This window comes from Fluviibacter sp. (assembly GCF_057744235.1).
Genome location: NZ_JBIJFP010000003.1, coordinates 113,043 through 168,234, shown reverse-complemented (window position 1 = coordinate 168,234; position 55,192 = coordinate 113,043). Strand labels below are relative to the sequence as shown.

General features: G+C 54.1%; 56 protein-coding genes, 1 tRNA gene and 1 pseudogene (2 of these 58 only partly in view). 21 read left to right on the top strand and 37 right to left on the bottom strand.

Annotated elements, in window-relative coordinates; all coding sequences use genetic code 11:
• From AC3GOJ_RS03585 to AC3GOJ_RS03575, 3 genes are all read right to left on the bottom strand, one after another.
• Positions 1-1,054, bottom strand: partial view of a CYTH and CHAD domain-containing protein gene (locus tag AC3GOJ_RS03585; RefSeq protein WP_488236093.1) — the 5' portion only. The gene continues 425 nt to the left of window position 1, outside the view; the window shows 1,054 of its 1,479 coding nt (coding positions 1-1,054); its start codon is at positions 1,052-1,054; the stop codon falls past the left edge of the window.
• A 125-nt stretch (positions 1,055-1,179) separates the two neighbouring features.
• The gene (locus AC3GOJ_RS03580) at positions 1,180-2,430 is read right to left on the bottom strand and encodes a nitronate monooxygenase (protein WP_488236092.1); all 1,251 of its coding nucleotides are present in this window, start codon (positions 2,428-2,430) and stop codon (positions 1,180-1,182) included.
• Between the two features lie 12 nt (positions 2,431-2,442).
• Entirely contained in the window at positions 2,443-3,162 is a 720-nt protein-coding gene (locus AC3GOJ_RS03575) for a lysophospholipid acyltransferase family protein (protein WP_488236091.1), read from the bottom strand.
• Positions 3,163-3,327: 165 nt separating this feature from the next.
• Here AC3GOJ_RS03575 and AC3GOJ_RS03570 point away from each other — a divergent pair, with 165 nt between their 5' ends.
• The 4 genes from AC3GOJ_RS03570 (at position 3,328) to AC3GOJ_RS03555 (ending at position 6,683) form a co-directional block, all read left to right on the top strand.
• Entirely contained in the window at positions 3,328-4,092 is a 765-nt protein-coding gene (locus tag AC3GOJ_RS03570; protein ID WP_488236090.1) for a P-loop NTPase family protein, read from the top strand.
• Positions 4,093-4,157: 65 nt separating this feature from the next.
• On the top strand, positions 4,158-4,880 hold the full coding sequence (locus AC3GOJ_RS03565) for a type 1 glutamine amidotransferase (protein ID WP_488236089.1): 723 nt from the start codon (positions 4,158-4,160) through the stop codon (positions 4,878-4,880).
• 97 nt (positions 4,881-4,977) lie between these two features.
• On the top strand, positions 4,978-5,457 hold the full coding sequence (locus AC3GOJ_RS03560) for a chalcone isomerase family protein (protein WP_488236088.1): 480 nt from the start codon (positions 4,978-4,980) through the stop codon (positions 5,455-5,457).
• Positions 5,457-6,683: an MFS transporter gene (locus AC3GOJ_RS03555; RefSeq protein WP_488236087.1), complete on the top strand. Its 1,227-nt coding sequence runs from the start codon at positions 5,457-5,459 to the stop codon at positions 6,681-6,683. The genes AC3GOJ_RS03560 and AC3GOJ_RS03555 overlap by 1 nt, the downstream gene beginning before the upstream one ends.
• Before the next feature lie 14 nt (positions 6,684-6,697).
• Here AC3GOJ_RS03555 and AC3GOJ_RS03550 read toward each other — a convergent pair whose 3' ends face one another.
• The 7 genes from AC3GOJ_RS03550 to AC3GOJ_RS03520 all read right to left on the bottom strand — a co-directional run bounded on the left by AC3GOJ_RS03550 (position 6,698) and on the right by AC3GOJ_RS03520 (position 12,692).
• Positions 6,698-7,150: a nuclear transport factor 2 family protein gene (locus tag AC3GOJ_RS03550; protein ID WP_488236086.1), complete on the bottom strand. Its 453-nt coding sequence runs from the start codon at positions 7,148-7,150 to the stop codon at positions 6,698-6,700.
• A gap of 26 nt (positions 7,151-7,176) precedes the next feature.
• Positions 7,177-8,013 (bottom strand): SDR family NAD(P)-dependent oxidoreductase, encoded by an 837-nt coding sequence (locus tag AC3GOJ_RS03545; RefSeq protein WP_488236085.1) that lies wholly within the window; start codon positions 8,011-8,013, stop codon positions 7,177-7,179.
• A gap of 11 nt (positions 8,014-8,024) precedes the next feature.
• Positions 8,025-8,570, bottom strand: a complete 546-nt coding sequence (locus tag AC3GOJ_RS03540) for a DUF3833 domain-containing protein (protein WP_488236084.1) — start codon at positions 8,568-8,570, stop codon at positions 8,025-8,027.
• 12 nt (positions 8,571-8,582) lie between these two features.
• A complete protein-coding gene (locus AC3GOJ_RS03535) occupies positions 8,583-9,875 on the bottom strand; it encodes a class I SAM-dependent methyltransferase (protein ID WP_488236083.1) in 1,293 nt (430 codons plus the stop codon).
• Positions 9,872-10,729, bottom strand: a complete 858-nt coding sequence (locus AC3GOJ_RS03530) for a DUF1365 domain-containing protein (protein ID WP_488236082.1) — start codon at positions 10,727-10,729, stop codon at positions 9,872-9,874. Before AC3GOJ_RS03530 ends, AC3GOJ_RS03535 begins: the two co-directional genes overlap by 4 nt.
• A complete protein-coding gene (locus AC3GOJ_RS03525; protein WP_488236081.1) occupies positions 10,726-12,084 on the bottom strand; it encodes an NAD(P)/FAD-dependent oxidoreductase in 1,359 nt (452 codons plus the stop codon). The genes AC3GOJ_RS03530 and AC3GOJ_RS03525 overlap by 4 nt, the downstream gene beginning before the upstream one ends.
• Before the next feature lie 101 nt (positions 12,085-12,185).
• On the bottom strand, positions 12,186-12,692 hold the full coding sequence (locus AC3GOJ_RS03520) for a glutathione peroxidase (RefSeq protein WP_488236080.1): 507 nt from the start codon (positions 12,690-12,692) through the stop codon (positions 12,186-12,188).
• 229 nt (positions 12,693-12,921) lie between these two features.
• Here AC3GOJ_RS03520 and AC3GOJ_RS03515 point away from each other — a divergent pair, with 229 nt between their 5' ends.
• Positions 12,922-13,812 (top strand): MerR family transcriptional regulator, encoded by an 891-nt coding sequence (locus AC3GOJ_RS03515; RefSeq protein ID WP_488236079.1) that lies wholly within the window; start codon positions 12,922-12,924, stop codon positions 13,810-13,812.
• A 1-nt stretch (position 13,813) separates the two neighbouring features.
• On the top strand, positions 13,814-14,554 hold the full coding sequence (locus tag AC3GOJ_RS03510) for an SDR family NAD(P)-dependent oxidoreductase (protein WP_488236078.1): 741 nt from the start codon (positions 13,814-13,816) through the stop codon (positions 14,552-14,554).
• 49 nt (positions 14,555-14,603) lie between these two features.
• Here AC3GOJ_RS03510 and AC3GOJ_RS03505 read toward each other — a convergent pair whose 3' ends face one another.
• From AC3GOJ_RS03505 to AC3GOJ_RS03495, 3 genes and pseudogenes are all read right to left on the bottom strand, one after another.
• Positions 14,604-14,795 carry a hypothetical protein gene (locus tag AC3GOJ_RS03505; protein ID WP_488236077.1) on the bottom strand — a complete coding sequence of 64 codons (192 nt, stop codon included), beginning with the start codon at positions 14,793-14,795 and terminating at the stop codon, positions 14,604-14,606.
• 29 nt (positions 14,796-14,824) lie between these two features.
• Complete coding sequence (locus tag AC3GOJ_RS03500; RefSeq protein ID WP_488236076.1) at positions 14,825-15,001, bottom strand: hypothetical protein; 177 nt, start codon at positions 14,999-15,001, stop codon at positions 14,825-14,827.
• Positions 15,002-15,245: 244 nt separating this feature from the next.
• A pseudogene (locus AC3GOJ_RS03495) lies at positions 15,246-15,614 on the bottom strand (diguanylate cyclase domain-containing protein); the annotation flags it as partial.
• 295 nt (positions 15,615-15,909) lie between these two features.
• On the opposite strand from AC3GOJ_RS03495, the gene AC3GOJ_RS03490 reads away from it, so the two are divergent.
• Entirely contained in the window at positions 15,910-17,733 is a 1,824-nt protein-coding gene (locus AC3GOJ_RS03490; RefSeq protein WP_488236075.1) for a sensor histidine kinase, read from the top strand.
• The gene (locus AC3GOJ_RS03485) at positions 17,730-18,356 is read left to right on the top strand and encodes a response regulator transcription factor (RefSeq protein WP_488236074.1); all 627 of its coding nucleotides are present in this window, start codon (positions 17,730-17,732) and stop codon (positions 18,354-18,356) included. Before AC3GOJ_RS03490 ends, AC3GOJ_RS03485 begins: the two co-directional genes overlap by 4 nt.
• A 5-nt stretch (positions 18,357-18,361) precedes the next feature.
• Here AC3GOJ_RS03485 and AC3GOJ_RS03480 read toward each other — a convergent pair whose 3' ends face one another.
• The 5 genes from AC3GOJ_RS03480 to AC3GOJ_RS03460 all read right to left on the bottom strand — a co-directional run bounded on the left by AC3GOJ_RS03480 (position 18,362) and on the right by AC3GOJ_RS03460 (position 22,499).
• Positions 18,362-19,405 (bottom strand): c-type cytochrome, encoded by a 1,044-nt coding sequence (locus AC3GOJ_RS03480; RefSeq protein ID WP_488236073.1) that lies wholly within the window; start codon positions 19,403-19,405, stop codon positions 18,362-18,364.
• Positions 19,406-19,520: 115 nt separating this feature from the next.
• Positions 19,521-20,051: a hypothetical protein gene (locus AC3GOJ_RS03475; protein ID WP_488236072.1), complete on the bottom strand. Its 531-nt coding sequence runs from the start codon at positions 20,049-20,051 to the stop codon at positions 19,521-19,523.
• Entirely contained in the window at positions 20,052-20,780 is a 729-nt protein-coding gene (locus AC3GOJ_RS03470; RefSeq protein WP_488236071.1) for a hypothetical protein, read from the bottom strand.
• A 61-nt stretch (positions 20,781-20,841) separates the two neighbouring features.
• Positions 20,842-21,849 (bottom strand): inorganic phosphate transporter, encoded by a 1,008-nt coding sequence (locus AC3GOJ_RS03465; protein ID WP_488236070.1) that lies wholly within the window; start codon positions 21,847-21,849, stop codon positions 20,842-20,844.
• An 11-nt stretch (positions 21,850-21,860) separates the two neighbouring features.
• Positions 21,861-22,499, bottom strand: coding sequence for a DUF47 domain-containing protein (locus AC3GOJ_RS03460; protein WP_488236069.1), 639 nt, complete (start codon positions 22,497-22,499; stop codon positions 21,861-21,863).
• Between the two features lie 113 nt (positions 22,500-22,612).
• Between AC3GOJ_RS03460 and AC3GOJ_RS03455 the strand changes: the two genes are divergently transcribed.
• The gene (locus AC3GOJ_RS03455) at positions 22,613-23,152 is read left to right on the top strand and encodes a hypothetical protein (protein WP_488236068.1); all 540 of its coding nucleotides are present in this window, start codon (positions 22,613-22,615) and stop codon (positions 23,150-23,152) included.
• Positions 23,153-23,208: 56 nt separating this feature from the next.
• On the opposite strand, the gene AC3GOJ_RS03450 is transcribed toward AC3GOJ_RS03455, so the two are convergent.
• The 4 genes from AC3GOJ_RS03450 to AC3GOJ_RS03435 form a co-directional block, all read right to left on the bottom strand.
• Positions 23,209-23,424, bottom strand: a complete 216-nt coding sequence (locus AC3GOJ_RS03450; protein WP_488236067.1) for an HP1242/YdcH family protein — start codon at positions 23,422-23,424, stop codon at positions 23,209-23,211.
• Positions 23,425-23,503: 79 nt separating this feature from the next.
• On the bottom strand, positions 23,504-24,088 hold the full coding sequence (locus AC3GOJ_RS03445) for a YqaA family protein (RefSeq protein WP_488236066.1): 585 nt from the start codon (positions 24,086-24,088) through the stop codon (positions 23,504-23,506).
• A gap of 12 nt (positions 24,089-24,100) precedes the next feature.
• Positions 24,101-24,496 carry a lactoylglutathione lyase gene (gloA, locus tag AC3GOJ_RS03440; protein WP_488236065.1) on the bottom strand — a complete coding sequence of 132 codons (396 nt, stop codon included), beginning with the start codon at positions 24,494-24,496 and terminating at the stop codon, positions 24,101-24,103.
• Between the two features lie 11 nt (positions 24,497-24,507).
• Positions 24,508-25,407, bottom strand: coding sequence for an aspartyl/asparaginyl beta-hydroxylase domain-containing protein (locus AC3GOJ_RS03435; RefSeq protein WP_488236064.1), 900 nt, complete (start codon positions 25,405-25,407; stop codon positions 24,508-24,510).
• A gap of 124 nt (positions 25,408-25,531) precedes the next feature.
• Between AC3GOJ_RS03435 and yoaA the strand changes: the two genes are divergently transcribed.
• The gene (yoaA, locus tag AC3GOJ_RS03430) at positions 25,532-27,565 is read left to right on the top strand and encodes a DNA repair helicase YoaA (RefSeq protein ID WP_488236063.1); all 2,034 of its coding nucleotides are present in this window, start codon (positions 25,532-25,534) and stop codon (positions 27,563-27,565) included.
• Positions 27,555-28,754 (top strand): hypothetical protein, encoded by a 1,200-nt coding sequence (locus AC3GOJ_RS03425; RefSeq protein ID WP_488236062.1) that lies wholly within the window; start codon positions 27,555-27,557, stop codon positions 28,752-28,754. The genes yoaA and AC3GOJ_RS03425 overlap by 11 nt, the downstream gene beginning before the upstream one ends.
• 14 nt (positions 28,755-28,768) lie before the next feature.
• Here the strand turns inward: AC3GOJ_RS03425 and AC3GOJ_RS03420 are convergent, their stop codons facing one another.
• From AC3GOJ_RS03420 to AC3GOJ_RS03395, 6 genes are read right to left on the bottom strand one after another with little or no spacing between them, the layout of a single operon-like run.
• The gene (locus AC3GOJ_RS03420; RefSeq protein WP_488236061.1) at positions 28,769-29,458 is read right to left on the bottom strand and encodes a hypothetical protein; all 690 of its coding nucleotides are present in this window, start codon (positions 29,456-29,458) and stop codon (positions 28,769-28,771) included.
• 23 nt (positions 29,459-29,481) lie between these two features.
• Positions 29,482-30,384, bottom strand: a complete 903-nt coding sequence (locus tag AC3GOJ_RS03415) for an MlaD family protein (RefSeq protein ID WP_488236060.1) — start codon at positions 30,382-30,384, stop codon at positions 29,482-29,484.
• A 28-nt stretch (positions 30,385-30,412) separates the two neighbouring features.
• On the bottom strand, positions 30,413-31,219 hold the full coding sequence (locus AC3GOJ_RS03410; protein WP_488236059.1) for an ABC transporter ATP-binding protein: 807 nt from the start codon (positions 31,217-31,219) through the stop codon (positions 30,413-30,415).
• Between the two features lie 5 nt (positions 31,220-31,224).
• Positions 31,225-32,391: an ABC transporter permease gene (locus AC3GOJ_RS03405; protein ID WP_488236058.1), complete on the bottom strand. Its 1,167-nt coding sequence runs from the start codon at positions 32,389-32,391 to the stop codon at positions 31,225-31,227.
• 7 nt (positions 32,392-32,398) lie between these two features.
• Positions 32,399-33,298: an amino acid ABC transporter substrate-binding protein gene (locus AC3GOJ_RS03400; protein WP_488236057.1), complete on the bottom strand. Its 900-nt coding sequence runs from the start codon at positions 33,296-33,298 to the stop codon at positions 32,399-32,401.
• A 54-nt stretch (positions 33,299-33,352) separates the two neighbouring features.
• Positions 33,353-34,981 carry an acyl CoA:acetate/3-ketoacid CoA transferase gene (locus AC3GOJ_RS03395; RefSeq protein ID WP_488236056.1) on the bottom strand — a complete coding sequence of 543 codons (1,629 nt, stop codon included), beginning with the start codon at positions 34,979-34,981 and terminating at the stop codon, positions 33,353-33,355.
• A 157-nt stretch (positions 34,982-35,138) separates the two neighbouring features.
• Between AC3GOJ_RS03395 and clpB the strand changes: the two genes are divergently transcribed.
• The 6 genes from clpB to AC3GOJ_RS03365 all read left to right on the top strand — a co-directional run bounded on the left by clpB (position 35,139) and on the right by AC3GOJ_RS03365 (position 41,182).
• Positions 35,139-37,727: an ATP-dependent chaperone ClpB gene (gene clpB / locus AC3GOJ_RS03390; RefSeq protein ID WP_488236126.1), complete on the top strand. Its 2,589-nt coding sequence runs from the start codon at positions 35,139-35,141 to the stop codon at positions 37,725-37,727.
• A 59-nt stretch (positions 37,728-37,786) separates the two neighbouring features.
• Entirely contained in the window at positions 37,787-38,446 is a 660-nt protein-coding gene (locus AC3GOJ_RS03385; RefSeq protein WP_488236055.1) for a 3'-5' exonuclease family protein, read from the top strand.
• A gap of 40 nt (positions 38,447-38,486) precedes the next feature.
• Positions 38,487-38,693 (top strand): DUF3460 family protein, encoded by a 207-nt coding sequence (locus AC3GOJ_RS03380; RefSeq protein WP_488236054.1) that lies wholly within the window; start codon positions 38,487-38,489, stop codon positions 38,691-38,693.
• Between the two features lie 156 nt (positions 38,694-38,849).
• Positions 38,850-39,341 carry a hypothetical protein gene (locus AC3GOJ_RS03375; protein ID WP_488236053.1) on the top strand — a complete coding sequence of 164 codons (492 nt, stop codon included), beginning with the start codon at positions 38,850-38,852 and terminating at the stop codon, positions 39,339-39,341.
• An 8-nt stretch (positions 39,342-39,349) separates the two neighbouring features.
• Positions 39,350-39,970 (top strand): hypothetical protein, encoded by a 621-nt coding sequence (locus AC3GOJ_RS03370; protein ID WP_488236052.1) that lies wholly within the window; start codon positions 39,350-39,352, stop codon positions 39,968-39,970.
• Between the two features lie 3 nt (positions 39,971-39,973).
• A complete protein-coding gene (locus tag AC3GOJ_RS03365; protein WP_488236051.1) occupies positions 39,974-41,182 on the top strand; it encodes a hypothetical protein in 1,209 nt (402 codons plus the stop codon).
• Positions 41,183-41,210: 28 nt separating this feature from the next.
• Here AC3GOJ_RS03365 and AC3GOJ_RS03360 read toward each other — a convergent pair whose 3' ends face one another.
• The 5 genes from AC3GOJ_RS03360 to hpnC form a co-directional block, all read right to left on the bottom strand.
• Positions 41,211-43,901 (bottom strand): bifunctional acetate--CoA ligase family protein/GNAT family N-acetyltransferase, encoded by a 2,691-nt coding sequence (locus tag AC3GOJ_RS03360; RefSeq protein WP_488236050.1) that lies wholly within the window; start codon positions 43,899-43,901, stop codon positions 41,211-41,213.
• 170 nt (positions 43,902-44,071) lie between these two features.
• Positions 44,072-44,896 (bottom strand): symmetrical bis(5'-nucleosyl)-tetraphosphatase, encoded by an 825-nt coding sequence (locus AC3GOJ_RS03355; protein ID WP_488236049.1) that lies wholly within the window; start codon positions 44,894-44,896, stop codon positions 44,072-44,074.
• Between the two features lie 36 nt (positions 44,897-44,932).
• Positions 44,933-46,297: a hydroxysqualene dehydroxylase HpnE gene (gene hpnE, locus AC3GOJ_RS03350; RefSeq protein ID WP_488236048.1), complete on the bottom strand. Its 1,365-nt coding sequence runs from the start codon at positions 46,295-46,297 to the stop codon at positions 44,933-44,935.
• Positions 46,264-47,109 carry a presqualene diphosphate synthase HpnD gene (hpnD, locus tag AC3GOJ_RS03345; RefSeq protein WP_488236047.1) on the bottom strand — a complete coding sequence of 282 codons (846 nt, stop codon included), beginning with the start codon at positions 47,107-47,109 and terminating at the stop codon, positions 46,264-46,266. The genes hpnE and hpnD overlap by 34 nt, the downstream gene beginning before the upstream one ends.
• Positions 47,110-47,148: 39 nt before the next feature.
• The gene (gene hpnC / locus AC3GOJ_RS03340; protein ID WP_488236046.1) at positions 47,149-48,006 is read right to left on the bottom strand and encodes a squalene synthase HpnC; all 858 of its coding nucleotides are present in this window, start codon (positions 48,004-48,006) and stop codon (positions 47,149-47,151) included.
• 61 nt (positions 48,007-48,067) lie between these two features.
• Here hpnC and AC3GOJ_RS03335 point away from each other — a divergent pair.
• A tRNA-Leu gene (locus AC3GOJ_RS03335) sits at positions 48,068-48,152 on the top strand.
• 335 nt (positions 48,153-48,487) lie between these two features.
• Here AC3GOJ_RS03335 and AC3GOJ_RS03330 read toward each other — a convergent pair.
• Positions 48,488-49,351 (bottom strand): transglutaminase-like domain-containing protein, encoded by an 864-nt coding sequence (locus tag AC3GOJ_RS03330; protein WP_488236045.1) that lies wholly within the window; start codon positions 49,349-49,351, stop codon positions 48,488-48,490.
• 99 nt (positions 49,352-49,450) lie between these two features.
• On the opposite strand from AC3GOJ_RS03330, the gene AC3GOJ_RS03325 reads away from it, so the two are divergent.
• Positions 49,451-49,975, top strand: coding sequence for a phasin family protein (locus tag AC3GOJ_RS03325; protein ID WP_488236044.1), 525 nt, complete (start codon positions 49,451-49,453; stop codon positions 49,973-49,975).
• 75 nt (positions 49,976-50,050) lie between these two features.
• On the opposite strand, the gene AC3GOJ_RS03320 is transcribed toward AC3GOJ_RS03325, so the two are convergent.
• Positions 50,051-50,425, bottom strand: coding sequence for a hypothetical protein (locus AC3GOJ_RS03320; RefSeq protein WP_488236043.1), 375 nt, complete (start codon positions 50,423-50,425; stop codon positions 50,051-50,053).
• Between the two features lie 175 nt (positions 50,426-50,600).
• Positions 50,601-51,695: a linear amide C-N hydrolase gene (locus AC3GOJ_RS03315; protein WP_488236042.1), complete on the bottom strand. Its 1,095-nt coding sequence runs from the start codon at positions 51,693-51,695 to the stop codon at positions 50,601-50,603.
• Between the two features lie 707 nt (positions 51,696-52,402).
• On the opposite strand from AC3GOJ_RS03315, the gene AC3GOJ_RS03310 reads away from it, so the two are divergent.
• Positions 52,403-53,428 (top strand): HD-GYP domain-containing protein, encoded by a 1,026-nt coding sequence (locus AC3GOJ_RS03310; protein WP_488236041.1) that lies wholly within the window; start codon positions 52,403-52,405, stop codon positions 53,426-53,428.
• Between the two features lie 35 nt (positions 53,429-53,463).
• Entirely contained in the window at positions 53,464-54,984 is a 1,521-nt protein-coding gene (locus AC3GOJ_RS03305; RefSeq protein WP_488236040.1) for a sensor domain-containing diguanylate cyclase, read from the top strand.
• Here AC3GOJ_RS03305 and AC3GOJ_RS03300 read toward each other — a convergent pair.
• Positions 54,972-55,192, bottom strand: partial view of a hypothetical protein gene (locus AC3GOJ_RS03300; RefSeq protein WP_488236039.1) — the end only. 724 nt of this gene lie beyond the right edge of the window; the window shows 221 of its 945 coding nt (coding positions 725-945); the start codon falls outside the window, past its right edge; its stop codon occupies positions 54,972-54,974. The two genes, AC3GOJ_RS03305 and AC3GOJ_RS03300, sit on opposite strands and share 13 nt — an antisense overlap.

Sequence of the window (55,192 nt, the reverse complement as noted above, 5' to 3'; positions counted from 1 at the left end):
TGATGATATTCAGGCTGTACTGTTTACTGCTCATATAATTTTTAGCAGTGTCATGTGTTGCGATTTGCCTTTGATGGGCAAAGCTTCTTAAAGCCAGCAGGTCAGGATGTTCGCCCAGGTCTTTGTCGAGCAACGGAATCTGCTCAGCACAAAAGACGTCCCAGTTACGGGCGTCGCCAAGTTCTTGAGCGATATCTCGCCATGCGTTACTCCAGCGATCCGCAAAACCAGCGGGTAAGGCATCAGCAAATAACCGAAGTGCGGTTCGGAGCCTGCGCAGTGCGACCCGTGCCTGGTGGATGTATTCATCATTCTGAGGCGTTTGAATACCGCGTTCGTTGGCTTGGAGTTGTGCGATGCAGCTTCGTGCCACGCGTAGAAATACGGCAATGGTCGTATCGTTGCTGTCGATGCTCATGGCATCGGCTTTTACCGGGGAAATGCGGTCATTCAGGAACAGTGCATACCCGCGAGCGGCTTTGCTTTCATCCGCAGGATGGAGGCGGACCTGACGGCTGAGCATCCGGGCCAGCGCAAAGAGAGTTGCCGGAGAGCCCGCTTTGAGTTCAAGCTCCAATTCGCAAATGGGCTGTTCACGGTTGATGTCATCGCGGCTGACCGAGATCGTGCCCAGATCCAAGGCAACTTCAATGGTGGCTCGGCGAAAATCGAGTGTCCAGATGCGGCGATTGAAATCGGTCGTGAAAATGGGTAGCAGGCTGCTGGAAATCTGGCTGAGAGCTTCAGCTAGGTGCGCATCATCAATCAGGGTTGCAAAGTCAAAACTTCCAGGGAGCGTGGGGGCTTCCCACTCTGAACGCTGGCTGATGCCACCTTCGCTGCGTTGTGCCGTCTTGACGGTGAGTAGCGTTTTTCTCAAAACGCGTCGTTCACGGACAGCGACTTTTTGTTTTGTTAGAGCAAGATCGGCCGTGTCAAAGTAGGTGTTGTGCAGTTTTTGACGTTTAGGCGCGGCTGCGAGTAAGGGATGTTTCAGCAGCAGGGGAATATCTTCCGCCGCCAGGGAGAGTTTCAATTCGGTTTCGGTACCCATCGGCTCAGTGTGACATTTATGTTAAAAATACGTTAAAAAATAGATGGTTATGAACCATTCTTAACGTAGATTACCTGGGTGGTCCATAAATGGCAAGTCACCGATTGAGACTGTGAGCTATCGACTTACCCGGGTGTCGGCAAGGCTATTTTCTGATCTTTGCTGTACAGATAGTCGTTAAATACATGCTCGGCACTCAAGACCTGATACGAGCCATCTTCCAGTCGGTGCGTCGTATCTTTCAGGCGATAGGTGTAGTGGCCACAGGTCCAGCAATTCATATTGCTCATGTGGGTGCACAGACACGTCTTGTCCATGACCGAGATGTTCTTGCTATTCGGATGCTCGGCAATTTCTCGGTTATAAGACGTAATATAAGAGCAATTACCGTTACCATCCAGCAAATAACCGTAAGATTCGCAGCCCGGACGGATGCCGGATCCAATGGCCGGCGAGCTCTTCAGCATGCGCATCGGGTAACCGGTCGGCGAAATATTGTTGACTTCGATATCGGCCTCGCTGGCCTTGAAGTATTCCTGTTTAACCTTGTAGGGCAGGCCGCATTCTTCGGCCACGGTGAAGCGGGTCGCCACCTGTACGGCGGCAACACCGTTTTCCAGGAACGAGGTGGCATCGCTGCCGGTAAAAATACCGCCGGCGGCGACGACGGGAATATCGAGTTGTTCGTTTTTCAGATACTGAATGATCTCGGCGCAAATGGTGGCCAGATCATATTGCGCCCAATCGGCACCAAAACCCAGGTGACCACCAGCCAACGGGCCTTCGACCACAATGTAATCCGGCAAACGGTTGAGTTTGGCGTTCTTGCGCAGAAAAATCTGCAATGCACGTACCGAAGAGACAATGATGCCCAGCTTGGCATCACGGAATCGCGGGTGGTCTTCAATCAGCGAGAAGGAGCCCAGGTGCAAACCGGCACTCAGAGTGATGCCGTCAATGCCCGCATCTAGCGCGGAGGCCATACGCACCTGCAGTGTTTCACGCGGCGCATTCATGGTGAGCTTTTCCATGCAGTTGACGAATACCAAGCCTTCACCACGTTTGGCCTCCATCGTCGCGGCGACATGCAGTTTGGTTGCTTCGGCCAGCAAACCGAGATCGAACTTCACGCTCGACTTGTCCGAATTCGAAATGTTGAGCCGGTAAAACTTGGTTTTATCCTTGACAAAGGTTGTGTTGAAACGCTTGTCGCTGACATCGGGGACCATGGCATCCGAGATGTGGCCAATGCCACCTAGCCGGGCTGTTTCTAGGGCCAGTTGCGCCGTTGAAATATCTACACCCATGCCGCCCACAATAATGGGGACAATCTCTTTTTTACCGAACTTCAGTCGAAAATCATTAACGCATGTCATAAAACCGCTTCCTTAATTCATCGCCGGCATCTGCTGGCGAATCCAGGATTCAACCCGCTCATTCAGCTCCTGGGCTTTCAGACCCGGCATTATCGGCTCGCCGATGACTACCGTAATCACGCCCGGTCCTTTCAGTGAAGACCCCTTCGGCCAAACACAACCCGCATTATGCGCTACCGGCACGACGGGTGCATGACTTTTGCTCGCCAGAAAGGCGCCGCCGATCTGAAACGGGAGCAATTCATTGGCTGCCGCACGGGTGCCTTCTGGAAATACCACCACAGAAATCCCCTGGGACAGGCGGTCAATGCCTTGATCAGTCACCGCTTTCAGGGCCTTTTTCGAGGCTTCCCGATCAATCGCAATCATTTTGACCGAGGCCAAGCCCCAACCGAAGAAGGGAATTTTCAGAAGCTCTTGTTTGAGGACAAAGACGCATGGGGAAAACAGACTTTGCAACCCTACCGTCTCCCAGGCCGACTGATGGTTTGAGATGATGATGCACGGCTGATCTGGAATATTCTCGGCACCGATCACTTCAACGCGGATACCCAGTATAAAACGTTCAAAGAAAACAAAGCTGTAACGCCACCAGCGGACCAGCATGAAGCGTGTTTTTAAGGGCAGTGCAAAACCAACGCAGCCAAGAATAAGGCCAAAAGGAATGGTCACGAGTGCAACGGCACCGTCAAACAGCAGGCTACGTGCTTTTTGTACGAGTTTCGAGGACATTACATCTTTCTGTTATTGGCTTTGAAGAATACACCTTTGCTGTGAATAAATGCTTAACCGACACAGGTATTTCACCCATTTCTCTGCGAAATACCTACAAAGACGTAGACCTGATCCTTACGACTTTGAGCGCGTTCGTTGACAACAGGCCGTTTTAAGGCTGGCATGCTAGTTGCTTATAAGTTGCCATCTGTAGAAATTTCTACGCACTCTGAGGTGGTCTCTATGAAGTCAGTGAATTTTGTCGGTGGTGAAAAAGGCGGTGTTGGTAAATCGGTGGTGTCCAGGGTGCTGGCACAATATTTTATCGACCACGCTAAGCCCTTTACGGGCTACGACACGGATCGATCACATCCGTCTTTCCGTCGTTTTTATGCCGATTACGCGGCTCAAATTGTTGTCGATGCGTATGAAGGCTTGGACCAGATTGTCAGCAGTTTTGAAGTTGATCCTCAGCAAGCCATTGATCAGAAAGTGATTGTTGATCTTGCTGCTCAGACTGCGCAGCCTTTATCCCGTTGGATCAACGATGCCGATCTGCTGTCGTTATTTTCTGATCTGGATGTCCGGGTTTATTTTTGGCATGTCACCGATGGCGGTAAAGACTCGGTCAATTTGCTCGGACGATTGACGGAAACCTATGGCGATAAGGCAAATTTTATTATCGTTCGTAATATGGGTCGAGGCCAGGATTTTTCGCTGCTGGATGATTCCTCCGAGCTAAAATTGGCAATAGATTTGGGGGCACGCGTTATCACCATGCCGCAATTGCACGAGGCAAGCATGCGCAAAATTGATGCACAGAACGCCAGTTTTTGGGCGGCAATGCACCACCGCGAGGGCCAAAATGCGCTTGGCTTGCTGGAGCGACAACGGGTTAAAACCTGGCTTAAAAATATCTATGCGGCATTCGATGGCATTCCGCTGTAATCCCCGTATGGTCTGATTACCATCTGAAAATCCGGTTCTAGAGCGTTATAGGAGTGAAGTCCCAGATGAAACCCGTTGCTATTTTCCGATTCAATCTCATCGAAGGGCCGGGATACTTTGTTGATTATCTGGATCAGCAGCAGATTCCCTGGACGCTTCTAGCCATGGATCGTGGGGATGCCGTTCCACCCGATGCCGGTGCCTATGCGGGTATTTGTCTGATGGGAGGCTCGATGAGTGTGAATGATCCCTTGCCATGGATTGAACCGGTCTGTGCCCTGGTCCGGGATGCCGTGTCCAGAGGGGTGCCCGTGATTGGTCACTGCCTCGGTGGTCAGTTAATGAGTAAAAGTCTGGGGGGGCAGGTGGTGCGTAATCCGGTCAAGGAAATCGGCTGGAGTACGCTGGAACCGCTAGCCGTGCCTGCAGCCTCAGAATGGTTGGGTTCATTCACTGCAAGTCCTTTGACCGTGTTTCAGTGGCACGGCGAAACGTTTTCATTACCCGATGGTGCAATACTATTGGCACGTAATGACTTCTGTGGACATCAGATGTTTGTCATGGGACCACACTTTGGGATGCAGTGTCATGTTGAGATGACGCCGGCCATGATTGCCGACTGGTGCGAGCACTGGGAAGAAGAGACTGCAGCTGAAACGGCTTCGGGAGCAAGAGTGGCAATAGAAACACCCGACTGTATTGATCGACAATTGCCTGATGCGTTGCCGGCACTGCATCGATTAGCCGATCAAGTCTATGGCCAATGGGTGAAGGGTTTGGTAGGCTGACCCCTGTCGCAATATCCAGAGTCAGCCCGTAGGTATATTGATGCCCATAAAAAATGTTATCAGCCGTTCTGTCATGCTCGGAATAGTGAGTTTGCTCATGCTACTCGGGCCGAAACTGGTGTGGGCTGATGCGTCTTCACTTGCGCCCGATATCAACCTTCAGCGATATGGTTCGGGGGAGTTGCGTCGTTTCGGGTTTCTGGTTTACGAAGCATCCCTCTGGGCGGGCCCTGATCCCAAAGCGCCCCCCTTGGCCCTGGAATTGACCTATAAGCGGGATATCGCTGGACAACGGATTGTGGACGCCAGTGTTGATCAGATGCGTGGGCTGGGTGCTTCTGACCAACAGTTGGCGGAATGGGCATTGGCCATGCGCCGTATTTTTCCGGATGTGAAGCCGGGGGATCAGATTGTTGGGGTCTATCGGCCCGGTTCCGCAACGTTCTATTTTAACCGGCGCGAAATTGGTCAGATCCGTGATCCGGATTTTGCCCGGTATTTCTTTGGTATCTGGCTGGATTCTAAAACCAGTGAGCCGGGATTGCGGAGCCGTTTGCTACGAGCTGGTGCGGGTTGATGCGTCGGGCAGTGTTATTCCGCTATGGGCTGCTTGGGTTGCCGCTGGCTTTTGGTGCCCTGCCTATTTACATTTTTGTGCCGGACTTCTATGCACGCAGCGGTTTATTGAACCTATCGGCGATTGGCCTGATTCTCTTGCTGACCCGTTTACTAGATGCAGTGGCAGACCCGTTTTTCGGTTGGCTAGCAGATCGCCAACCGCGACGACCTTTTCTAGTCCGGGCGTTAGTACCATTCGGTCTGGGATTTTATGCACTATTTAGTCTGAATGCTTTCACAACGGCCATGCCGGCGGCCTGGCTATTTATGAGCCTGGCATGCTGTACGCTAGGTTTTTCAGCAGCGATGATTGCCTATCAGGCCTGGGGCGGTGATCTGGGACGGGATACAACGGAGCGCCTGCAACTGACCGGTGCGCGTGAAGCTTTTATTCTGGCAGGGGTAGTGATTGCGGCAATGATTCCGACAGCAGTCTCGGAGGATGTGCTGACCGGCATGCAGCACTTACCGGCCTTCCTGTTGGGTTTTCTGGTGTTGGCCGTGCTGACTCTGCAGGGATTGCCCACGTTGCAACCGCAGGGTATTGAACAGTCATTGCGCGAGCGTTTGCGAGTGGCCTGGTCTGACGCGGTTTTCCGCCGGCTGATGAGCGTATTTTTTGCGAATGGCGTGGCATCGGCATTTCCGGCAACATTGTTTGTTTTTTACGTGACGGATGTGCTCGGCGTGCCGGACAAAACCGGGTTGCTGTTGGGCAGCTATTTTCTGGCGGCAGCGCTGGCGGTGCCGGTCTGGGTTCGCTGTGCTCGGCGTTGGGGTCGGCCGCTGATCTGGATGCTTTCCATGGGGTTGGCGATGCTGTCATTTGCCGGGGCCGCGTTTTTAGGACCGGGTGACTGGGGGCTCTTTCTACTGATCTGTGTTGGCACGGGCATCGCGGTGGGTACCGATTTGACGATTCCAGCGTCCATCGTCGCCGATCTGGGAGAAACCCGGGGCGGCACGGGGACCTACTTCGGGGTCTGGAACCTGGTCGCTAAAATCAATCTGGCGCTGGCCGCCGGTATTGCCTTACCCTTGCTCGGGTTGTTCGGTTATAGCCCAGGGAGCAGTGAGCACCGCGATGTGCTGATTGCGGCTTATGTGCTGTTGCCTCTGGGATTGAAAGCCGTCGCCGTGACCATGCTCTATCGCTGGCGCAAGACCCTGGCTCTGAAACTCTGAGTCTGCTGTGGCGTTCAGGCGCGGATCATGCGTTGTAAGCCCCGCATGAGCGAGCCAATCACCGGTAGGCGGCTATATAGTTCTTCAGCCGCATCCCAGTAATCACGGTGTAGGGTTACCAGGCTGTTCTCATCAAATGCCAGGTGTGTCACGCCTTCCAGGGCCTGAACGGATTTACAGCCCATGCCCTTGAAGCGAAAACGGAAGGTCCAGAACAGAATGGCATCGCCGTCACCCACGATGGTTTTTGTGATGCGGAAGGCCGGCTCATGGACCTGGGTAAACATGTGCGTGAAGATTCGCTTGATACCTTCGATGCTGCTGACATGGTTGAACGGGTCACGAAAGCGGGCGTCATGTCGATAAAACCGTTCGAAGCCATCAACATCCTCTGGGCGCAGATTTTCGTAAAAGGGCACCAGGGCTTCCACAACAGCCTGAGTTTGATCACGGTTCAGATGCGGCATATTCAGTTCCTTCTTAAAAACCGGGTTTATTCCGTGCGAGTACTTTGCACGGTCTTAAGGCGCGATAACGGCGGTACAAGCCGTTGGCTCAGGCGCAAATACCAGCCAATGGGAAGTAGCCGCAGGCACTTCATGAAACAGGTAAAGCGCTTGGGGAAGTGAATCTCGAAGCCTCCGCGGGCAAAGCCCCGGATGATGGCCGTTGCCGCTGCCTCGGGCTCCATGAGTGCCGGCATCTGGAAATCATTGCCAGCGGTGAGTCGCGTGCGGACAAAACCCGGGTTGATAATCCAGGTGTTTAATCCCAGGCCGTGTAGGTCTACCCAGAGCGATTCGGCAAAACTGATCAAACCGGCTTTAGCGGGTCCATACGTCAGCGCACGCGGCAGGCCGCGGTAACCCGCGACACTGGCGACATAGGCAACGCCGCGCGGTCGGCCATCGGCGAGATCTTGCAACAATAAAGGAAGCAGGTAGGTCGTAGCGCTGATGGGTGCCAAAAGGTTAACCCGCAGGGATTTTTCTGCGCCATCAGATGTGAGTGTGTCAACCCGCGTGGCTTCATAGGTCCCCGCATTGTAGATAACCAGATCCACGCCGCCTAGATGCAGCCGGACCTGGGCAACGGCTTCTTTTAGGCTGACATCGTCACAGGCATCGAAGGGTAGTACCGTGGGACGGCAAATACAGCGCGCTGCGATCTCATTGAGGGGGGCTGTCTGACGCGCGGATAGGATTAGATGGGCGCCAAGTCCGGCGAGTTGCTTGGCCAGCGCAGCACCAATGCCGGTTGACGCGCCAATGATCCAGACACGCAGTCCGGCCCAGTCTTCTGAACGGATAGGCTGATTGAGGTGCGCCATGGCAGGTGGCTTTAGCGTTTCACAAAGGTGAGCGTAACTTCACCGAGGTCGAATCCCCATTTCGACATAGAGGACCGGTTTAACATGACCTTGTTGTCCATGAGAAACATCCAGTCGTCAAAGTCGACGTGATAGACCTTGTCGTCGACCGGCAGGGCTAGCACATACTGCCAGCGCAGGGCGTTGCCGGCGCGTTCCCCCCGGGCTTCACCGACCACATCTGCGGCCGTGCCGGTATAGGTTTGCGCACCAGTTTTGGTAATAGTCCAGATCCGTTGCTGGGTGCTACCGTCACTGTAGGTGAAGCGTTCATCCAGCGTGCCGACATCGCCTTGCCAACGGGCATCGATAACCACATGGAAGCGTTTGACTACTTCACCCGAGCGTTTCTGAAACATGCCGTAGGCGTCCAGCGTCCCGTTGAAATATTGCTGCAGATCAAGGGCTGGTTGCTCCTGCGCGTACTGGTTGATGCTCACACCTGAACAGCCGTTGAGTCCGATCAGTGCACACAGGGTGAGCAGCGGTTTGCGCCATAGATTGCCAGATTTACTCATAAATGATGACTCCTAGGCTTGTAGCGTGTATTGGTGGACATCGATGGATCCGGCTCGGAAACCGGCTTCGCAGTAGGCCAGGTAGAAACGCCACAGGCGGATGAAACGGTCATCGAAGCCCTGAGCTTTAACGTCAACCAATTGTTCGCAGAAAGCGTCGTGCCATAAACCCAGGGTACGTGCGTAATGGATGCCAAAACTCAGGTCATCGCAGACATTGAAACCTGCGCCTTCGGCACCACTGCGGAAGCGTGTAGGAGAAGGCAGCATGCCACCCGGGAATACATGCCGTTGTATGAAGTCAGTACCCCGCCGATATGAATGAAAGAGTGCGTCGTCAATCGTAATGACCTGAACCAGGGCGCGGCCACCCGGCTTGAGTAGACGCTTGAGCGTGCGGAAATAGGTCGGCCACCAGCGTTCGCCGACGGCTTCGAACATTTCGACTGATACGATATGGTCGAACTGCCCCTGCATGTCTCGGTAATCGGTGAGCATGAAGTCGGCCCGTTCTGCCCAGCCACCGGTTGCGGCACGCTCACGCGCAAAAGCCTGCTGTGCTGGAGAGAGTGTCAGGCCTGTGACATGGGCACCCAGTGTGGTGGCCTGTTCGGCGAAACCGCCCCAGCCACAGCCCACCTCCAGCACCTGATCACCGGGTTGAATGTTGAGTGCACGGATCATTCGGTCGTTCTTGGCCCGTTGGGCTGCGGGCAGATCAGCCCAGGTGGCCTGATCCGGATGAGCCACCTGATCAAAAAGTGCACTCGAGTAGGTCATGGTTTCATCGAGCCAGAGGCGGTAGAAATCGTTACCCAGGTCGTAGTGGGCCATGATGTTACGTTTACTGCCCTGACGGGTGTTGGCGCGCATCCGATGCAGCAGCCAGGCACTGATCAGTTGCCAGCGTCGCCCGTGAATCGCTTTTTCTAGAACACGCCGATTACGAGCGATGAGAGTCAATAGACCGCTGAGGGCATCGGTTCCCCATAGACCATCAATAAACGCTTCTGCGGCACCGATATCGCCACGGGCAATCATTTCACCAAAGACTTGCCAGTCATGCACGATCAGGTCAATGACCTTTCCCTCTTGCAGGGTCCCGCAAAGGTGCTGACGGCCGTCAGGCAAGGTGACTTTGATCTGGCCGTATTTGATCTGCGACAGCATGGAAAGAACAGCACGAGCGGCGACTGGTAATCGCTCGGTATCTACGATGCTCTGGCCGTTGGCAACGGGTACCCCGGTGATACCCAGAGACACGGGAAGGTTATCCGATCTGAGAGTGTCGGTGCGCGTGTTCATGAGGTTGTCTCCTTAAGCGGGTGCGTAGACCGGGGTGGTTTCGTAAAAAATGTGACCTTGTCTAGCCAAAGGCGAAGTGCCTGCCAATGGATACGGGAAATCACACCAAAGGTCAGCAAGGGAAAGCGCCAGAGGGCTCGGTGCAGAGACAAACTCGTAAGAGGCACAGCTTGACCACGAAGCCAGGTTCTTAGCCCGTAATGACCGAGGCCAGAGTTGGGATCTGGATTGGTGGCCGATTCGATTGTTGATGCATCGCTAGTATTGGCACGGTAATTAATGATGGCAACCGGAGATTCGGGGCTACCGCCAAATCGGAACTCGTATGCCCCTTGGAGCGGGAAAAATGGGGAAACGTGAAAGGCTTTGCGGGCGATCAAACGGTCGTGCGCCTGAATAGGACGATGGTCTTCGTGGGCAACGACGTAGTGGTGACGTTCTCCGAAGGTGTTGCTGACCTCGGCGATAACGGCACGTAAATGGCCGGTGGCGTCGTAGCAGAAATAAAAACTGACCGGGTTGAAGACATAACCGAAGAGACGTGGCATGGTTTGCAGAACGATTTCACCACCGTCGGTCACAAGACTCAGGGCGTGCTCAGCCAGCAGCCGTCGTGCCCATATAAGGAGATCACTGCCATCCTGTGGGCCATGATCCCGATTCTGAATCTGACAGATGCCCGGGCGGTTGATGGACAGCCCCCGCAGTTTGATGATGTTCAGTTGGCTTAAAGGTAAGCGCAAGTAGAAAACCGGATAGTGAAAAACGTTACGGATTGGCCGTGTACGTGCATGCATCACCTCTCCGGTGCACAGGGTTGGTGTGGTCCAGCTGAGGCGCGATGGGGACGTCATGCATTCACCGTTATGGGCGTTGGATTAGCCTCGGTGGCGGCTACCTCGTTCAGTTCCGGTTGATCGCCGAGTAGCCAGTCGGGTAGGGGCATCAGTTGGCCAGCAGCGCGGACTGCCGATGCAAAGCCATCTTCATGAAAACCATAGCCGAGCCAGGCACCGGCATAAAGTGTTCGATTTTTCCCTGAGAAATGCTTGATCGCTGACTGGGCCGTGATGGCTGGCCCGTCGAATACCGGATGTGCATAATGGATCTGGCGATAGGTCTTGGCCGCTGCAGGTTCTTGCCAAGGGTTAAGCGTGACAATGACTGGAGTATCGGTAGGGAGAGGTTGCAACTTGTTGAGTAGATATGACACGCTCACCGAGCGCTGGCCCGGATGCGTTGGCAGGGCTCCGGGCGCTGCATAGTTCCAGGCAGACCATGTTTTGGTATTGGCAGGCAGAAGTGCAGCATCGGTGTGCAGCACTGCACGGTTTGGCTGGTAACGGATCTTCGCCAGTTCTGTGCGCTCTTCGGTTGTTGCATCTTCGCCAAGAAGCGCCAGGGCCTGGTCGCTATGGCAGGCCAGCAGGATTTGATCAAATCGCTCGATGCCAGCGGCGGAATGGACGTTAATGCCATCAGGGTCACGTTCGATAGCTTTGATCGGGGATTCCAGGCGGATGTTACCACCCCGGCTTTTAATCGCATGGGCCAGAGTGTTGACGTAGACTCGTGAACCACCAGCAACGGTCATCCAGGTGGGACGGTTGGTAATCTTCAGGAGCCCATGGTTATGGCAGAAACGTGCGAAGGTATGAAACGGGTAAGCCAGCATCTGTTCGGTCGGGCAGGACCAGATCGCGGCGGCCATGGGTAGCAAGTAGTCTTGACGAAAAGTGTTACCGTAACCATTCAGGTTCAGGTAATCCCCCAGTGATAAGTGCTTAAGCTGAGAATCCTCCATGTCACGCGTGGCTCCCCGATTGAAACGGAGAATATCTGCCAGCATTTTCCAGAAAGACGGTCGCAACAGGTTCCTTCGCTGGGCAAAGACGGAATCGAGACTAGTCCCGGCCCATTCCAGCGCAGGCTTTGCAATCTGGACCGAGAAAGACATATCACTCTTGACAACCGGAATCTGTAGATGGCCGAACAGACGACAGAGGAGCGGGTAGGTTCGTTCGTTAAATACCAGGAAACCGGTATCAATACCGAAACGATGCCCATCTAGATCGATATCAACAGTGTGGCTGTGCCCACCGAGACGATTATCTGCTTCGAAGACGCTGACATCGTGATGATGGCTCAGGAGATAGGCTGCCCCAAGCCCTGAGATACCGCTTCCAACAATGGCAATTTTCTGGCGCATAGCGTGCTTTCAGTTGTTAATGCCCTCGATCAGGGCATAGGCGGAATGGTTATGGAGAGATTGAAATTGATCTGAGATGTCGCACAGTAGCAATGAGGATCTCAAGGGTTAACTTGGAGCAGCCTATCGATTGCTTCGGTCAGGGTTTTGCTTTCCGGTGCGATCTGACTGCCGAAACTCTGAACCTTCGATCCGTCACGGCTGATCAGGTACTTGTGAAAATTCCAGCTCGGTGACTCGCCCGTGATACTAGCGAGCTCTTTAAACAGCGGGTTGGCAGCAACGCCGCGTACGGACGATTTGGCGAACATGGGGAACTTGATGCCGTAAGTACTCTGGCAAAAATCGGCAATTTTCTTGTTGCTGTCCGGTTCTTGTTGCCCAAAGTCGTTGGAAGGGAATCCGAGTACGATCAGGCCCTGATCTTTATAACGGGCATAGAGCCGCTCAAGCCCGTCGTACTGACGGGTAAAACCACAGTAGCTGGCGGTGTTGACGACCAGAATGACTTTGCCGGTGTATTGGCAAAGCGACTGGGGTGTTTCATCTTGTAAGCGGGGAAAAGAATGATTGAGCAAAGCGGGGCAGAAGGCTTTGATCTTGGTCATGGTGGGCTCCCGTGGGGTGTCTCGAGCAAGGCTTGCCCCGCTGAACAAGGGCAGGCTCAGCAGGCTAAGGACCAAGGCTGTTTTCGTGGGGTAGAAAATTTTTTGCTCCTTTTTGTCCAAGACAAACGCTTTGGTGGCAAAATAAGCGGTAATTCAACATCTGTCAATATTTGTCCTAGACAAAATGAACAAACCAGAACCTTTTTCTCGCTTGAGCATGCCCGATGGGATGCGTATCGCTGAAGTCGAACGCGATACCGGAATCGGTAAAGACACCTTACGTGTCTGGGAGCGTCGCTATGGCTTCCCAGTGCCAGAGCGCGATGCATCGGGTGAACGTGTCTATCCGATGGCTCAGGTAGAACGTTTACGGATCATTCGCCGTCTGATGGATCAGGGGGTTCGTCCAGGTAAGATCATTACCCAAGGCCTTTCTGAACTTCTGCGGCTGCTCGATTCCTTTGGCAGCAGTACAGTTGACCCTGCTGTCTACATGCTTTGCAATTCGATGCTCAAACTCCTGCGGTTGCATCGTAGCCATGAGTTGCGATCACACCTGAATCGAATTCTGGTCAAAGAGGGATTGCAGCGTTTTATTACGCACACCGTTGTGCCTATGAATGATGTCGTGGGGGATTCATGGCTCCGTGGAGAATTATCAATCCCGGAGGAGCACCTTTACACCGAGCAAGTTCAGAACGTGATTCGTCACGCCATACAACTACAAGCACCCAGTCAGACGCCGCCAAAGATTTTGTTGACGACCTTTCCGAATGAAGAGCATGGCTTGGGTATTCTTATGGTGGAGGCCATGTGTGTGGCTGAGGGGGCCCAATGTACCTCACTCGGAACACGGTTGCCGTTACCAGATATTGCCAGCTATGCCTGTACAGGGGGCTTTGACGTGGTGGCTGTTTCGTTCAGTGCCGCCTATCCGGCCAAAGATGCTCTAAAGGATCTACGACAATTTCGCCAGCTTTTGGTCCCGGAAATTATGATCTGGGCCGGTGGTGGCGCGCTGCCAGACAAGAAGCTGGGTGACGATGGGCTCCGGGTTCTAAATAAAATTGATGGTGTTCCAGCTCTTGTCGCCGCATGGCGACAAGAGCAAGGGATCTGATATGAATCAAGTCGCGCTCATTACCGGTGCCGCCGGTGGTCTCGGCCAGTCGGTCGCTCGTCGACTCGCGGCAGAAGGCTGGCAGCTGGTTCTAGTCAGCCGGGATCCCAGCCGTTTACAAGCCATTTACGGCAATGCCCATTTGCAGATTGCAGCGGATTGTTCCTCCTTCGAAGGTGCGGCGCATGTAATTTCGACGGCCGAATCTGCGGGTTTGCTACCTCAGGCGCTCGCGCATTGTGTCGGCAATATTCGTCTTGGCGCATTACACCGAATGAGCCCCAAGGATTTTGAAGATTGCCTGCAGGCAAATCTGGTGAGTGCATTTGCAACCCTGAGTGCCTTTGTTGGTGGCTTACGTCAGCGTAATTTGCCGGGTAGTGCCGTACTGGTATCTTCTGTCGCAGCGCAGATCGGTACCCCGAACCACGAGGCGGTTGCTGCGGCCAAAGCCGGGGTAGAAGGCCTGGCGCGCGGCGCTGCAGCGACCTACGCTCCTTATGGTATCCGCGTGAATGCCATAGCACCGGGCATAATGGATTCCCCGGCAACACAAAATATTCTAGGCACCGAAGCCGCACGGGGTGCTGCTGCCCGACAGTATCCGATACCGGGCATTGGCACCACTGATGAGCTGGCCGAACTGATGGTGTGGCTCATGTCGGAAAACAGTGCGCGGGTGACGGCACAGGTGTGGTCGGTCGATGGTGGGTTTACAGGGGTTCGGCCACTGGTCAAGTAGCCGCCATCGCCCAAAAAAAACAAGAGCCGCATGATGCGGCTCTTGGTGTTTAATCGGTCTGGTTGCTGGTCAACACTTCGCCTGTGAGCTTGTTCATCGCACGTACCCAATAGTTAGGGTAAGCAGTCCGAATAAGCCGGACATAATCGCGAACGACTTCAGGGCTTTTTTCAAGCTCCTCAAAAAAAAGCCACTGCTCACTTGCATTGTTTCTGACCTCGATTTTGAAACTCAGTCCCATAGAGTCTCCTTTAGTAGAGAAAGTCGGCGTCAGACAAATGCCACCATCTTGGCTGATCCGGAATCCAGAGCCCGAACCAAATAGTCCGGGTAAATCTGTTTGATCTTCTGTACGCGTTTCTTGAGTTCGCTCAGGCTGGTTTCAAGAAACTCAAGGGCTACCCACTCATAAGTTGACGGGTTGCAAACTTCAATTTTGTAGGTCATGTCTTCTCCACGCCCATTCTATGGGTCTAGAAGAACTATAGCACAGATGTCCTAGACATAAGCAGTTTAAAATACGTAAAACATGATTTCATGGACTTTTGTTCATACTCAAGATCGATTATTTGTATCGAGTTCTAATCGATTTGACGGTAGTTTCAAACATGGCATTGGGGGATGACTTGCACGCAATTCGATTCCATGAGCCATCCGAGAAGAGAACCCATCAATGTCAGGTCTTCTTGAATTACTTCGCAGTAATTTCTTCGTTACTGTCAGCGTGGTTGTGAATGCACCATTGATTTTTACCTTTCGCTTTTGCTTGATACATGGCTTTGTCAGCAAGAGTTACAAGCGTGCTCGGATCGAATCCACTGTGTTGACTCAGTGAAATGCCAATGCTTGCTCCCACACAGACCATGTGGTGACCAATATCAACAGGCTGAAGAATTTCTAACAGAATACGATCTATTAGTTTTTGATAGTCATCGCCGTTTTGTAGATCATTGAGTACAACCACGAATTCATCACCACCAATTCTTGCTACAGTGTCGTGTTGCCTTACTGTGAGGTTCATTCTTTTGGCGACTTCGATTAGGACAGTATCACCGGCATCATGTCCGTAGAGGGCAGCGCCTGAATGACTCCATGGCTTTTGCCGCTATCCAGATGGATGGTTATCATGGCTCGACCCGAATTTCGTCTTCCGTAATTGGACCGCACTATCGCCTTTTGATATCTGCCATGATGACCGGGGGCAAAATCTGCACGTCAAATTATGGCTTGTTGTATAAGAATATAAATTATTTGATCTTAATCAAAGCTGCGGGACGATTATGGCTTGAGTAACAGGCGAAAATGTTAGGCTAATTTCACCTCATGGGCAGTAAGCATTGAAAGATGATTTGAGCATGGATCGGTGGTACGTCATTGTGGCTTTAATGTTGTCTCTGGGCTGGCAGGGCATTGGCACTGCTGTCTCTGCCGAAATCCGATTGGGCATTCTTGCCTGGCAGGGGGAGTCTGCCTCTGCTGCCCAGTGGTCCCCGTTTGTGAATGCCCTCCAGCAGAAACTACCGCAACATACCCTCGAACCACGCTACTACGACCTTCAGGGTATGGCGAGGGCTATTCAGGCAGGTGCGGTGGATTTTGTCATTACTAACCCCGGGCACTATGTGGCGCTTGAGTATGACCTGGGCATCAGTCGGATCGCCACCCAAGTGCCGGAAAGCTCCCACGATGCGACGCATACGGTCGGTTCGGCGGTGATCGTCCGGTCGGATCGTGCCGATCTGCAAGTACTGACCGATCTCCGCAAAAAATATCTGGCCGCCGTGTCGCCGGAGGCTTTTGGGGGGTATCAGGTGATCTGGTCAGAGCTCAAGACCCTGGGGCTGGATCCGGAGACAGGTGATGTCAAACCCGTATTCACCGGATTTCCGATGACGCATGTGATCGATCAGGTGCGCAATGGCCAGGCGGATGCCGGTGTGATCCGCAACTGTCTGCTGGAGCAGCAGATCAGTGCCGGCCTCGTCAAACCGGGGGAGTTCCGGGTGCTTTCACCTCATCAAAGCGACTTGCCCTGTGCCACGTCCTCCCGTAACTACCCTGGTTGGGCTTTTGCCGCCACCGCTGATACTCCCGGCCAGCTTTCCCGTTCGGTACTGATTGCTCTTTTGTCGTTGCCTCCAGGCAACACAGGGCAACAGTGGGGCGTGCCGGCGGATTATCATCCGGTGCATGACATGCTACGTGATTTGAAAATACCGCCGTATGATTTTCTACGTCAGCACAGTTTTGAATCCTATGTACGTGAATACTGGCCTGTAGCGGCGGGTCTTTCAGCGGTGCTGCTGTTCTGGCTCCTGTATACGGTGCGAGTGGAGGTCATGGTGCAGCGGCGGACACGCGAACTCTCGGCGGCGCTCTTACAGCGCGACGAACTGGAAGAAAACGTCAATGCCCAACGCCAGCAGATGGAACATCTGTCGCGACTCTCCATTCTCGGTGAGCTATCCGGCACACTGGCGCATGAACTGAATCAGCCGCTGGCTACGATGACTAACTACGCCCGCAGCCTAACCCGGCGGCTCGCCCGCGGGAATCTATCGCCGGAGGCCACCGCGCAGGCGGCTGATGAAATTGCCAATGAGTCAGAGCGTGCAGCCGGCATCCTCAATGGCATCCGGGCCTTTGCCCGTAAAAGGATCCGCAGCCGCGAGCATTGCGAGGTAGTAGCGCTGGTCAACGAGGCCGTACACCTGTTTCGTGGCATGGCCGCTAAAGCACCGGAGGTACGGATTGAAGACCAGTTACCGCAGGACAGCCGCTGGGTCGAGGCTGATCCCCTGCAGATCCAGCAGGTGTTGCTTAATCTGCTGAAGAACGCGATGGATGCCCAGAGATCGGCCGGCGCTGCCGATCCCTTGGAAATCATGCTGGTCTCTGGGGGTAGCGGTTGGGTCCATGTGGTTGTACGTGACCATGGCTGTGGTTTGAGTGACGATCAGCTTGAACGCTTATTCGAGCCCTTCTTTACGACTAAGCAGGATGGCATGGGTCTTGGCCTATCGATCTGTAAAACCATTATTGAAGCGCACGGCGGCGCATTAAAGGCCCTTCTGCCGGAAGACGGTGTCGGCCTGCGGATGATCTTTACCCTGCCGCTCAGCCGGAAAGCGCCAGGGCAAATAGCCCGACCGATATCAGACAAGGATGATGTGTTATGACTACCCCTGAGATTCATGTCGTCGATGACGAGGCGCCGTTTCGGCGTTCACTGGTCTTTCTGCTGGAATCGGCGGGCTGGTCAGCCATCGGCCATGAATCGGCTGAAGCCTTTCTGGAAGCCGCACCTGCATTTCCGGCCGCAGGCGGTTGCCTGGTGCTGGATATCCGCATGCCGCGGATCAGTGGGCTGGAACTGCAGCGTCGGCTGAATGCACTGGGGAGTGCATTCCCCGTGATTTTTATGACCGGACACGGTGAGGTCGAACTGGCGGTGCAGGCTATGAAGGAAGGTGCTATCGATTTTCTGCAGAAGCCCTTCAAAGATCAGCAGTTTCTGGATACGGTGGAGCGCGCGGTAAGCATCAGCGTGGCGCGGCAGACAGCGAATCAACGTTGTCTGGAGGCGCGACAGATACTGGCCAAACTGTCACCCCGGGAAACCGAAGTGGCCCGCCACCTAGCACAAGGCTTATCGAACAAGGAAATCGGTCGCGAACTGAACATCAGCGACAATACCGTGCATGTGCACCGGCAGCATTTGATGGAAAAATCCGGTGTTAGTAGTGCGGCCGAGCTGGCACGCCTGATTCTGCGTGCCGACCCAGCCGGGCTTGATGACTAGAATCGTTAGTTGCTGCTAGGAGTTGCACCCTGCTTTTCAGCTTCATGCTTTTTGGCGGCAGCGCGTGCAGCGGCAACGGCGCGCTGCTTGTCAGCTAGCGGTGGGAACGGGCCATACTTGTGCTGGTCGGCCGGTGCGCCATCCACATACGGTGGGAAAGCGGCATCGATTGGCTTGTTCCAACGTGCGGGGAAATCCTGATCCAGATTAGCCTTATGCGGACGCGGCTTGGAAAGGATGTAGGCAGCCACATCAAACGCCTGTTCATCAGTGAGCGTCGGGTTCTTGTGGTTGGTCCCCATCGGCATGTTGTGCTTGATAAAGCGCATGGCCATGATCAGACGATTCATACCGGCACCATCGCTAAACGAATCCGGACCCCAGACAGGCGGGAAAATATAACCTTGGGCATCCCCTTTAACGCCTACGCGTTTGCCGAGGCCATTGTCGCCATGGCAGCTGGCACACTGTTCGTTATAAATCTTCTCACCGGCAGCCAGATCGGCACGACGGTTAGGCGGCTTCGAAGGGAAGGTGGCAGAACCTTCAACCTTGGCACCCACCGGAATGCCGGTCGACAGGAAGTGGATGTAGGTCACGTAAGCCTTCATCTCGCGGGAGTCCAGAGGTAACGGCTTGCCAGCCATACTGCGTTGCATACAGCCGTTGACGCGTTCTTCTACGGTACTCAGGTCATCTTCGCGGCCACGATATTGCGGGAATGTCGCAGTAACCCCCACCCAAGGCATGGCGTAGGGTTTGCTCGCATTTTCTTCGTGGCAAGAGGTGCAGGCCAGGTTATTACCGGCGTAACGCATTTTCTTGTTCTTTACTTCCGGGCCGATATAGGCAAAGGTACGTGTCGTCAGTTCATGGCCGTAGCGGGCGAGCTTGCCGTATTCATCATCGGGCAGGCTGCTGATATCGGGTTGCGGACGGTCAATCAGACTGACCTTGGCGGGGGCCGCCGTCTGGGCAAGCGCTGCGGAAATCGCCAGGGGCAGGGCCAGGAGACTGGCTGCTATGAGGCGTGTGTGTTTGTGGTTCATGGTGAACTCCTTTCAAGAATCTTTAAGCTGATTCTAGGAGTCACCAGGTTCGGGCAGAATTCCCCGATTGAGTGATGTCTATAGCCTAAATCGGTTATAGGCGCTGAGCAGACGCCTAGTGAGGGGTGGGTAAGGTGCTTATAGGGGCCGAACCTAAAGCCAATTGGCCGGGCTCACCATAGATGAGGGTCAGTGCTGATTCAACTTTAGGTGCTTGAGCAAAACAGGTTTTAACCAGATCCGTGTCTTGATACCACGCAGCATTGCCCCGAGCTTCATCCATAAACGATTTCATGACCAGAGCGATATCAGGATTGGCCAGACCTGCAGTTCGGAGTTTTTCAAATCCCAGTGAGCAGGCGCGGGACAGATCCTTGCCGCTGGCAATGGACAGAATTCTCAGTTGGCTGGGCGCAGCACTGTTGAGAAGCTGCATGAAATTTTCTTTAGTACCGGGTACCAGGTGATTCAAGATGCGTTCGGCGGAGATGTTTTCACGCACGCCAAGGTTGCTGAGGTCTTCAACAGCGGGGTAAAACAGTGTCCGGAAATAGGCAAAATCCAGGCGTATCGTAAATAAATGAATTTTCTCGGCAGCGGGATCAGACTGTAGTTGTTGTATCTTCTTGTCGGAAACGCTGCCCATCTAATCTACGCGGTAAACCGGGATCTGAATGGTATGTAAGCCTTTGCGCAAGTCAGACCATGTCAGCGAGATTGGTACGCGGGCATCCGTCATGCCCTTCATCATTTTGTTGGCGCGCGCTTCAGTGTCGGCTAGTACGGAATTACCCACAACGGCGGTGGCTCCACCGACCAGCGCCGAAGTACCACCTGTGGCGACCAGGGTGGCAGCGCCCAGCAATAGCTTTGCTGAGCCTACAAAGTCACTGTTTGAATCAATCGCACTACGCACATTGATCGTGAGCGACAGCTTTCCCGGATTGAGCAGTGATCGAACACCTAGAACGGAGAGGGGTACGATCTGAATAGGAGCCGTGCTTAGCGAAGCGCATTCTGCACCATTCTCGCGGCCATCAAACGTTGCAACGGGTATATCCATCTGATCCATTCGGCTCTTAAAACCATTGCTGGTGACCGATAGCACCAGTTGAACCTTGTCTGAACCCCAGAAACTACTGGATGCGAGGCGGGCACAGCTGCCCACAGGAACGACTTCAGATGTGATACTGACATAGCCGTCACCACCGGCGCCATCTTTTAGCCAGCTGGGTGGATCGGCCCGCGTCTGGGTCGGATGCATCTCCGGAAAAAAGAAGGTGCTCGCCTGTGACGCAACGGGCAGGATCAGGCATAAGCACAAAAGCGCCTGCTTTAAGCGGGGTTTCAGTCTTTTGAATTGAGCGTGGCGCATTCGCGGATTTTACCCGCGTTAACTACACGTGCAGAATATTCTGATGCCCAGGCGTCTGCGCTTAGAGCAGCTTGGTGCCTAACCACCAGGCCGCGGCAGCAATTAAGGCACTGCAGGGAATGGTGAGAATCCAGGCCCAGACAATGTTGCCCGCCACACCCCAGCGCACGCGGCGGGCACCACGGGTGGAGCCAACGCCGGCGATGGCGCCAGTAATGGTGTGCGTCGTCGAAACCGGAATGCCCAGTGCTGTAGCAAAGAACAGGGTCATGGCACCGGCACTGTTGGCACAGAAACCCCGTGCCTGATTCAGCTTGGTAATGCGGTTACCCATCGTTTTTACGATACGCCAGCCACCGAACATGGTGCCTAGACCCATGGCCGTGTAGCAGGACAATACCACCCAGGCAGGCACGTGATCGCCTGATTTCGAAACACCGGCCGCAATGAGCAGCATCCAGATAATACCGATCGTTTTCTGGGCATCATTACCGCCGTGCCCTAGGCTGTATCCAGCTGCAGAAACAAGCTGTAGGCGTCGGAAGTGCTTATCTACTTTGCTGGGCGACATGTTCCTGCAGAGCCAGGAAACAATCACCATCATCAGGCTACCGATGGTAAAGCCCAGGAATGGGGCAATAAAGATGAAGGCAATGATCTTGAGTACGCCGGCCGAAATGAGGCTGCCGAAGCCGGCCTTGGCAACGGCGGCGCCAACCAGGCCGCCCACCAGCGCGTGCGATGATGAAGAGGGAATGCCGTAGTACCAGGTGATGACATTCCATACGATGGCGCCAATGAGCGCGCCGAAGATGAGGTAGTGATCGACAATCGAAGGATCGATGGTGCCCTTACCAATAGTCCCTGCAACTTTGAGCTCAAACAGGAAGTAGGCCAGAAAGTTAAAGGCCGCGGCCCAGATCACTGCCTGGTGCGGTTTGAGAACACGCGTTGATACGATCGTGGCAATCGAGTTAGCCGCATCATGGAAGCCATTCATGAAATCGAACAGCAGCGCCACGATAACGAGGGTGATGATCACCCCCAGGCTCATTTGCAGGTTATCCATGAATCGCGCGATCAGGAGTTTTCGAGGACGATCGCTTCGATCGTGCCGGAGACATCCTTACAACGATCCGTTACGGATTCGAGGATCTCGTAGATTTCCTTGAGTTTGATGACCTGACGAATGTCTGGCTCATCACGGAATAGCTTGGACATCAGTTCACGATGCATGCGGTCGGCATCTGATTCCAGTTCGTCGATTTCATGGCAGATGGTCAGGATGTGCGGACCGTTCTGCATGCTGTCGAGAAGCTTCACCACGGAGGTGATGTGATTGCAGCAGCGGGCAGTGACTTGCGCCAGAGCAACGGCTTCCTGCGGGACTTGCTTGATATCGTAGAGCGAGACCGACTCGGCGACATCCTGAATAATGTCCAGAATGTCATCCATACCGCTGATCAGTTCGTGAATCTCGTCCCGGTCAAACGGGGTAATAAAAGACTTGTGCAATTGGGCCAGGGTTTCATGCGTGACCTTGTCAGCCTGACGCTCCACCGCATCAATCTCGTCGGCAAGACGGGCAACGTCACCCGATTGGGTGGCCAGCGCCGTAATCAGATCGGTCAGCAGCGAACCACCCTTCGCAATCAGCGCCGCGTGGTCGTTGAAGTGATCGAAATATTTGCCCTCTTTGGGCATCAGTTTGCCGAACATGGGAGTCCTATGCGTTTCTCATAAAATTGAAACGTTATTGTAATCCCTGTGTAAGGTATTGCGTTAGCGGGGCAAGGGTTAGAATGGATATCTCTTACCAGAAAAGACACACCATGCGCTTGAGTGCTAGTACCATTTTCTTATCATTACTGTTGCTGTCAGCCTGCAGCATCACCCAGTCTCCGGTCAAGGTCTCAGACAGCGCGCCTCAGGAAGTGGTGCCGGTGGTCCCGTCTGTGACTGAATTACCTGTCTCGGCCGTAGCCGAACGCTCGCCAACCACGATGGCCTCGCCGAAGCCTGCGGTGGCGCCCTCTGTATCGCGGGATGGCTTAACTCTGACGGCTTTGCCACAGATCGCCCGTCAGCTCCGTAAAGACCCGTCCGTTGCCAGAAAGTATGCAGGTCAGATCCTGCAGGGCAAGGCGAAATTCGTTAAAACGGCCAAAGGTAATCCGAATGCCGTCGTCGCTGATGTGCGGGTGAGCGGTTTAGGTGAAGTCTCGCTCTGGTGCCGCAATGTCACGGAAGGTACAAACACATTGGCGGCAGGGAAAGCTGTTTCGTTTGAGGGGCTGCTCACGGGCAGCATTTATACCTCAGAAGACTTCAGTCACGATGTCACTTTGAAAGACTGCCGATTCCACGAATAATGCCAAAGGGGCATCGGCAGTCTAGTCTGCTTTGGCGCAGACTCTAACTCGGTCAGTTAAGCGCTGGCCTTCTTGAGAATGGCGTAGAGCTCATCCTTCAGGTGCAGCTTTTCCTTCTTCAGGGTTTCGATCTCTTCCTGCGTACCAGATTCGATATGGGCTTCCATGTTCTGGATCTTCTGGTCCAGCTCGTTGTGCTTGTCGAACAGGTTGGTGAAATGACGGTCAGTCGTTTTGAGGCGGGTGATCAGCTCACGGTATTCGGGAAACATGCTAACTCCGTTAATAATGGACAGGGACGAATCTTCGCCCTCTGGTTAATTTTACGCCCTTGCACGGGTGACGGCCAGCTTATTCCGAAGTTGGGGCAGGCTTTTTATCGTTAATTTTGGCCTGAACTTTGCCGTTAATGCGTTTGAAGAAGCTCAGCTTCTCCGGGAAGTGCTGGGTGACCCAGGCAACCACGGTGTATTTAAGGAGCTTGCCAGCAAAGAGTGCTGCAAATGCCTCAAGAATTCGATCATCCACGATGCCGAAGAATATCAGCAGCGGCATTTGCGGTAGCGGTGAGGCACCCACCCCGAAAATGGCCCAGACGCCGTAATCATTAATCCACCGGGAGGCTTCCTCCCAGGTTTGCGGGCTGATCAGATTCGGGAAAAGGTGGTGGATTTCGTTATAGCCGAGTAGGTGCGCAACCCCCACAATCACGGCACCGGCCATCGCGCTGCCCAGTGAACAGGCGGCGCTCAGCGACAACCAGCGACGTGGTGCCATCAATACGGCCGTGACAATCACGGCAGTGACCGGATAGGCCGCACTGATCGTGCCGCCAAAGGAGATCAGTGCGCAAAGGCCAAGCAGGTGGTTACTGCGGTTGGCACGTTCCATCCAGACCTGAAGCTTCTGCTCCAGGTGTTCCAGGCGCTTACCCATGCAGAGGACCGTTCAATCGATACGTCCTTTGCGCTGGATCAGCTCAATCTTGTAGCCGTCCGGATCTTCAACAAAGGCGATGACCGTGTTGCCATGTTTCATCGGACCGGCGTCACGCACCACGTTGCCGCCAATCGCACGGATTTTGTCGCAGGCCGCATACGCGTCATCGACTTCTAGAGCGATATGGCCGTAGGCATTGCCAAGCTCATATTTCTCGACACCCCAGTTATAAGTGAGTTCAATGACCGCGTGTTCCGATTCAGGGCCGAAACCGACAAAAGCCAGTGTGAACTTGCCTTCCGGGTATTCGTTCCGACGGAGCAGGGTCATGCCCAGCACGCGGGTATAGAAATCCAGCGACTTGTCGAGGTCGCCGACGCGCAGCATGGTGTGTAGTAAACGCATACAGTATCTGGTTACGCGAACAGAATTAGGGCGAGAATACCGCCCAGGATGATCCACTTGCCGGCGTAGTAAGCTGTACGATTGCGCGATTTCAGACCCTTGGCCCAGACGCGGCCCTTGTAGACCACACCAAAGATCTTGTTCAGGATGCCAGTCTTGTCACCTTCGGCATTGGGTGAGGCGGCAGCACCGACCACGTAACGGCCGAACCAGCGATTGAAGGCTTGGATCCATGAACCAGCCAGCGGGCGCTCAACGTCGCAGAAGAAAATCAGACGATCTTTATCGGTGTCGTTTTCAGCGTAATGAATAAAGGTCTCATCAAAGAATACGCTCTTCCCGTCGCGCCAGCTATAGCGTTCGCCGTCGACCTCGATGAAGCAGCGGTCGTCGTTGGGGGTCGATAGGCCCAGGTGATAGCGAATCGAGCCGGCATACGGATCACGGTGACGCACCAGGCGGGCACCAGGCGGCAGGTGGGTAAACATAGCGGCCTTGACGTTGGGTACCTGTTTGAGCAGACCGCAGGTCACCGGGCAAAGTTCTTCAGCCGACGGGTGGGCCGTGTCGTACCACTTCAGATAGAAGCGTTTCCAGCCGGTGCGGAAGAACGAGTTGAAACCAACATCGTTATAGGTATCTGAAGCTTTGATCTGCCCCTGTTCGGCCAACTTCAGGCCCTCTTCACGAATCTTTTCCCAGTTGTCGTCAAAGATCTTCATTTCCGGGAAGTTGCTGGCGTCCAAGTAAGGTACGTTGGGTACCGTTGACGCGCCATAGAGCAGCACATTCACCGGTGCCAGAAAGGTAGAGTGGTCGGTGATCTGGCGGAACGGGCGCAGACGCACCTTGCCACGGAAGTGCACGAACATGGTCGACAGCAAGAAAATCCAGATAATGGTCCACTTCACAGGCGGTTCCTCTTGATGAATCTCAAATAATTGACGCAAAGCATCATTATCACCGCCCATGCCCACTCCTGGCAAATCAGGCAGATAGCGTCCTGGAGGTGTAGACGGCTGGTAGAATGGCCGCATGATCCTGGCCGAGCAAGTTGCAGACGTTTTCACGCCCGAAGGGCCGCTGGCCCGCCAGGTGCCTACCTTCCGGCCGCGTGCGCAGCAGACGGAAATGGCTGCCCGTATCGCCGAAGCGATCATGACGGAGTCCGCCTGCCTGGTTGAAGCCGGCACCGGGACCGGTAAAACCTATGCATATCTGGTGCCCGCCATGCTTTCGGGCGGGAAGGTCGTGCTCTCGACCGGTACCAAAACCCTGCAGGACCAGCTCTTCGAACGTGATATTCCCATGGTGCGCGAGGCACTCGGGGCACCGATCCGGGTCGCCTTGCTCAAAGGGCGCAGTAACTATGTCTGCCTACATCACCTGGAGCGGGCGCATAGCGAAGGGCGTTTTTTGCAGAAGGAAGATGCCCGCCACATTCAGCATATTCTGCGCTTCTCCAGAATCACCAAACGCGGTGACAAGGCGGAATGTGCCGATGTCCCCGAGTCGGCCTCGGTCTGGCACATGGCGACTTCGACCAAGGATAACTGCTTGGGTAGCGAGTGTGCCCGTTATGACGAGTGCTTTGTTGTCAAAGCCCGACGCGAGGCGCTGGAAGCCGATCTGGTCGTCGTGAACCATCACCTGTTCTTCGCGGATGTGGCCCTTAAAGAAGAAGGCATGGCCGAGCTGTTGCCCAACTGCAATACGGTGATTTTCGACGAAGCGCATCAGTTGCCGGAAACCGCCGGCATCTTTTTCGGCCAGCGTTTTTCCACCACGCAGGTACTGGATCTCGCACAGGACGTGCGCATGTCGGCACTGGCCGAAGCGCGTGACTGTCTGGATCTGCCTGTGCAAAGTGCGGCTCTGGATAAAGCTGCGCGCGATTTCCGCCTCACGCTGGGCAATGACACTGTGCGCCAGCCGGCAACCCACATGGTGCGTCATGCCGAGTTTCTCAAAGGCCTCGATGCTCTGGCGGAGCGTTTGGCATTGATGAGCCAGTTGTTACAGACCCAGGCTGGTCGCTCGCCGGATCTGGAACGCGCCTGGCAACGTTGCATTGCACTGGAACAGGATCTGGCCCGCTGGAGGCGAGGCGCTCTGGGGGAGGGCACGCAGGGTGGCGGCACCTCGGTGGCAGCCGAGACGCCGCCGGATGGTGCCACGGACGGTGCAACCTCGTCGAGCGATTACGTCTATTGGGTTGAAACCCTGGGGCATGGACTACATTTGCATGCCACGCCCCTGTCGGTGGCTGAACCCTTTACCAAACTCATGGCGAGTAGCCCACGGAGCTGGATCTTCACGTCGGCCACGCTGGCCGTGCAGGGTGATTTTGCACATTATCAGGAGGCCATGGGCCTGCACGATATTGTGTCCTACTGCTGGGACAGCCCCTTTGATTATGGCCAACAGGCCATGCTCTGCTGCCCGACCGATCTGCCCGACCCCAACAGTGCCGACTACACCGACCGACTGGTCGACAAAGTATTACCCCTGATTCAGGCGGCCGAAGGCCGCACGTTCTTTCTCTGCACCTCACTGCGCGCCATGCAGAAGGTGCGCAGTCAGCTGGAAACCCGCCTGGCGTTTCATCAGCCCGAAATCAGCATTCTCTGTCAGGGCGACGCTGCTAAAAATGAACTGCTGCGTCGTTTCCGCGAATCGGGCAATGCGGTACTGGTCGGGTCCCAGAGTTTCTGGGAAGGCGTGGATGTTCCCGGTGATGCCTTATCCCTGGTCGTTATCGATAAGCTACCCTTTGCTGCGCCGGATGATCCGGTGCTGTCGGCCCGCATCGATGCGCTCAACCGTCAGGGTAAAAACGCCTTTATGCACTATCAGTTGCCGCATGCGGTGATTAATGTGAAGCAGGGCGCGGGCCGTCTGATCCGCAGTGAACGGGATCAGGGCGTGCTGGTGATTGGCGACCCCCGTCTCGTGACTAAAGCCTATGGTAAAAAAGTCTGGCGCAGCCTGCCGCCGATGGCGCGCACACGGGATATTGCCGAAGCGGAAACATTTCTGATTCACACACTTAAAGATCATGTTGCCTGATCGTCGATTACTGGAAGCTACACTTGGCAGTGGTGCGCTTGCCGAACGCCCCCATCTCTTCTCTGATCGTATCGTTGACATACCCGCGACGGAGTTGTCCGAACTGGCTGGCTTTGTCCAAGCGGTCAGTGCACTGGTGACATTACCGTCCTATCAGGACGCGATTGCCGAACGGCAAGGCACTACCTTTGCGTTGCAACCGCCCGGTGTCTGTTTGGGCTTTGATTTTCACCGAACACCGGATGGCCCCAAACTCATCGAAATCAACACGAATGCCGGTGGTGCCCTGCTGGTGACACTGCTGAATCGTGCCTGGGGCTTTGCGGAGAAGGCCGATACGGCAGAAGCACAATTGCTGCAGATGTTCCGTCAGGAGTGGGCGACATGGCAAGGCGAGAGCGGCGGTATCGTTCGGCCATTGGTCTGTATTGCTATCGTCGACGAATCTCCCGAGCAGCAGTATCTGTACCCGGAATTTGTACGCTGGCAACGGTTATTCGAGTCAGCCGGCATCCACACCTGTATATGCGGCCCGGAGGCTTTGCACTGCGATGCACAGGGCAGGCTGAGCCACAACGGCCAGCCGATTGATCTGCTCTACAATCGGCTGACCGACTTCAGCCTGGCCGACCCTGCGCTGGCCCAGATTGCCCAAGCCTGGCAGCTTCAACTGGCCGGCGTCAGAAGCGGCACGCTGATCACCCCCCATCCGGTGGCGCATGCCCTGTGGGCGGACAAACGTAATCTGGAGTGGCTGTCCGATGCTCAGCAATTGGCGGCTTTGGGGCTGGATGCAGTGATGGTTGACGGTATTAGTAGGTGCGTACCGCGCACGGTGCTGGTGGATGCCGCCCAGCGTGAACAGTTCTGGACGACCCGTAAAACACGATTTTTCAAACCTCAGGCCGGTTTTGGGTCACGTGCCACCTATCGCGGCGATAAGCTGACCAAGCGGGTGTTTGACGAGATCCTGCAAGGTGGCTATGTGGCGCAGGACTTTGTGCCACCGCCGGAGCTGCCGGTGGTTGAACCGGTTACCGGCGAAGCGACTGCGCTCAAATACGATCTGCGAGTCTTTGCCTACGCTGGGCAGATTCTGCTCCTAGCCGCACGTCTCTACCAGGGACAAACGACCAACTTCCGTACCCCGGGCGGTGGTTTCGCTCCGGTGCGCGAGATCTCAGACTAAGTCGCTGCGGTTGCTCAGGGTTTGCGGTCTGGTGTGGCAACGCGGCTGCTGTACTCAGGTGCTTTGGCCGAATCGGTAATCAATTGTTGCTCCAGATCAGTGAGCACCAGTGCCAGTGCCTGCTGCTGGCCATCAATCAGCGCCTGCGGCGATTTATCCTTCAGCGCTACCCGTTTAGAAATCCGGGGAGAAGAGAACAGGTAATTGGTGGCCGTAAAGCTGGAGCTGGCATAGAACTGGATGCTGACAACGGCTTCAGGTTGATTACGGTAGTCTCCGTAGAATTCATCAATTACCCCCTGCAACTGGTACTTGGGAAAGAACACGGTGGACTGTTCCACAATCTGTGTGAAGCCATTGGATTTGACCAGCCAATCCCGGGTAGCGTTGCTGACCATATCCCGTGGGTAGATCAGGTACACATTGTAGAAATCCTTTTCGTAGCGATTGTCCGAAAGACGGTAGACCAGTGATTTACCATCAAACGGTGCATTTGCTGAAAAATTGCCCATTTTCAGGTGCATGGCGACAGGGGTGGTGCGAGGGGCACCGGTGCGTTCCGGCGCTACCAGCCAGCTGGACTGATCGGCATTGGGTCGTGAAAGTGAACAACCGGATAGCAACACAGCGGACAGGAACATCGCGCCGATGGCCTTTACAGTGCTGATGCGGCTCAAGGTGGGCATGAATTTCATGAGAGTCATGGGTTATCCTATTAGCCTGAAGTTTAGGGTGCCACGCGCTTGGGCGGTTGGCCGAAGAGCAGCCACGAGGGGTATTGATTGGCTTTTTGCGAAAGATCGTTAACGTTATCCGTGATCTGCCGCACGTTATCGGCTGAAACGGTAAGATCGCCCTGCATATTCGTCAGGGTCTGGCGCAGCACAATGATTGATGCGGTGAGTTGTTCCACCATGATCGCCAGTTCTTGGTTGTCGGTCGCCTTGTTGAGTTTGGTGAGTATCTGATTCAGCTCGCTCACTGAATTGTTCAGGCCGCCATTCCCTTTGCTGCCATCACCCGCCACCATCCCGTTCAGATTGGTGAGCAACAGATCGACACTTTTCTGAGTGCCTCCCAGATCCAGCTTGTTGAAGTTCTGCAGGGCATCTTCCACATTGTCAAGCAGAACATTGACTGGGCTAGGCTGGGAGGGAATGACCGGATAATCAGGAGTCCAGCTATAAGGCAAGGTACCCATCTTGGTCGGGTCTTTCACATAATCGAGTTCGATATAGTTGACGCCTGTAATGCCCTGGCCTCGAATCTGTGCCCGCAGCCCATCGGCAACCAGCTTCTTCAGATACTCTTCATCGTCGGATGTGCTAGGTGGGTTGATCTCCATGCGAACCACCACGTACTGTTTACGTTCAGAGAATGGTATTTTTTCCTCATAGATCAGGCCTGAGAGACTGATCATTTTGACCTGGCCGATGCGCACACCGCGAAAGCGCACCGGTGCGCCAACGTCCAGCCCCTGTACGGACTCCTTGATATAGGTCTCGACGATTTTTGTCTGGGAAAACAGGTTGCGGGCACCGAAGATCAGTGTCAGTGCAACGAGTGCAGCGGCACCAATCAGAACAAAAATACCAAGCCGGTAATACTGGGCGCTGTTTCGAGTAGCCATAGTGGTTGGGTCTCAGGGCGTCTGTTGTCTAGTGAGAGGTCGCAGAGGCGTTACTGGCCAAAGCGTTACGATTAAAGAATTGACGGACCAGTGGGATATCGCTGTGGTCGCGCAGCCACTTTGGGTCACCTTCGGCGATGATGCCTTTCGTCGTTTTATCAAGCATGATGACCCGGTCGGCAATCGTAAAAATGCTGGGTAATTCATGAGTGACTACGACAAAAGTGATTCCTAGACTACGAGAAATAGACAGAATGGTCTGGTCGAGTTCCGCGGATGTAATTGGGTCCAGACCAGCAGACGGTTCATCAAGAAACAGAATGTCCGGGTCCAGTGCCATGGCACGGGCAATGGCGGCTCGTTTCTGCATACCACCGCTGATTTCTGAGGGCATAAAGGATTCGAAGGGGAGTAAACCCACCAGATCCAGCTTGCAGCGGGCAATTAGCGACATTTCGTCGGTGCGGAGCTGCGTGTATTCTTCAAGAAATAGACGCACATTCTCAAGTAGTGTCATCGACCCAAAGAGGGCACCTTGCTGATACATCACGCCGAATCGCGTCAGAATCTCCTGTCGCGCAGCACCTTCTGCTGTCACGATATTCTGACCTTCGATCATGACCGAGCCCTGAGGCGGTTCGTAGAGACCGATCATGTTCTTGAGCAGGCTCGATTTTCCGCAGCCAGAGCCGCCGAGAATCACGAAGATTTCGCCACGTTTTACCGTGAAATTGAGGTTTTGCAGAATAATGTTACTGCCGTAACCCACGGTGAGATCCTGGACTTGGATGATGTCTTCAGCAATCACCGGCGTCGTTTGCGAATTATTTGTCATGACCATCAGAAGCCAGTCTTGTACGAAATGTAGGCAAACAGACCATCGACCATCACAATCAGAATCAGGCTAGTCACCACGGCGCGTGTGGCCGACAGGCCGACGGCCGCAGCACCGGTCCCCGTTTGCATACCACGCAGGCAGCCAACGCCGGCAATGATCAGACCGAAGAGCAGAGACTTGGTCAGTCCGGAAAGAATGTCGTTCATGTGAATCGTTTTGAGAACGGCTTCATAGAATGTCACGAAAGGCACCTGATAGGCCAGCATGGTCAGTGAGGCAGCAAAGATGCCAATCAGATCGGAAAATAGAGAAAGGATGGGGGCGACCAGCAGGCCTGCCAGTAGGCGGGGTAGCACCAGAAAGCGGATGGGGTCGATGCCGCCGGTGACTAGCGCATCGACCTCATTGTTCACGGTCATGGTGCCGATTTCGGCGGCAAAGGCGGCCGACGAACGACCGGCCAGCAGAATCGCCGTCATCAAGGGCCCCAGTTCACGGAAGATCGACAGCGACACGAGGTTGGCGACAAAGGTTTCAGCGCCAAACTGTTTAAGTCCAATGGCCGACTGGAAGGCCAAAATCACGCCGATCAGAAAGGCCACCAGAGAAACGATGGGAAGCGCCGCAACACCCGCTTCCACGGCAACGGCTACAAAATCGTTCCAGCGCACTGTTCTCGGGTTGCGGAATGCCCACCCGAGATTGCTGGCCAGCTGACCAATAAAGACAACTTGATTGCGGGCATCATTGAGAATGTCTTCCGTACTTTTACCGATCCGTTCGACCAGGCCGGTGTGCGGTCGATGATTGCTGAGCTGGGCCGGGTAGAGATCGTCAAAAGGCTGGTACTGGGCTATCAAAGGTGCGTAGCGTGCATCAAGGTTCAGCAGCTGCGTGCTGCCACCAGCACGATTCTGGGCTTGTTGCAGATCGATCAGAAATGCAATACCGGCCCCATCCATATAGGTCAGCTGCTTTAGATCCACTTCCAGTCGGCTACCCGAAGCTGTTAGAAGCCAGTCAGCCTGACGTTGACGAACGGATTGCCAGAGATTACCCAGTGTATGAGCGTTCAGATGGCCGGAGAGTGACAGGCATGCAACGGATCCTGTAACCGACCAATCGGCAGCGGCATTCAATGTATTATCGGGCGGCAAAGCAGATGCCATGGCTGGATTATTCCGGGAAGGCTTGCGTAAAGTATAAGGCCTCCATCAGCTGTCCTGGTTGATTCAGCGAGCCGAACCAGCGCTGGAAGAGCTCACCAATCACCGGTGTACGGTAAGTGCGTGACAACGTGGCATTGACAGCCCAGCGGAAATCCGGATCGTTCGGTGCCATCATGACGGCATAGTATTCAGGTGCAAAATCCTGAGGCAGCAGACGGAAACGGGTGCCCAGTTTGGAGCGGATCAACTGGTCAAACATGACCAGGCGGTCACCGGCAATGGCATCGACGTCTTTATTGGCCAGCATATTGGCGGCAGCCTCGAAGCTCTTGGCGTCGACCAGGGTTGCCTGCATCTGGCCGCTGGCAACCGCCTGCTTGAGCAGCTTACTGGTCGTGCTGTCCCGGACGACGGCGATTTTTTTAGACGTCAGGTGGTCCAGTTTTTCTAGGTCGGCATCGGTGCGCACGGCAAAGGTGGCACCCTGGATAAAGGTCGTCAGGCTGAAGCCGAAGCGGCGCTGACGATCCAGGGTGTTAGAAGTGGCCGAGCATTCCAGATCAGCATCGCCGGATTCAATGGCATCAAAGCGAGAGCGGGTATTGGTTTTGACCCAGCGCACATCCATCAGTTTCAGGTCGAGCTGGGTGACCAGCTGCGAGGCGATGATTTTGCAGAGATCAATGGTGTAACCGGTAGGTTGTCCGTCATCACCCAGTAGGGAGAAGGGTGCCAAATTGGGATGATAGGCAATGGTCAGTGCCTGGCGCTCCCGAATCCGCTGGATCACCGGGCCATTGAGCGGCGGACGATCGCTGGCTTCGGGGGTCTGGGCGATCGAAGGGCCGCTGAGCAGTAGACTGGTGGCTAAGGTCAGAGCGGCCAGTAGGATATGGCAGAAACGCATGGGAAATCCTGTCAATGAATCTATGAAGTTAAATCGGGATGTTAAGCCGGGATTTTAGGTCGATAGGTGCGTAGCACGCTGTGCCAGCGCCATTGGGCCTGGCTGAAAAATGGTCAGGTCCATGATTTTAAGCGTGGGGCTGATCAATGGCCTGAAGTCCATGTGCGCCAGAATGTCACGGTCAAGGTTGATACCCGGTGCGATTTCCGTGAGCATGACTCCTGACGGGCAAAGCTCGAAAACACAACGCTCGGTAATGTAAATCACCGGCTGCTGGCGTTGGGTGGCATAGCGGCCACTGAAGGTGCGTTGCTCCACCGTTTGCACGAATTTGCGGACCTTGCCCTCTTGGATAATTCGGAGCTGGCCACCTTCCACTGCGACTTTTAGACCGTCGGCGGTGAAGGTGCCCACAAAAACCACCTTCTTGGATGATTGGCTGATGTCGATAAAGCCACCGGAGCCGGCCAGCTTGGGGCCAAATCGGGAGACGTTGAGGTTACCCTCAGCATCTGCCTGTGCTAGCCCCAAAAAGGCAATGTCGATGCCCCCGCCATCATAAAAATCGAATTGGTAGGGCTGATCGATAACGGCGTCATGGTTGACCGCCGCACCAAAGTTGAGCCCGCCCAGAGGGATCCCGCCCACGATGCCGGGCTCCGCCGTCAGTGTCATGAAATCACCAACACCTTCTTCGGCCGCGACATTGGCCACGCCCTCTGGCATGCCGATGCCCAGATTCACGATCGAACCCGGGCGCAGCTCCAGTGCGGCTCGGCGGGCAATGATCTTCCGCTCTGTGAGCGCCATGGGGGCCACTGCATCCAGGGTGACGCGTTCGTGGCCGGCAAAGGCCGGGTTGAACTGCTCGGCAAAGGTCTGCTGATGGTAGGCCGGATTTTCAGCAACAACCACGTAATCGACCAGCATACCGGGGATGCGCACATCCTTGGGCTTCAGGGTGCCGCGTTCGGCCAGACGTTCGACCTGAACAACGACCTTGCCACCGGAATTGTGGGTGGCCATGGCGACCGCCAGAGATTCCAGTGTCAAGGCTTCGTTTTCCATGCTGATATTGCCGGCACTGTCGGCGGTGGTGCCGCGCAGGAAGGCTATGTCGATCGGAAAGGTTTTGTAGCGTAGGTATTCCTGGCCATCAATCTCGGTCAGGAAGACATAGTCTTCCGTCGTCCGCGCATTCAGCTTGCCGCCGCCATGGCGGGGGTCCACGAAGGTATGCAGGCCGACATGCGTGAGCAGTCCGGGCTTGCCGGAGGCAATGTCCCGGTAAAGCTGCGACAGCACCCCCTGGGGCAGGTTGTAGGCTTCGATCTGGTTACCGGTGGCCAGCGCCCCCAGTTTGGGAATCAGTCCCCAGTGACCGCCAATCACGCGTTTGAGTAGACCCGGCGGTGCCAGGTGGTTGAGCCCACGTTCTTTGCCATCGCCCTGGCCGGCGCCAAAAACCAGCGTCAGGTCGCGAGGCAGTCCGCTCTCCAGATAATGCTGCTCCAGTGCCACCGCCAGATTTTCCGGGAAGCCGATACCGACAAAGCCGCAGGTGGCTAGCGTGGCACCGGAGTCCACCAGTGTTGCGGCTGCTGCCGGGCTGATCACTTTAGCGTGGTTGCCTGATGCGCCATGGGTGGAACCCATCATCGGTGGTGCTGCCAAGGGATTCATTCAATTGCTCCGTGTTGGGCTACACTGGCTTTAAGCACGAGTTTTGGGCGTGCGGGACTTGAAAAAAGACGTTTAGCCTACATATTGCCAAAAGATCATGGCGAACGGGTGACTAGAATCTATCCGGCTGCCAAATATAAAAAGACAAAGGATGACTATGCGATTTGACAAACTGACGACTAAGTTTCAACAGGCTCTGGCCGATGCCCAGAGCATTGCACTTGCCAACGACTGTGGCTTCATCGAGCCGGCACATCTTCTCCTGGCCATGATTCAGGAGTCGGATGGCGGTATTCGCTCGCTGCTCGAGCGTTCGGGCGTTAATGTCACGGCGCTGACACGCGAAACCGAGGCGCTGGTCAAGCGTTTGCCGCAGGTGCAAGGCACCGGTGGCGAAATGCAGGCCTCGCGCGATCTGGGTAACCTGCTCAACCTCTGCGATAAGGAAGCCGCCAAGCGTGGCGACCAGTTCATCGCCTCCGAGCTGTTTTTGCTCGCCCTCTGTGAGGATAAGGGCGAAACGGGTCGTCTGTGCCGCGATAACGGTTTGAACCGCAAGTCGCTTGAGCTGGCCATCCAGGCCGTGCGCGGTGGCCAGAATGTGGATTCGTCGGATGCCGAAAGCCAGCGCGAAGCCCTCAAGAAATACTGCCTGGATCTGACCGAGCGTGCCCGCCAGGGTAAGCTGGATCCGGTGATTGGCCGCGATGACGAAATCCGTCGCTCCATCCAGATTCTGCAGCGTCGCAGCAAGAACAACCCCGTACTGATTGGCGAACCGGGTGTCGGTAAGACTGCCATTGTGGAAGGTCTGGCTCAGCGCATCATTGATGAGGAAGTGCCTGAAACCCTCAAAGGCAAAAAGGTGCTGTCGCTCGACATGGCCGCGCTGCTGGCCGGTGCCAAGTATCGTGGCGAATTCGAAGAGCGACTGAAAGCCGTACTGAAGGATATTGCTGCTGAAGAAGGCAAGATTATTCTCTTCATCGACGAAATCCACACCATGGTTGGTGCTGGTAAGGCTGAAGGCGCCATGGATGCCGGAAATATGCTCAAGCCAGCGCTGGCTCGAGGCGAACTGCATTGCATCGGGGCGACTACGCTAGACGAATACCGCAAGTACGTCGAGAAAGATGCCGCGCTGGAGCGCCGTTTCCAGAAGGTGATGGTGGAAGAGCCGTCTGTTGAATCGACCATTGCCATTTTGCGTGGTCTTCAGGAACGCTATGAAGTCCACCATGGTGTTGAGATCACCGACCCGGCCATCGTGGCTGCGGCCGAGCTTTCGCATCGCTATATTACGGACCGCTTCCTGCCGGATAAGGCCATCGATCTGATCGATGAGGCCGCCGCCAAGATCAAGATGGAAATCGACTCCAAGCCGGAGCAAATGGACAAACTCGACCGTCGTCTGATCCAGCTCAAGATCGAGCGCGAAGCCGTCAAGAAGGAAAAGGACGAAGCCTCGCAGAAGCGTCTGTCGCTCATCGAAGAAGAAATCAACACCCTGGGTAAGGAATACGCCGACCTCGATGAAATCTGGCGCGCCGAGAAGTCGACGCTGCAGGGTTCCTCGCAAGTGCGCGAAGAGATCGAAAAGCTGCGCCTGCAAATGGCCGAACTGCAACGCAAGGGTCAGTTCGACAAACTGGCCGAGCTGCAGTACGGCAAGCTGCCAGAACTGGAAGCGAAGCTGAAGGCTGCCGAAAGCAAGGGTGATGCTGCTAATGCGGAAGCCACCAAGCACAAGCTGCTGCGTACCGAAGTCGGTGCCGAAGAAATTGCCGAGGTCGTCTCGCGGGCAACGGGTATCCCTGTGTCCAAGATGATGGAAGGCGAACGCGCCAAGCTGTTGCAGATGGAAAGCTATCTGCACAACCGCGTGATCGGTCAGAAGGAAGCGCTGCGCCTGGTATCCGAAACCATTCGCCGCTCTCGTGCTGGGCTGTCGGATCCGAATCGTCCTTATGGCTCATTCCTGTTCCTGGGTCCAACGGGCGTCGGTAAGACAGAACTCACCAAGGCGCTGGCCGAATTCCTCTTCGACTCGCAGGATCATTTGATTCGCCTCGATATGAGTGAATTCATGGAGAAGCACTCGGTCGCTCGTTTGATCGGCGCACCTCCGGGTTATGTGGGTTACGACGAAGGCGGTTATCTGACCGAGGCGGTACGTCGCAACCCGTATAGCGTGATTCTGCTCGACGAAGTCGAGAAGGCCCATCCGGATGTATTCAACGTGCTGCTGCAGGTGCTTGATGATGGCCGCCTGACCGATGGTCAGGGTCGTACCGTCGACTTCCGTAATACCGTGATCATCATGACCTCCAACCTGGGCAGCCAGATGATCCAGCAGATGGCGGGTGACGACTATGGTGTGATCAAACTGGCAGTGATGGCCGAAGTGAAGACTTTCTTCCGTCCGGAATTTATCAACCGGATCGATGATGTCATTGTCTTCCATGCGCTGGATGAGAAGAACATCCGTGATATTGGCCGCATCCAGCTGCATTATCTGGAAAAACGCCTAGCTGCCATGGATATGGGGCTGGAGGTTTCCGATGCCGCCCTTGATCGGATTGCCGAATCCGGATTCGACCCGGTCTTTGGCGCGCGTCCGCTCAAACGGGCCATCCAGGCCGAGATCGAGAATCCACTGGCCACGCATATCCTGGAAGGGGACTTTGGTCCGAAGGATGTGATTAAAGTTGACTGTGTCAAAAACAAGATGGTCTTCAAGAAGTAAGAAGACCAGAAGCGAGAAGGGCGGCCGCAAGGCCGCCTTTTTCATTGGTAGAATTCGGCATGGCTGAAATCTATGTAAGCACCGATGTCGAAGCAGACGGTCCGATCCCCGGTCCGCATTCCATGCTTTCTTTTGCGTCCGCCGCCTATACGGCGGACAAGCAATTGATCGGCACTTTCAGCGCGAATCTGGAACTGCTGCCCGATGCCAAGGGGCATCCGCTGACCATGAAGTGGTGGAAGACCGAGCAGGAGGCCTGGGCCGCCTGTCGACAGGATCTGCAGGACCCCAAAGTGGCGATGAAAGAGTACGTCAAATGGGTGAAGAAGCTGCCCGGTAAAGCGGTCTTTGTTGCTTACCCCGCTGGCTTCGATTTCACCTTTATGTTCTGGTACATGATGAAGTTTACGGGGGAGTCGCCGTTTTCCTGGTCCGCGCTGGACATGAAAACCTTTGCCATGGCCTTATCGGGTTTGCCGTACCGGAGCTGCATTAAGCCCAAGCTACCCAAAGACTGGTTCGATGACCTGCCGCACACCCATGTGGCGCTGGACGATGCGCTGGAGCAGGGGGCGCTCTTCTGCAATATGCTGAGCCTCTGGCAGCAGCATCGCCAGACATTGGGCCTGCCCAATGAGGTGATGCCAGCGGAGGTGGCCACCCCGGAGCTGGAAGAAGGGGGCGTACCCGGTGTGTCGCCCAGAGTCACGGCCGAGTAGGTTATAATGAAAAAAATTCCCAATTTCTGGAGCACGACTCATGCCCCGCGTTGAATTCGATTACGTTTCGGACCATACCAAGTTCATCAATGAAGAGATGAAGAAGAATCCGCAATGGCGCATTGATCAGCTCAATGGCCGGGCTATCTGGTGGGACAAACCGCAGGATGTGAAGCAGAACGAAGCCTATGCCAGCGCCAAAGTGCCGCAGAAGTCGTACCCTTACGACGTGCTCTTTGATTCCTGATATCGGGATCCGTCGCGGGTTTCCTTAACAGCTGCTTAAGAGATCCCATGAAAAACACGCCTGGAAAACTGCCAGGCGTGTTTTTATGTCTGTTTTTGTAAAAAAGACCCTGTTTCGCGTTAACTTTATAACGTCTGCTTCGTTATAAGGCACATCATGCAAAAACTGCTGCTAATGCTGACGTTGGTCAGCGGCCTTGCGCTGGCCCAGGACAATAGCTTTGAGCGCGAATTCTCGAAGTTCGATAAGGATTTCGAGCGCCTTAACAGCTGGAAAGCTGAAACACCGGCCAGCAAAAAGCTCAAGCGGACACCTGCTGCCAATGCGGCAGCGACGGAGTCTCCTCCACCGGCAAACGGGGATGCAGCTTCAAAGCCTGCCGTGACGCCGTTGGATGACGGCACAGCGGCAAAGCCGGCCAACGAACCCGCCGGCGATAAACCCGTCACCGATGAAGCCACTTCTACCAAGCCACTTCAAAGTACGGCAGCGCCTAAAAAGTTGCCCAAAGGCGCCAAGGTAGAAAAGTTGGCACGTAACGACTTACTGGGCAACCAGATTTCAGACCCTGAGGTTCGTAAGAAAGTCCAGGAACTCTATCAACGACCGGATGTGGTCGTTCAACAATATGTACTACCGACCAACTAGGAGCTGTAATGAAAAAGTCTTTTCTGATAGTTTCGGCCATTTTTCTCGGACTGACGGCCTGTAGCAGCACCCCGAAAAATCCGGTGGACGCTACGCCGGGCCGTACGGCTGATGTCGAATTTCTTGAAGCCAACGGCCCGTTGACGCTCACGTTTGATGACAAGGGTAACTGGCTGTCGATCCGCTCTTCGGCCACGGCACCGCTGGTCAACAATGCGCCGGAAGGCGTGGAGATTGCTTTTAAAACGGCCACCATGCGGGCCAAGCGCAATCTGACCGAATTCATGTCGAATGACGTCAAGTCGACCAAATCGGTGCAGACTATTTCCAAGTCCTACCTGAAAAATATCGCGCAGGTGGATAGCGCCAACGAATCCAATACCTCAGGCGACGATGAGGATGCCGCCAGCAACAGCCAAGCCACCAAGGAAAGCCGTCAGAAGGCTAACACGGTGGCCCAGACGGTGCGTGAGCGCATTGACGATAACTCACAGGCCATTTTGAAGGGCGTACAGGTCGTCGAGCGTAAAGTCTCGAAGGAGCAGCAGCATGTATCGGTGACCATCCTGGTGACGCAGCAAAGCATCAAGGGTGCCGATCAGGCCCGTAAGGCGATGGGCGGCTTCTAATTAATGACACGGTGCTTCTGGCGGCACTCCCTGTGCTTAAGTACCGCCTTTTTTCTGTCGGCCTGCGCATCGACGCCTAAAAACGGCGATGTGCAAACGGTGCTGGCCGAAGGCACCGGTAGCACCTGTCAAGAAGCCCTGGGCCAGGCCAAAGTGCAGGCCAGCGACAAGGTGGTTGGCTCGTTCGTCAATAGTCAAAAGTCGCTGATGGCCGACAAGTATTACGCCGAGAGTATCAATGAATACAGCGGTGGTGTTGTACGCCAGTACACAGTGCTGGAAAGTAAGGGGGATTCACCCTGCGTCGTAAAGATTCGGGCCGAAGTATCGCTCGACAAAAAGAACATCGCATTGAATCCCAACAGCCGCTCTCTTAACCTGGGTGAAGTGGGGCGCTTTGTTGAAAAGCAGGATGAAGCCCGTGCTACGCTGGAGGCGCTGATCAAACGGCCGGCGATGTTCAGTGCGCGGATGGACCGGCTGCACGTGAGTACAGACAACCGCAAAAACGCCCAGATTGTGTTGCAGGTCTCTGATGTAGCCCCCAGTGAGAAGTGGTATTCCGATCTAGAATCTTTTCTCAACGTGCAGGGACAACGTGTCGATTTCGAGCGGGCCAAATGGTCCGACATCGGCAAGTCGTTGTTGTCACTGATTACGGCACCCGTGGCAGTGCCTCTGGGATTGGCGTCGTCACCCTTCAGGAATCAGACACCCCGCGGTACCGAGATTGTGAACGGCGAAGGGCTACTCTGCTTCCGTAACGATCCGCAGTATGAGACCTTGCGCTGTTACCAGACCTGGCTAGCGGGCGATGCTTTGCGTCAGCTACGCTCGATTCAGCTCATGCTGGTGGAACGCTCCAATGATAACGTGACCAGTACGCGCCAGATTCAGAAGGGGGCGTATCACATGGTCAGCTTCCGGGCATCGGATTACACGTATCAGAGCAAGACCATGGGCAATAAGCGGGACTTCTACCTCATTGAGCCGATGGGCGTCCCGTTTCGGGAGTACCTGACCGTGAACCGCGGTGCTCTGAGTGAGGAAAACGAATTCAGCGTCATCGTTCAGTTCGGTGCCGAGCAGCCAACCAGCCCCTTTTTGAAACCGGGGCCATCCGGACAGCCAGGACAGGGCACCCCTCAAATACGCTCACTTAACCCCGGCGCACTGCCGGTGATTAACACCCGCAGCCGCCAGAATATCTAGCCATTGCCGTTGCGAGTCAGCTCGGCGATCAGTGCGTGAGAGGTTTGACGACGCGTTTGATGGTGTTGTCTTCGGGGTTCGGCAGAATTTTGAAACCCAGCGAACTCATCAGATTAAGCATTTTAGTGTTGTCCGATAGCACGTCGCCGATGACTGCCGAATACCCCTTGGTGCGGGCGCAATCAATGAGCACCTGCATCAGCTTTCGGCCGAGGCCGCGCTTCTGCCAGCTATCCGCCACGGCCAGTGCAAACTCCACGGTCTCGCCGTCCGGGTTGGTGACGTAGCGTGAGGCACCAATCTGTTCTGGGATGCCGGCCTCGTTGATCTGTACCGCGACAAAGGCCATTTCCCGGTCGTAGTCGATTTGCGTGAACCGCACCAGTTGCGGCTTGGAAAGCTCGCGCATGGTATCCATGAAGCGGAAGTAGCGACTTTCATCCGACATGTTCTTGACGAACTCTTTTTCCATTTCCGCATCTTCCGGGCGTACCGGGCGGATGGTGACCGATGCACCATCGGGCAGGATCCATTCTTCCACCAGATGGTTCGGGTACGGATGGATGGCCATGTGGGCATAGCGATCCACCGTGGTCGGCGCGTAGTCAATCACGATGCGAGCGTCGGCGGCAATCACGCCTTCCTCATCGACAATCAGCGGATTGATATCCAGCTCGATGATCTGCGGAATCTCGCTGACCAAATCCGAGACATGCAGCAGCAGCTCGTAAATGGCATCGATATTTGCTGCGGGTACTGGGCCGTGGGCCTTGAGCAGGTTGAACGCACGGGTCGATTTGACCAGGCTTTCCGCCAGTACTTGGTTGAGCGGTGGGAGGGCCATGCCCCGATCCGGATACAGATCCGATTCATTGCCCCCACTACCAAAGGTGATGACCGGGCCAAAGGTGCGGTCGCGGAATACACCGACGCGGACTTCGCGGGCGTTAGTCCGCGAAACAAAAGGTTCGATGGATACTCCGGAAATCCGGGCGTTCGGGTGTTTACGTTTTACCGTATCGATAATATCGTGATAGGCATTCCGCAGGGACACGGCATCCTGAATGTTGAGACGTACACCGCCGGCATCTGTTTTACGCAGAATGTCGGGGGAGTCCACTTTCATGGCAATGGGGAAACCCAGCTGTTCGGCATACATCAGCGCATCGGCCACGCTGTGCGCCACCATGGTTTGCGCAACCGGTATCTTGAAGGCGCGCAGTACGGACTTGGATTCCATTTCCGACAGCGTTTTGCGCTTTTCTGAGAGCACCGCATCAATCAGCATGCGGGCACCTTCGATGCGCAGCTCGTTACCTTCGGTTTTGGCGGCCGGCGTTTGCAGGAGCAGCCGCTGGTTTTCGTAGAAAGTCGACAGGTTAGAGAACAGATCCACCGAAGATTCAGGCATACGGAACACCGGAATATTGTGCGACGACATGAACTCGCGCGCTTCACGTGTGTGTTCTTCCCCCATCCAGCAGGCGATGAGTGGTTTGTTGAGTTCCCTGGATAACTCCACCATCTGTTCGGCAACGGCCATGGGCTTGGTCATTGCCTGTGGCGTCAGCATCACGAGTAGGCCATCGACGTTGTCATCGGCGGCACAGAGTGCAATCGTTTCGCGGTAGCGGGCAGGCGTGGCATCACCGCCGATATCCACCGGGTTGGCGTGCGACCAAGTGGTCGGAAGCACCTTGTTCAGTGCCTGAATAGTCGAGTCCTGGAGATCTGCCAGCGGAATGCCGGCTTCGCTGGCGCGGTCAGCGGCAATTGCGCCGGGCCCACCGCCGTTGGTGATAATGAGGAGGCGCTTGCCTTTAGGTTGTAGTCGGTCATTGAGCGCTTTGGCACCTTCGATCAACTGGATGATACTGTTTACGCGCACCACGCCGGCACGGCGTACCGCCATGTCGAATACGGTATCTGAGCCACTGCGGATACCGCTGTGGGTCAGGGCGGCCGCTGTACCGGAGGCAAAGCGGCCGGTCTTGTAGAGCAGAATCGGTTTGATGCGGGCGGCCGAGCGCAGCGCTGACAGGAACAGGCGGGCGTTCTGGATGCCTTCGATGTAGAGCAGGATGTAGTGGGTGCGCGGATCATGCACCAGGTAATCAAGAATCTCGCCGAAATCGATATCGGTGGAGCGGCCCAGTGACACCACGGACGAAAAGCCCACCTTGTTGGGTAGGGCCCAATCCAGAATGGCGGAGCAGATTGCGCCCGATTGGGAGACCAGTGCCATCTTGCCTTCGTGGGCGCGCTCCTGGGTAAATGTGGCATTCAGTCGGCTAGGGGGGCGCATGATGCCCAGACTGTTCGGACCTAGAATCCGCACGCTGTAGCTACGAGCAATCTCGAGCACTTTGCGCTCCAGTGCCGCACCGGCATGCCCGCGTTCGGCAAAGCCACTGGAAACGATTAGTGCGAAGCGCACGCCGCGCTCACCACACTGCTCAATGATGCCCGGCACTGACATGGCTGGTGTGCAGATGATCGCCAGATCCACGCGACCCGGTACATCGTGGAGTGACTTGAAGGTCTGCTGGCCTTGCACCGTGTCGTGTTTCGGATTGATCGGAAACAGGCGGCCCCCGAAGCCGGTTTGCAGCAGGTTGGCAAACAGCACCTGGCCCACCGAGTCCTCCCGGTCACTGGCACCAAAAACGGCCACACTCTCGGGTTCAAATAGAGGCTTCAGATAATGTTCTTCAAGCATGATGATCTCTTTCTGCTAGTGAGCATGAGGCCCATGTCACTGGAATGATGCGGTGCATGAAAATAGATTCTACGCCTAATTTGAGAGGTGATCTGACGCAATAATTTGACCTGCGTCAACAGAACAGGAAGGATATTACCGACCACGCTCACTGGCCTCTCAACGCTTTGTTAACGGCAGCTGGTACAGGTGACCTGCATGATTTCGCGCTCGGGCAGACTGACGGCCGTCAGATGGCCGCCCCAGAGGCACCCCGAATCCAGTGCAATCAGATTGGGAGTCATTTTGAGGCCCAGTGCTGACCAGTGGCCAACCACCAATGTGTCCTTGGCCGTTTTGCGGCCCGGTACCTCGAACCAGGGCACATGGCCATCTGGTGCGTTTTCCGGTTTGCCTTTGATCCGGAGGTCCATCTGCCCCTGACGGGTGCAGAAGCGCATACGCGTCATGGCGTTGACGACCACCCGGGCACGATCCATGGCACCCAGCTTGGTTTGCCAGCCCAACGGGCTATCCCCCCAGAGATGACGCAGAAACTCCGCAAAATGTGGGCCGCGCAGATGCGTGGATACTTCATCGCTGAGGTTGAGCGCATCTTCTGCACTCCAGGCGGGTAGCAGACCGGCGTGTACCATGATGTAACGCTGGCCATCCAGCATCTGGGCGTGCGCCAGTGGTTGAGCTTTGAGCCAATCCAGAATCTCGGGCGCATCCGGGGCATCAAAGATCGGGCCCAGCGTATCGTCCTTTCCCCGGCGGGGCACGGCATCGGCGGCGACCATGAGCAGATAGAGATCATGGTTGCCGAGAACGGTTACCGCCGATTTGCCGAGCTTGCGCAGAAAGCGCAGTGTTTCCAGAGATTGGGGGCCACGATTCACCAGATCGCCCACCAGCCAAAGCGTATCCTGTGCCGGATCAAAACGGCACTTGTCCAGCAGTCGCTGCAGCGGGTCGTAGCACCCTTGAATATCGCCGATAGCCCAGATCGTCATAATGTCAAGATTCTAACGAAAAACACGTGGCTCGGTTCAAGTCAGGGATTGCAGAATCCGGTTTGCTGTATCGAAACCCGAAGCAACGGCAGCTTCCAGGGTAGCCGGGTAGTGCGGGTGGGTCCAGTCGCCGCTTAGCCATAAGCCGGGCAGGGGTTCAAGCTCGCCATCGGTGAGTCGCGCCGCTGGCGTGGCCGCATAGGTCGCCCGGTGCACCACTACTGCCTTCTGCCATGCACAAGGAGAATCAATCTGTAACGCTGATTGCACCTTGGTAGCACACGCTGCGGCCAAATCATCGTGTGCCAGCGTGCACCAAGGGCCATTGCCCGACAGTGACACCGCCAGGACGCCAGGCTCGCCACAATGTGCACGATCCATGACCCAGATGCGGGCGTCGCCCGGAAGCGGGCCATCGATTTGAATCAGCGGCGTAGGTAAACAAACGCGAGCATCGAAGCCCAAATAGACTGTGGCAATTGGTTGTGTACCAAATCGGCTGTTCAGCGTTGCTGTAGAAAACGGTACCGCCAGCTTATTCAGGGACCACGGCGGTATTGCCAGGACGACGTGCTTAAAGGTCTGGGGTACCGAGGTAGCGGCAAAATGAACCTGATAAGCGCTTTGATCAGAAACCGCGTTTGCATTCTCGATAGTCTGCGTGATCGCCGTGACGCGGTGGCCGCAATACACGACCCCATGCGCCGCCTGAATCGCCGCTACCAGGGGTTCAACGATGCTGGTGCTGAGATCGTCCGGGGGCTGCATGATCTGCAAGGCATTCGCACCGGCACCCAGGGTGTCGCGCAACACGGGTGCCAGACGGGCCATGGCCGCGACCTCCATTGGTGTATTGAGGATGGCCAGCACCAGTGGGGTCCAGAAATGGTGAACCAGTGCCGGCGTCTGATGCTGCGTCTGCAGCCACTGCAATACCGTCTCATGCGCTGGCACCTGCCACCCGCGCCATTGCAATGTTAGCAGCGCTTTAAGGAGTTGCAGGCGATCACTCAGGCTAAAACAGTTGGCACCCATAAGGCCCAACAACAAGCCGCTACGACCATGGCGACCGGTCAGCGAGAAGCTGCCTTCGGCGTTGCGATAGGCAAAAGCGTTAGCAGGGAGCGAGATGCCAATGTCGGCGAACAGGGTGGTGAGTGCCCGGCAACCGGACAGCATGAGATGTTGCCCGTTGTCGCGGTCGTGCCGATCCAGTCGGGCGCGGCGCGCCCGACCACCGGCTTCTAGGGCTGATTCGTAGACAATCGGCCTACAGCCGGCGCGTGCCAGCCGGAGTGCACAGGCCAACCCCGCCCACCCCCCACCGATAATGGCAACCGACGGTGCAGGCTCGCCGCTCGGACGCATCAATACTTGAACCAGGTCTTCAGGGCCAGCCACAGCTTGCGCAGTGGAGGCAGTGCCGTCTTCTGCTTCAGTACCTGGTAGTTATCCTTGGCAATCTCGTTGAGCAGGGTGCGGTAGACCGCCGCCATAATCAGGCCCGGGCGCTGAGCCGAGCGATCGGCCGCCGGCAGGTTGTCCAGTGCCTTATCGTAATAGGATTGGGCACGATCTCCCTGAAACTGCATCAGCGCCAGAAACGCCGGCGTTTCCTGCGCATTCAGAATATCGGCTGCCGGCACGTTAAAGCGTTGCAGTTCATCGACTGGCAGATAGATCCGGCCGCGCCGGGCGTCTTCACCCACATCGCGGATGATATTGGTCAGTTGCAGTGCGGTACCCAGCTCCGTAGCATAGCGCTGGGTTTTGCGATCCGTCATACCGAAGATTTCGGCCGACAACAGCCCCACAACCCCGGCCACCCGATAGCAATACAGCGACAGGGATTTAAAGTCCGGGTAACGGCTATATTCGAGATCCATCGCCATACCGTCGATGATCTCGTCGAAGTATTCCAGCGGCAGATCAAAACGCTGCCGAACGTCCCTGAGCGCCAGCGTCACCGGGTGCGTAGGCTGGGTTTGGCCAGCAGGAGACTCGAGTAGTGCCACTTCCTGTCGCCACCAGCTTAATTTGGCCGCAGCAATGGCCGGGTCATCGCACTCATCCACCACGTCATCGACTTCCCGGCAGAACGCGTACAGCGCATGAATGGCCTGACGTTTCTCCGGCGGTAGAAATAGAAAGGCGTAGTAGAACGAGGTGCCGCTTTCGGCAACCTTCTGCTGGCAGTAGTCGTGGTTATTCATCGGATGAGATTGTAGTGCACGCGGGGTGACCTTGGCAGATTAACGTCCGGTGGAAAAGAAGAACATGGAGAACCAATCCCGCCAGGTCAGTTTGGGTCGCCGCGTATAGACATCCCCGGCAATGGTATCGATTTTGTCAAGGATGCGCCGGCCACCGGCGACTGTGAGCCGCAGCTCGTGTCCAATCCGCCAGGATTGCCGGCCCAGCTGATCGGGGAGCGCATCACCCGCATCAAATAGACTTCTGACGCGTTGCGTCTGATACCGCATAAATGCTGCCCAGCGCAGGGGATCGCACCGCATACCATTTCCGGAAATAATATCGTCATCGTGATAGCCCCAGAGCGCGAGTTCATCCTGCGGCAGATAGACTCGGCTGTTAGCACCTTTGCGGGCATCCACGGCAATGTCCTGCCAGTGATTGGTGAGTTGCAGGGCGGTACAGATCGCATCCGACATGGCCAGGTGCTCTGGGGTGTCCGACTTAAAAAGAAACAGCATCAGATGTCCCACCGGGTTTGCTGAGCGGTCGCAGTAATCGAGCAGTTCATCGTAAGTCGCGTAGCGTGTCTGCTGCACATCCTGCATAAAAGCCGAGAGCAGGGCATGGCAAGGTAGTAATGGAAGGCCGATACGCAGATGCGCTTCCCGCAGAGGTTGGAATACCGGTGCCAGATCATCAGAGACGGGCCGCCCCGATCCGATACGGAGCAGCGCATCGTCGTACCTCCGCAGCTGGGCAAGCCGTTGATCCGGGCTCGCAGTGCCTTCGTCGGCAATGTCGTCGGCGCTGCGCGCAAAACGGTAAATAGCCGCCACGGGTTGCCGTAACGGGCGGGGCAACAGCAGCGAGGCTACGGGAAAGTTTTCGTAATGGTCGGTGGAATTCAAAGCCATGTGGCGAAGTGTAGGGTAATAAGCGCTTCAGTGTTAGAATCACAGCTCGCAAATGGCACCTGCCCAGGTGGCGAAATTGGTAGACGCACCAGATTTAGGTTCTGGCGAAGAAATTCGTGAAGGTTCGAGTCCTTTCCTGGGCACCACAATATATCTAGAAGCCGCCTAACAGGTGGCTTCTGGCATTTTTCGTATCAAATATTTCCTATGTGAATTGACCCGCCCACAAGCCGCATTACGCTGTCAAATTATGATTTGTTTGTGGGAAGACTGTGGGGAAAAATTACCAAAGAATATTAAGTATTTAAAATGTTGAGCACCAGATAAAAGTTCTGGTGCCAAAAGACGCGCTCCTAAAGACCATGAGTGCAAAGAACTAAATTTGTACACTTGCAGCTTTATGGTTGTAATGGTCAAAACTGCCTATGTATTCGAGTTTTTACTGCACAATGGCGAGCATAAGACGAATCAACTTTACAATCTAATAATCAGTGGACAATACAGACTGGACAAGTGTTGGAAGACTCAAACCCCTGTCGCTATCATCACTAGCCTTGATGTTGATGCATGGCTGCCTCGAAGTTACATCGCCATAGATAGATGCAAATGAAACATCCGCAGCATCTCTGCCTGTTCCTATTCGGATGAGACCCAGGGTGGTTGTGACGCCCGATGGGTCAAAAATGACCCATTGATTCCGTAGATACACCTCAACATAGGCGTGGAAGTCTGTCGGGCCAAGTGCAGGATCTGCGCCGTAATCAATTCCCGTTGTATAACGGGCAGGTATACCTAGCGCACGACACAATGCAATCATGAGGTGTGCAAAATCACGACAAACACCAGTCCCAGCAGAGAGTGTTTCAAGGGCTGAAGTCGATGAATTGCTAGACTTCATTTCAAAGGTGACGTTTCTACGAACCCACTCCTGAATGGCTGCTATTCGATCGTAACCCTTGGGCAATCCACCAAATTGTTTCATTGCCAACTGGGTCAAGCGATCAGACTGGCAATAACGACTTGGGTAAAGATAGGTAAGGACATCGTTCGGCAACTCGTTAATCGGTATCTCTTCGATGTCTGTCGAATTAAGGAAGAGATGTTTAAGCTGAATATCCGCTGTATATTTAATTTCAAGTTCGCCTTGAAATGCATGGAATCTCAAAAAACGATTCTTCCCAACAGTTTCAACATAACGATTAATAAAGAGGTTTTGACTGAGCGACAGTGACTCACATGCAATTGTCTGTGATTTGGTCTTAGCACCCTCAATATTGAGTATAAAGTCGGCACCTGTTTGACTCACATGGTAAGCCAAAGATATGTCTATCTGGATAAAGGGCATAGGCTTTGTGATGATTAAAAAAAGAAGGGGTTGTAAGCACTATATCGCTGTATGATGAAGCAAGTGTAACTTGAAACACTCAACCTAAAGGAGTAAGCCGTGGACAATCTTGACAATGAGCAACTCGTCGCCGCAAACAAAGCAGCGATAGACTCTCTACTTGCAGTTGCTAACACTGCCATGGCAACGGCAGAAAGTTACGCTGCATTAAATCTACTGGCTGCAAAGGAAACCATTAATGCAGCAACAACAAATTCAACTGCAGCTCTTCGCGCAAAAAGTCCTGAAGAACTAGCTGCATTACATAGTGCAGCAGTCCAACCAGCTATGCAGAGCGGCGTTGATTATTTTCGTAACGTTTACGAGATCTCCTCGGGTGCAGCTGGCGAATTCAGTAAGCTGATTCAGGCGCAGTTCGTACAATTCAACAAGGCAACTCAAGAGATGGCTGAAAAAGCTGCTGCTGCGTCGCCCTTTGGTGCAGACGCTGCACTTGCAGCGGTCAAGCAAGCATCTGCCGCCATGACTAAAGCCTATGACTATCTAAACAAAGTAACGAAGCAGGCTTCGGACTTGGCGCAAGAAAATGTCAATTCTTTGAATAAAGCTACAAAAAATAAGTAACCGCTTCTAGTTGAAAAAAAGCCAACCGATTGAGGTTGGCTTTTTCATTAGCTCTTTAAGTCAGGTTAAAAACACCTATTGCTCTCCGCCCTCTTGCTCTGCTTCTGCCAACATGGCCGTTACCGAGTCCAAACCTTCGCTTTGTGCAGCCTCAGAAATTTCTTCAAGTCGGGCTGCCGAGGCGATTAGTTTTGCCGTCATAGAGTTTGGCGGCAGCCCTTGGTAAACCTCAATAAGGCGTGACCGAACACATGCCAAAGGTTTTTCGGAAGCACCACTCCCAACCTCAATAGCTGAAAAAAGCGACGCAGCCAGTGACTGTAGGCCATCTTGGACGGCGAAGGCTGCAATAGATTCAGGTCTACAGTTATGCATGATTGCCAATGCAGTGGCAGAGTTGGACGGAATTGACCCTTTTGTCTCATCCAGAATTCGTTTGATTACGTCCATGGCGGTCTCCTTTGATTTGCCAAACCCCATCTTGCGCCCCAACCATTAACTTGTCTATGAAATGGTGAATGGTGGGTTGTTAGAAGAAAACCGCTAAGGTTTTCTGCCTTAGCGGGTAATTTTTCTGATTCATGAACTCCCAGAACTCCGTGGGCAGAAGTAAATCCACGTATTGCTAATTCAGTGATTGAATTGATGGTGTTGTGTTTAGCTTTATGAACTTGAGCTCCTTGGCATTCACATCCGCTTTCTTCAAGTCATATGCCTGCGGCGATGGATTCTCAAATGTTCTTGCGTAGTAGATTTGGTTCGCGGGATCTGCAATCACAGTCCACTCAGTATATTCATAGCCACCAGCACCGCCACCATAAGGGTTACTTGCTGGTAGGTTGATTGAGCCTGGTGGGATATCGAAGTTATCCATAATGTGCCAAACAGTATTAACTTGTTGTTTGGCACTGCCCTTGGGTACTGATGAAGAATAGATTACGGCTCTCACAAAACGGCTTGTGCTGAGCATATCGCCAGGAATTCCCGCCAAACCGCTGCCAGAGCTTGGAGGACTTATTTTCTGGCCTTTTATAGAGATGGCGTTATGCTCAACTGGGGTCAGATTCACGTAATTCCCAAGATTTGTTAGGTGCCAGGCGAACGGCGGGTCATTGGTTGTGACGCCGATTGGATTGTCATGAATGACTAGCTTCCCATCAAGATACTCAACGACGATGCTCTTGCCTTGAGCGTCATGTAGCTGCATTCTGACTTGCACAACGCCGTTGTAAGCACCCAGTGGGGAACTGTTCACAAAAATCTGTGAGAAACCCTTTTTTACCTCTTCAACAGATGCATAATTACTTAAGGCATAAACCAGCATTTGATACGAGGCAATGCTGTTCTTGGAGTCAGCCTCTGAAGGCTTTTGGTAAACAGCGGTCCCTGGGGCATTCATCAGACCGCCCGACATGCCATTTTCATTCATGCCGTCTACGTAAATTGGCTGGCTAAGGGCATTCATGCCTGTAACCGCATATTTTGATTTCCAACTAAGACCAGTGCCAGGCTTTCCATCATTTCCTACGCCTTGGAAGTCATAATTGCGAGGCGTAACCATGATTTCAGATTTTAGCGGAATGCCGAACTCCATCGTGCGCCCATAGACGTAGCTGCCTTCAGTGGTTGGAACGATCAGGCTCGTGCATGCCTGGACTTGTGAAAATCCGAAGGTTGAAAGCGCAATTATGCAGGCGACTGAGCGGAAACTCTTACGCATTGGGTATCTCCAATGTTGATGGGTGATGAGTAATTTACAGCAATCCTTGGGATCAATGGCCATCAGTTACGTTGTTTGTTAAGCACAAACCAGGTGTGGCGCTTTGGTTTTTTTGTCCCTAGTTCAACTCGCAGTACTCCTATATTGAATTTGTAGTTGGTTGGTGGCGTTCCCACAAAAGCGTGGGAAAAATTGTGGGAAATGCAAAACAATTTAATACATCAAAGCCTGAAACACAAGCCAGAAGCGGTTTTCAGAAAAGCGGAATTCTCGCTATTTAAGATTTAGGTTCTGGCGAAGAAATTCGTGAAGGTTCGAGTCCTTTCCTGGGCACCACAATGCACCTAGAAGCCGCCTGTTAGACGGCATCTGTCATTTTGTAGCTAGGAAAAACTGACGTCGAAATTTGCCTGCACGGAAGTCGCATGCTGCTGACCAATTATGATCTGAGTGTGGGAAGACAGTGGGAAAAATATACCAAAATGTTTTGGTTTTAAGTGTGGTGCGCAACAGATAAAACATCTGGTGCGAACATCAACTATTGACTTGATTAAATTATCAACTTAAAAATCGCATATGAATGTGAATGGTTTGGCATTTCATGCCGCCCTAAAAAGTAACGATTACCGACTTGTTTTTTAAATAATTATCAAATTCTGTACCAAAGGGGTAGGATGAGTCGGTTGATTACAATCCAGTAAAAATAAATGACCTCAGAAAAACATGATTTAGACGAACTATCGTTAAGGTACAGGCGCCTTTTTGAAGCGGCGCAAGATGGTATTTTGTTACTCGATTTTCCCGACGGCCGGATTGAAGATGCCAACCCCTACATTCTTAATATTCTGGGGTACAGCCATGATGAAGTTTTGGGTAAACAGCTATGGGAACTGGGGCTATTAGCCGATAGGAAAAAGGCAGAAGCGGTTCAACGCAAGATTGTTGAGGAGGGCTATGCACGTTTTGAAGACATCGAACTGGTATCTAAAAGCGGCAAGACAGTACCCGTCGAGTTTATAGCGAACTCATATCGTGTGGATGGGCTCACGGTAATTCAGTGCAACATCCGAGAGATTAGCGAAAGAAAACAGGCGGAGGTTGCGCTTGCTCAAGAACAAACGAAGATTGCACAACAGATGTATGAAGTAATAGATAGTCTGTCGAACGTTATTGAGGCCAGAGACCCATACACAGCAGGCCATCAGAAACGTGTGACGGATCTGTCTGTGGCGATTGCTCATGAGATGAAACTTGCGCCATCACTGATAGATGGCATCCGCTTTGCATCGCAGGTACATGATATTGGTAAAATCAGCATACCTACCGAGATACTCACCAAGCCTTCCACGCTTACTTCGTATGAGGTCATGATGCTTAGAAGTCACGCTCAGGCAGGCTACGAGATCCTCAAGCCACTAAGTTTCCCATGGCCTGTGGCCGATATTATTCTGCAGCACCACGAGCGACTTGATGGCAGTGGCTATCCCAATGCCCTCAAGGAAAATGATATTTTGGTTGAGGCAAAAATCATCGCTGTAGCCGATACGGTTGAAGCCATGTCGAGTGATCGGCCCTATCGATCATCTAAAGGCGTTGACCATGCACTAGAAGAAATTGAGATAAACAGCGGTGTGCTATACGATCAGGAAGCGGTAAAAGCCTGTCTTGATTTGTTCCGGAACAAGGGCTATCGGTTTCCTGAGGTTTATCACCGTGAATTCCGGCGCCTCTGATTTTGCTCACGTCCTAGCAGGCTAGATACTGGCTAATGAACTTTAAACTAGTTGATCAGTCCCGACGCAATGCCCGTTATATCATTCGGGTATATCTGATAACTATCGTCGTTATGCTTGTGGGTATTGTCATTTCGTTATCTAGAAATTGGTTAGACAAGGTTAAAACCACGAAAGTGAATCTGCTTCATAATGCCAGCATGGTTTCCGGCATGCTAGATGCCAGTTTGCAGGATGCACTCAAACTGCTTGGGATTACTCACAGAGACTTACAAGAAGCGATTTTTAAACAAGATAGCGATGCAAGTGCAATCAAAATCCACCGCTTGCTTCGAAACTCGATCCTGCAATTCGGCCAATATAAGCGGGATGATGTATTTGGGCGTCTTTTTTATATCGACAAGGGTGGCAAAATTGTTGCGCAAAGTGCCGATAGCTCATTGCCGGATATCAACGTATCAGACAGGCGATACTTTAGAGAGATACAAAATAACCCAGAACTTAAATTCGCTATAGGCAACCTGGTAACGGCCCGTGTAACTGGGGTTGAAGTGTTTCATATGGCAGTACCGCTGCACGATCGGCAAGGTAATTTTAATGGGGTACTCGCCCAACAGATCAAAGTCGACGATCTTTCAAGTCTGATCAATCTTACCTATTCAGATAAATCGGGAATGTTTCAGAGCATATTGCCGGATGGACAAGTTGTATTTATCTATCCCAGGAGCGATGCCGGTTCTTCCGAACCCGATCTTCAATCGAATCAAGCATACATTCAAAGGATTAACAGCCTCAACCAGCAGCGAGGATCTCTAGAATACGGCATTGGCTTTGGGACTAACATTTCCGCTTTCATGAAGTCGCCTGATTTTGGTTTAATCACGATGGCATCTGTTCCGCTTGCCGGTGTTGTCTCTGGGTACTTTTCAGATCAAATGTACCTGTTGATCTACGGGGCTGTTGCTGTGGTCGTCGTCTCTGTGCTTTTCTGGTTGTTTTATCAGAAGTCAATCGACTTTCATTTAATGCAAGAGCGTTCAATACGTGATGCTTTAACGGGGTTATATAACCGTAGAGGCTTGGATGAAGAGTTGCCCGATTTGATGAGGCAGTCGCAACGCAACAAAGAACCTATTAGCGTTCTTTTCATTGATATTGATTACTTTAAGCATCTGAACGATCAGTTTGGCCATGAATCTGGGGATCAAGTATTGATAAGGCTTTCCCGCCTTTTGGAAAATCAATTGAATAGGCCGTTTGACTTTTTGTGTCGCTGGGGCGGAGAAGAGTTTGTAATTGTTCTACCAGGAACCAACGAAGCAGGGGCTGTTCATGTGGGTCAACGAATTCTGTATGCGGTTCGTATCATGCCAACCGGATTAGCGTCATCACCGGAGCTAAAAGTCACGGTAAGTATTGGTTTGTCATCTATGGTTGTTGATCAGTTCAACGCTAAGGACGATCTTGTTGACCAAGCTGACAAAGCGATGTTTCAAGCCAAGGATTGTGGAAGAAATTGTCTGGTCGTCTTTGGCAGTGCGACTCAGAATGCGTAGATTAACTCTTGCATCAAATACCGGTAGGAGTAATCCGGGCCGAGAAAGCCCGCAGATTTGCCATAACCAAGGCGTGTTCTAAAGAACAGATTTCCGGAAATTGGGCTGGTAGCACCGGCCTCAAGAAGTTGGGTGGTAGTTGTAGACTGGTCGTTGATACCTTGTTGACCAAGGCCAGCTGTGCCATTCAGGATCCAGCCGTTGATTC

Excerpts from the sequence above, each read along its gene's own strand:
- AC3GOJ_RS03410 (WP_488236059.1), bottom strand. The coding sequence starts at position 31,219 with ATGACAAATAATTCGCAAACGACGCCGGTGATTGCTGAAGACATCATC.
- AC3GOJ_RS03555 (WP_488236087.1), top strand. The coding sequence starts at position 5,457 with ATGCGTCGGGCAGTGTTATTCCGCTATGGGCTGCTTGGGTTGCCGCTG.
- AC3GOJ_RS03395 (WP_488236056.1), bottom strand. The coding sequence starts at position 34,981 with ATGAATCCCTTGGCAGCACCACCGATGATGGGTTCCACCCATGGCGCA.
- AC3GOJ_RS03565 (WP_488236089.1), top strand. The coding sequence starts at position 4,158 with ATGAAACCCGTTGCTATTTTCCGATTCAATCTCATCGAAGGGCCGGGA.
- AC3GOJ_RS03545 (WP_488236085.1), bottom strand. The coding sequence starts at position 8,013 with ATGGCGCACCTCAATCAGCCTATCCGTTCAGAAGACTGGGCCGGACTG.
- AC3GOJ_RS03580 (WP_488236092.1), bottom strand. The coding sequence starts at position 2,430 with ATGACATGCGTTAATGATTTTCGACTGAAGTTCGGTAAAAAAGAGATT.
- AC3GOJ_RS03465 (WP_488236070.1), bottom strand. The coding sequence starts at position 21,849 with ATGGATAACCTGCAAATGAGCCTGGGGGTGATCATCACCCTCGTTATC.
- AC3GOJ_RS03315 (WP_488236042.1), bottom strand. The coding sequence starts at position 51,695 with ATGCGTAAGAGTTTCCGCTCAGTCGCCTGCATAATTGCGCTTTCAACC.
- AC3GOJ_RS03415 (WP_488236060.1), bottom strand. The coding sequence starts at position 30,384 with ATGGCTACTCGAAACAGCGCCCAGTATTACCGGCTTGGTATTTTTGTT.
- AC3GOJ_RS03480 (WP_488236073.1), bottom strand. The coding sequence starts at position 19,405 with ATGAACCACAAACACACACGCCTCATAGCAGCCAGTCTCCTGGCCCTG.
- AC3GOJ_RS03540 (WP_488236084.1), bottom strand. The coding sequence starts at position 8,570 with ATGAGTAAATCTGGCAATCTATGGCGCAAACCGCTGCTCACCCTGTGT.
- AC3GOJ_RS03530 (WP_488236082.1), bottom strand. The coding sequence starts at position 10,729 with ATGACGTCCCCATCGCGCCTCAGCTGGACCACACCAACCCTGTGCACC.
- AC3GOJ_RS03550 (WP_488236086.1), bottom strand. The coding sequence starts at position 7,150 with ATGCCGCATCTGAACCGTGATCAAACTCAGGCTGTTGTGGAAGCCCTG.
- AC3GOJ_RS03360 (WP_488236050.1), bottom strand. The coding sequence starts at position 43,901 with ATGCTTGAAGAACATTATCTGAAGCCTCTATTTGAACCCGAGAGTGTG.
- AC3GOJ_RS03535 (WP_488236083.1), bottom strand. The coding sequence starts at position 9,875 with ATGAACACGCGCACCGACACTCTCAGATCGGATAACCTTCCCGTGTCT.
- AC3GOJ_RS03310 (WP_488236041.1), top strand. The coding sequence starts at position 52,403 with ATGACCTCAGAAAAACATGATTTAGACGAACTATCGTTAAGGTACAGG.
- AC3GOJ_RS03515 (WP_488236079.1), top strand. The coding sequence starts at position 12,922 with ATGCGTATCGCTGAAGTCGAACGCGATACCGGAATCGGTAAAGACACC.
- AC3GOJ_RS03380 (WP_488236054.1), top strand. The coding sequence starts at position 38,487 with ATGCCCCGCGTTGAATTCGATTACGTTTCGGACCATACCAAGTTCATC.
- AC3GOJ_RS03490 (WP_488236075.1), top strand. The coding sequence starts at position 15,910 with ATGGATCGGTGGTACGTCATTGTGGCTTTAATGTTGTCTCTGGGCTGG.
- AC3GOJ_RS03400 (WP_488236057.1), bottom strand. The coding sequence starts at position 33,298 with ATGCGTTTCTGCCATATCCTACTGGCCGCTCTGACCTTAGCCACCAGT.
- AC3GOJ_RS03560 (WP_488236088.1), top strand. The coding sequence starts at position 4,978 with ATGCTACTCGGGCCGAAACTGGTGTGGGCTGATGCGTCTTCACTTGCG.
- AC3GOJ_RS03570 (WP_488236090.1), top strand. The coding sequence starts at position 3,328 with ATGCTAGTTGCTTATAAGTTGCCATCTGTAGAAATTTCTACGCACTCT.
- AC3GOJ_RS03420 (WP_488236061.1), bottom strand. The coding sequence starts at position 29,458 with ATGACTCTCATGAAATTCATGCCCACCTTGAGCCGCATCAGCACTGTA.
- AC3GOJ_RS03330 (WP_488236045.1), bottom strand. The coding sequence starts at position 49,351 with ATGCCCTTTATCCAGATAGACATATCTTTGGCTTACCATGTGAGTCAA.
- gloA (WP_488236065.1), bottom strand. The coding sequence starts at position 24,496 with ATGCGTTTACTACACACCATGCTGCGCGTCGGCGACCTCGACAAGTCG.
- AC3GOJ_RS03510 (WP_488236078.1), top strand. The coding sequence starts at position 13,814 with ATGAATCAAGTCGCGCTCATTACCGGTGCCGCCGGTGGTCTCGGCCAG.
- hpnC (WP_488236046.1), bottom strand. The coding sequence starts at position 48,006 with ATGGCTTTGAATTCCACCGACCATTACGAAAACTTTCCCGTAGCCTCG.
- AC3GOJ_RS03450 (WP_488236067.1), bottom strand. The coding sequence starts at position 23,424 with ATGTTTCCCGAATACCGTGAGCTGATCACCCGCCTCAAAACGACTGAC.
- AC3GOJ_RS03320 (WP_488236043.1), bottom strand. The coding sequence starts at position 50,425 with ATGGACGTAATCAAACGAATTCTGGATGAGACAAAAGGGTCAATTCCG.
- AC3GOJ_RS03470 (WP_488236071.1), bottom strand. The coding sequence starts at position 20,780 with ATGCGCCACGCTCAATTCAAAAGACTGAAACCCCGCTTAAAGCAGGCG.
- AC3GOJ_RS03445 (WP_488236066.1), bottom strand. The coding sequence starts at position 24,088 with ATGGGTAAGCGCCTGGAACACCTGGAGCAGAAGCTTCAGGTCTGGATG.
- hpnD (WP_488236047.1), bottom strand. The coding sequence starts at position 47,109 with ATGAATAACCACGACTACTGCCAGCAGAAGGTTGCCGAAAGCGGCACC.
- AC3GOJ_RS03455 (WP_488236068.1), top strand. The coding sequence starts at position 22,613 with ATGCGCTTGAGTGCTAGTACCATTTTCTTATCATTACTGTTGCTGTCA.
- AC3GOJ_RS03525 (WP_488236081.1), bottom strand. The coding sequence starts at position 12,084 with ATGCGCCAGAAAATTGCCATTGTTGGAAGCGGTATCTCAGGGCTTGGG.
- AC3GOJ_RS03365 (WP_488236051.1), top strand. The coding sequence starts at position 39,974 with ATGACACGGTGCTTCTGGCGGCACTCCCTGTGCTTAAGTACCGCCTTT.
- AC3GOJ_RS03425 (WP_488236062.1), top strand. The coding sequence starts at position 27,555 with ATGTTGCCTGATCGTCGATTACTGGAAGCTACACTTGGCAGTGGTGCG.
- AC3GOJ_RS03385 (WP_488236055.1), top strand. The coding sequence starts at position 37,787 with ATGGCTGAAATCTATGTAAGCACCGATGTCGAAGCAGACGGTCCGATC.
- AC3GOJ_RS03485 (WP_488236074.1), top strand. The coding sequence starts at position 17,730 with ATGACTACCCCTGAGATTCATGTCGTCGATGACGAGGCGCCGTTTCGG.
- yoaA (WP_488236063.1), top strand. The coding sequence starts at position 25,532 with ATGATCCTGGCCGAGCAAGTTGCAGACGTTTTCACGCCCGAAGGGCCG.
- AC3GOJ_RS03505 (WP_488236077.1), bottom strand. The coding sequence starts at position 14,795 with ATGGGACTGAGTTTCAAAATCGAGGTCAGAAACAATGCAAGTGAGCAG.
- AC3GOJ_RS03575 (WP_488236091.1), bottom strand. The coding sequence starts at position 3,162 with ATGTCCTCGAAACTCGTACAAAAAGCACGTAGCCTGCTGTTTGACGGT.
- AC3GOJ_RS03375 (WP_488236053.1), top strand. The coding sequence starts at position 38,850 with ATGCAAAAACTGCTGCTAATGCTGACGTTGGTCAGCGGCCTTGCGCTG.
- AC3GOJ_RS03500 (WP_488236076.1), bottom strand. The coding sequence starts at position 15,001 with ATGACCTACAAAATTGAAGTTTGCAACCCGTCAACTTATGAGTGGGTA.
- AC3GOJ_RS03460 (WP_488236069.1), bottom strand. The coding sequence starts at position 22,499 with ATGTTCGGCAAACTGATGCCCAAAGAGGGCAAATATTTCGATCACTTC.
- AC3GOJ_RS03520 (WP_488236080.1), bottom strand. The coding sequence starts at position 12,692 with ATGACCAAGATCAAAGCCTTCTGCCCCGCTTTGCTCAATCATTCTTTT.
- AC3GOJ_RS03405 (WP_488236058.1), bottom strand. The coding sequence starts at position 32,391 with ATGGCATCTGCTTTGCCGCCCGATAATACATTGAATGCCGCTGCCGAT.
- AC3GOJ_RS03355 (WP_488236049.1), bottom strand. The coding sequence starts at position 44,896 with ATGACGATCTGGGCTATCGGCGATATTCAAGGGTGCTACGACCCGCTG.
- clpB (WP_488236126.1), top strand. The coding sequence starts at position 35,139 with ATGCGATTTGACAAACTGACGACTAAGTTTCAACAGGCTCTGGCCGAT.
- AC3GOJ_RS03475 (WP_488236072.1), bottom strand. The coding sequence starts at position 20,051 with ATGGGCAGCGTTTCCGACAAGAAGATACAACAACTACAGTCTGATCCC.
- AC3GOJ_RS03370 (WP_488236052.1), top strand. The coding sequence starts at position 39,350 with ATGAAAAAGTCTTTTCTGATAGTTTCGGCCATTTTTCTCGGACTGACG.
- AC3GOJ_RS03305 (WP_488236040.1), top strand. The coding sequence starts at position 53,464 with ATGAACTTTAAACTAGTTGATCAGTCCCGACGCAATGCCCGTTATATC.